Below are 57,671 nucleotides of genomic sequence, written 5' to 3'. Positions count from 1 at the left end.
CCTGGAGTGAATGACGGAGATGTTTTAAGGCAAACCTGCAATTCCCTGGAAGAATGGGGAGCAAAAGGAATGCTTTTAATGAGATTTGCAAATACCTTCAACGAGGGGCTGATTTTGGGAAACGAACCTATCATCAAGGGCATAGAATCACAGCCTGTTGAAGAATTCGGCGAACTTGTAAAGCAAATCAACTCCGAGTATAATTTCAGAGTGAGCGGAACACCAATATGCGATCCTGAAACCGGAGGCCCCTTCGCAATTGCAAAAGATGAAAATGAAGTCTTCCTGCAATTCATCAAGCCTGTAACTGGCGAGGCCACATTAATCACATCAAAAATAGCCGAACCGTTTCTTTCTAAAATATTCGGCAAAATTCAAACCGACAATGTCAATGTTGTGGCCGTGGATAAAGAAATTGCATGCCTAATCACAAAAGAGGATTTGGAAAAACTTGATTTGAGCGAAATCAAAGATGTTGTAATTCTGCCCGGACGATCATTTGTTCACCAGCTTGATGCCGAGAGAATCCTAAGTGCCGATGGTGTTGAACGTCTCATCGGTCGTGGACCAGACACTTTAACAGTCGATGGAGAATTAAGTATCGATATGAGCGATGAAAACGTAATAGAAAGAGAACTAGAACAATTTAATGATTTGGTAGATGCAATCAACTTCTTCGGTATGAGAAGAATCTAAAAAAAAGAGAGTTAGTTAGAATCCTCAACAAGAGAACTCTCACTATTTATTTTTACCAGGATATAATCATACATTTTTGACTTTTTAATCACTGCCAGTTCGGATAATTTCTTACCGTCAATGACCACATTACCAATATCTTCAGCATAGGTATCGTAATCTAATTTTACACGAACCCCATCCAATTGTGAAGTTACTGGTGTTGGAGAAATTACATCTTTAATTTCTCTAATTTGGTTTTCAATTGCATTTTTAACAACAATTGATGGCACCAATGGCGCATCAAGAGTCATTTCACGTTTTTTATCATTCAATATTTTTTCAGTGGTTTCAACCAATTTATCGAGAGCACGAATATCCGGACCTCTTCTAAGCCTTCTTGGAATTCTTCCAAGGCCTCCGACATATGCATCTGCACCAGGAAGCTCTTCAACATCAATTTCAGGAGCACCTGTAACAATTACTGGAATATCAATATCATCATATAGGAAAGATTTTTCCTTAATGCAATTTTCAAAACTGCCCAAAGCAAAAATAACCACATCATGCTCTTCAATCAAATCCTTTTCTTCCTCAGTAATTCCAGAAGTTCCCTTACCATCCCCACGGGCAAGACCGATCATATTATCCTTAGCACCATACTCACGCAGATATTCAGAGATATCGCATGCCGCATGAGGCAAGTGATGCCTTGCAAGAGTAGGTGAAACAATAGCTATTTCAGAACCTGCCATAGGAGCAACAGAAATCTTAGCCAAAAGCTCTTTAGCTTTAACTTCAATTTTATCAACATCTTCTAAAGGAACTGCCATATTCAAGACAAGTTCCATTTGCTGGATATTTTCCTGAAGAATGAATCCTCCCAAATCTTCAATCAATTCTTTAACTTCTTCACTTTTGTGAACTCCACCAGTAAATGTTAATGTTTCATACATATTAACAACTCTCAAAAATGCAATTATAATAATATATTATTTCAATTTATATCTATATTAAATTTTCTAAAATCGAATATCTCAATTCCGCCTTTTTAAATGGATTTTTGGAAATGTCATTGTGAGAAGGAATTTCAACAAGATTATCAGTTTCTTTAACATTATTTTTTAAATAATCTGGATATATCACATATTCAAAGTTATCGCAAACTATATTGAATCCAACATCAGAAACTATATCCTTTAAAAATTCGGAATAGACCTTGACATTTACATCCCTTTTAAAATTGGAATTCAGGTATTTTTTGCACAGTTCATAATCCTCAAAAAAGACACTGATTTCATCATCGTTTAATGGTTTGGCTGAGAGATTGGAAACCTCCTTAATGCTTTCGAAAATTTGAGTGGAAGTGTTAATTTTAATTGCTAACGAATCCATATCCACTTTACTTTCTGAAAGAAGGATAGCCAAATCCCCATCATCCTTATTTGGAAATTTATTTACGGCATAATCTGTTATGCCCGCCAATTTTACAATTTCCTCACACATCGGCGTTGTGACAATTTTCATAATAATATTATTAATGACATTCAATATAAATTAAATCATGAAAGTAACATTAAGTTTTGAGGAAAGTGTAAGCAGCGATGTTTCCATTATGGTGGATGTGCTGAGGGCAAGCACAACAATAACTTTAGCTTTAGATAAATTTAAAAAGATAATCCCCTGCTTAAGCCCTGAAGAAGCCTTGAATCTAAAAGATAAAATTGGCGGAGTCCTTGCAGGAGAACGCAATGGAAAGCAAATCGAAGGGTTTGACATTGGAAATACCCCATGTGGAATTAAAGATTTGAAAACACAAGAGGATACACTTATACTAACAACAACTAACGGAACCAGAATACTTGAAAATATGTCTTCAAAAGTTTTAGTTGGTTCAATGGTCAATGCAAAAGCGGTTGGTTTAAAAAGTTTACAGCTGGCTGAAAATCACATTGATGTTGTGATGGCCGGCGTTAAAGGAGAATTTGCCATTGAAGATTTTCTCGCATCAGGGGAAATCATATACTGGATAAGTCAAAATTGTGAAGAATGCGAATTGAACGAATATGCAAAGGCAAGCATTTTAGCAAGCAGAGATTATAATTCCCTAAAAGATGCATTTTTAAACTCAAGAACCGGAAAAAGACTCGCTGAACTTAATCATCAGAACGATGTGGAACTATCATGTCTAAAAAACATTAGCAATAATGTTGCAATATATAAAAATAAGGAATTAACTTTATATATCTAGATTTCATAATATTAGATATTATAATTTTAAAGAAGTGTTTTTTTGAAAAGAGAATGTTTAAAAATAATTGGTACCGCTCATGTATCACAAGAAAGCGTAGATGAAGTGAAAGATGCAATCTATGAGCAACACCCTGACGTGGTGGCAATCGAACTTGACAGAGGACGATACACCAAATTGAAAGAACAAATGATGGGTATTGAAAGAGATGAAGAAATATCAGTTACCCGAATCATCAAAGAAAATAAGGTTGCATTGTTTTTTACAAGTACACTTTTAAGCTACTTCCAGTCAAAAATTGGAGCAGATCTTGATGTTGCACCAGGTTCAGAAATGATTGGCGCCATTGAAGCAAGTGAAGATTTAGGAATTCCAATAGCTCTGATTGACAGAGACGTTAATGTAACTTTACAAAGGGCTTTGAATAAAATGGGCTTTATTGAAAAAGCCAAATTCCTATTTAGCCTAATTGCTTCTGTTTTTGGTTTTGGCGATGAAGAAGACATCGATGTTGAAGAGCTGAAAAACCCCGACAACCTTGATGAGCTGATGGACATCTTTAAGGATGAGGCTCCAAGCGTTCACGAGGTTCTTGTGCATGAAAGGGATGCATATCTTGCAGGAAGCATAATGAGAATTCCGCAGGACCATGTAATTGCAGTTGTTGGTGCCGGACACAAACCGGGAATCGAAAAATACCTCGACAACCCCGAAACATTACCTAATTTAAGAGATTTAGAAGTCATCAATGATAAAAAAGGCATTCCTTGGGTTAAAATCTTTTTAGCCATGATTCCTATTTTATTTGTGGTGATATTTTTTCTGGCATTTTTTAGCGGGATAAACATTACCTGGAACATCTATGATTTTATTGTCATCAGCATGATTATGGGATTCGTCGGATCAATCCTTTCAGGTTCAAAAATCCAATCTGCAATTGTAGGAGGAGCAGTTGCACCTCTAACCATTATTCACCCACTGCTTGCAGCAGGATGGTTTTCAGGATTGTGCGAAGCAAAATTCAGAAAAGTTAAACAAAGTGATATTAAAAATTTAGCCCATATCGAGAGCTTTAAGGACTTATGGAATAACAGCATATTCAGAATACTTTTAGTTGTTATCGGTACCAATCTAGGAGTGAGCATAGCAACCCTAGTGATTTTACCGTCTAAAGTTTTCATACCGTTATTTATGAAAATCTTTGGAATGTAGGTGAAAATATATATAATATATTGACGAAATTATAATTACTTATTAATTTTAATGGAAAAAAAATCATGTATCTTATATTTCGCTGCGACTGTGGAAGAGCATTGTATGCTAAAGAAGGAGTGGCTACACGCAAATGCGTATGTGGAAAAACATTAAAAGTCAAATCAAGGCGCATTTTTCAAAAAGTGGCTACAAGAGAAGAAGCTTCCGAAGCGGTTCAGGAAATGCAAGATAAAATATATGGAAATACTGACTTTCAGAGAGCCAGTGATTTATAATTAGTTTTAATGGTCTGTTAAAAATGATTGGAACGACACTCGAAATAATTATTATATTAATTTTAATTATCCTTACCGGATATTTGTCGATGGCGGAACTTGCCGTCGTATCTGTTAGAAAAGCAAAAATGCAAAAATACATTGAAGAAGGAAACAAAAATGCGGAAATCGTTTTGGATTTGCTAGAAGATCCAAATGAATTTTTATCCACCGTCCAAATTGGAATTTCACTTATTGGTGTTTTGACAGGGGCTTTTGGTGGAGTAACCTTATCTGAACCACTCGCCAAAGTTATTTCATTTTTACCTTACAGCGAACCTATAAGTGTGGCGATTGTGGTTATTGTAACTACCTATCTGACTTTGGTCGTTGGAGAAATTGTTCCTAAGGTTATTGCATTAAACGACCCGGAAAGGATTTCCCTAAAAGTTGCAAAAAGCATGGTAATTCTTGAAAAAGTTTCAAAACCGGTCAGTTTCATTTTAGCTAAATCAAGCAGTTTTCTTTTATGGTTACTGAGAATAGAAAATAAAAATGAAGATGTTGTAACTGAAGAAGAAATCGAATTGATGATTAAAGAAGGAAGAGAAGACGGAACTATTGAAAAAGAAGAAGAAGACATAATCAAAAGGGTTTTCAAACTTGATGACCAGAAAGTTGAAAGCATAATGACCCCTAGAAATGAGATAATCTGGATTGATTTGGAAGATGATAGGGAAATCAATAAAGTAAAAATCATTGAAAGTAAAAGATCCATTTTTCCAATAGCTTCTGGAGAGCTTGATGATTTTATTGGTGTTGTTCAAGCAAAAGACATATTATCCGCAATGTTTGGCGACGAAAAATTTGACGTTCATAAAATTGTAAAAGAGCCACTTGTGGTTTCCGAACATTTAGAAACATTAGAATTACTTAAAGAATTTAAAGAAAATCAAGGATATGTCCACATGTCTCTTGTAATTGATGAATTCGGAAGTGTTGAAGGATTAATCACATTAAACGATTTACTTGAAGGTATAGTAGGAGACATTCCGGGAATTGATGAGGAGGCCGAACCGGAAGCGATTCAAAGAGCGGACGGCACCTGGCTAATTGATGGAAGATATCCTATCGACAAGTTTAAAGAATTATTTAACTTTAAAGAATCCCTACCTGATGAAGAAGAAGACAATTACACAACATTAGCAGGATTCATACTCAGTATAAGTGGTACAATTCCTAATGAAGAGGACATTTTTGAATGTGGAAGATTCGTTTTTGAAATCATAGACATGGACGGTCACCAAATCGATAAGGTCATAGTTACTGATTTGGGACCTGAAGAAGGCATGGAGGAATAATATGGACGCATCTATCCTAATTCAAGTAGTTTTATTGATTGTGGGATTTGTATTTTTAATAAAAGGTTCCGATTTGTTTGTTGATGGGGCAAGCAGTATTGCATCCCTTTTAAAAGTTCCTACCATTATTGTCGGTTTGACAATTGTCGCTTTGGGAACAAGCGCTCCCGAAGCAGCTGTCTCAATCACCTCTTCTTTGACCGGAAGCAATGCAATGGCAGTCAGTAATGTAATTGGAAGTAATATGTTCAATTTATTAATGGTAATTGGTGTTTCAGCATTACTCAGTGAACTGTTAATGGAAAAAGAGGTCCTTAACAGAGATTTGCCATTCCTTGTAGGAATCACCCTCTTATTTGCGGCATTTATTTTCATTAGCGGAGAAATATCATCTATTGAAGGTATAATTCTCTTAATCATCATGATTGCATATATGTTTTTCCTTATTAGAACAACAATGAAATCAGGTGCCACACAAGTAGAAAAGCCAAAACTAAGCGCCGCAAAAAGTATTATTTATATAATAATTGGACTTGCAGGCATCGTGCTTGGTGGAGATTTAGTTGTTAACAGTGCTTCAGATATAGCAATAGCATTTGGAATGAGTGAAACATTGGTAGGTTTAACCATTGTGGCAATCGGTACTTCCTTACCTGAATTTGTAACTTCAATCACTGCTTTAAAGAAAGGAGAAAATCAGTTGGTTATAGGTAACGTTATTGGATCAAACATCTTTAACATATTGTTTGTATTAGGTGCAAGCAGTGCAATTAGTGCAATACCTATAGACTCAAGCATGCTCTTTGATGTCATATTGATGGTAATTGTTACCATAATCTGTTTCATATTTGGTAAAACACAGGACAAATATGATAAAAAAGAGGGAGTAATCTTAATATTACTGTTTGTATTCTATATGGGCTTTGCAATTTGGAGAAATTATTTCCCTTTTTAACTCACAAGCCTTGCAGATGTTAGATGAAGTTGGCTCACCGCATTCCTCGCATTCATTAAGGCTTGTTGAAATATCATTTTCAAATGCAAGTATCTTTTTAAAGGAATCCATCACATTTTGCTTGACGCCAGGATATTGGTCTTCACTGACATTTAAAAACTCCTTGATTTTGGCCCTTAAAGACAAATGGGAATAAGGGCACTCATCCAGATGAATGTCAATATCATTTATAACAGCCCACATCCCCACTTCCTTTTCAGGAGTATTCCATAAGGGCTTGATTCGCGGAACCAGCTTAGGATGAATCACATCAAGTTCAGGACCAAACTTTGAAAACTTGATTGTATCTCCACGAGCAAAGCTCATTAAAAAAGATTGAATTTCATCATCCAGGTTATGTCCCGTTGCTATTTTTACCGCCCCCAATTCATAAGCGGTTTTATTTAAGATGTTTCTCCTGAATACTCCACAGGGAATGCATGCACTTTTAAAATCAGAATAAATATCGTCCAAGGCGAAACCTTCCTCATCCTTAAATGACTTTTGAACAAGCTTTACATTCAAATCCTTGGCATTTTTAACAGCAGAATCGATTCCATGCTGGCGATAACCGTCAATTCCCTCATCAACACTAATAGCCACCAAATCAAAGTCGAGCAATTGCTGATAATTCTTTAGAGCATGAAGAGTAAGAACACTATCCTTACCTCCAGACAGGGCTACGGCAATTAGCTCACCTTCCTTAATCAAATCATAATCGCTGATTAAATTATTGATTCTTGTAAAAATTTTGTCATTAAAATCATCTTTGTTTAATTTCACCATTACTAAATTAATTTATACAAAGGTCAATAAATAATTTTAGTAGGTGAAAAATATGATAACATGTGATTTTGCAATATTGCCTGTAGGAACCGAGACAACCGAATGTAAGGACTATGTAACCGCTGCAGTCCAATCCATTAAGGAATCTGGACTCAAATACCAACTTACTGGAATGGGAACTCAAATTGAAGCAGATAATCTGGAAGAACTATACACCGCAATAGCTACCGCTCAAGAAGCGATTTTTAAGCTTGGAATAGGTAGAGTATATACAGTCATAAAAGTAGATGACAGAAGAGATCTGGAAAACAGAACTTTAGATGCTAAAGTGGATACGGTAGAAAAAATGTTGAAATAAGTTAGAAATTATTCTAACTCTTCTGAAGCGGTTTTAACAGCTTCAATAACTAAATCTAAATCTTCTTTTGTTAAAGATGGATGAACCGGCAGTGAGATGACATTATCCGCTGCAAGTTCAGCATTTGGACAGTCCCCTTCAATTCCAAGTGCCCTGTAAATTGGCTGATTATATAAAGGAATAGGGTAATGAATTCCAGTTCCAACACCGCAATCATTGATTATGTCAACCCAATCATCACGGTCTCCTTTCTCAACCCTGATTGTATACTGGTGATATACGTGTTTTGAATCGTAAGCGCAATAAGGAGTTATGATTCCGTCAACATCTTTTAAGCCTTCATTCAAATAGGCAGCATTGGCTATTCTCTTATCATTGAATTCATCAATTTTTTCTAATTGTGCAAGACCTATTGCCGCTGAAATATCAGTCATTCTGAAGTTATATCCTATTGCATCGTGATGATATCTTAAGCTGGCTCCATGAGCCCTGAACATTCTTGCATTGTCTGCCAAGTCTTCATCATCGGTGGTTATGATTCCACCTTCAGAGGTAGTCATATTTTTTGTTGGGTAAAAACTGAAACATGACATGTCCCCAATACTTCCAACCTTTTGACCATTGCAAGTTGCACCATGAGCCTGTGCGGCGTCTTCAATGACAATCAAACCATATTTTTCAGCAATCTCATTGATTCTTTCCATATTTGCAGATTGCCCATATAACTGAACCGGCAAAATTGCCTTGGTATTTTCAGTTATCAAATCTTCAATTGCATCAGGATTTAAAGTGTAGGTTTTTAAATCGATATCCGCAAATACCGGCTCTGCACCGGTGTATAAAATTGCGTTTCCACTTGCAATGAAAGTGAATGGAGATGTAATTACTTCGTCTTCCGGACCGATGTCACATGAAAGCAATGCTGTGTGCAATGCTGCTGTTCCAGAGTTAACGGCAATAGCATGTTCTGCTCCAACCCATTCAGCAAATTTTTGCTCAAATTCTTCAACTTTAGGGCCCTGAGCAATCATTCCGGATTTTAAAACTTCAACTACATTTTCTATTTCTTCTTCCCCAATTATTGGTTTTGCAATAGGAACTTTAATTTCTGACACAATTATCACCAATTAGAAATTTACTATACTAATGTTTAAATCTAATAATATTTAAAATATTAGTTATTAAAAAAAACTACGAGTGAGAAGTAATGGAAGAATATAAAATAAAACGCATTGAAGAGGGATTGACAACAATTGAATTTCCGGAATTTGAAAAGGTTTCATCAGCTGCACCGGTTTTCTATAATCCTCATATGGAATTAAATAGAGACCTGTCCATTCTTGCAATCCAGGTATTTCAAAAGGAACAAGGCAGAGAAATAAACATCTGCGACCTGTTTGGAGGAAGTGGAATCAGAGGCGTGAGATATAAAAAAGAGATTGATGGAGTTGGTGAAGTATCAATCAATGACATAAGCGAAACCGCAAATCACTACGAAAGGCACAATATTGAATTAAATAATTTAAGTGATGTTGAAGTCTACCAGCATGATGCAAGCATGTTTTTAAGGATGAAACGCGGAGAATTTGATGTAATAGACATCGATCCTTTTGGAACCCCTTCACCATTTTTGGATTCAGCAGGTTACTGCGCTCGTAGAGATTCGCTATTATGCGTTACAGCAACAGACACATCAGCATTATGCGGAACATATCCCGAACCTTGCATTCGCAAATACAATTCCAAACCATACAAAAGCGAATACTGCCATGAAACCGGAATTAGAATTCTGGCAGGCTTTGTTGCTTTAAGCCTTTCAAAATATGCGAAATTCATTGAAGTAAAAATGTCACACAGTACCGAACATTATATGAGACTGTACCTTGAAATTAAAAAGGGTTCGAAAAGAACTGACGAATCTCTGAAAAATATGGGATACATCAGCCACTGCAAAAATTGCCTGCACAGACAAACCCGAAACGGATTGGCAAGCCCCATTGATGACGTTTGCCCAATCTGTGGCGAAAAATTAGTTCATGCCGGTCCATTATGGTTAGGTCCAATACAAAACGAAGAGTTCATCAGGAAAATGATTCTTGAAGCGGAAAACAAAAAAATCAATAGCGAAAAAGAGGCCTTGAAACTATTGAACAAATGCCTCATTGAATCTAATGCTCCTGCAACATTTTATGATGTGCACAGCATATGCAAATCCTTAAAACTCAGCGCACCAAAATTTGATTTAATTCTGGATGAGCTTAAAAATGATGGTTTTCAAGCAATCAAAACACACTATAATCCATTGGGCATCAAGAGTGATGCCGGAATCAAAGATATTGAACAGATTTTGATTAAGTTAAACAAGTAAAATTAAATTTTTTTTATAAAAAAATTAAAATAATAATAAAATTTAGAGCATAAGAGGGTAAAAAATTCAATAAGATATAACAATTGACAACAATTATATAAAATTATACTATTAAATTTACAATTAGTTATTTTTTCTAAAAATTTAAAAAAAAATAGAAAAAACTACAAAAAGTTTTATATATTATAAAAGAGTTACTATAATCCATAAGGTTATTTATGGATAACCGCCATTTTTGAAAAATAATTATATAAAGGAGATATCAAATGGTAAAAACTAAAGATAATGTAGTTAAACTCGATGATACTGACATCAACATTCTTAAAATCATCAATGAGGACGTTAGAACTTCTTATAGACAAATATCCCGTAGTTTGGATGTTTCTGTGGGAACCGTTCACAACCGTATTGATAAGATGGTGAAATCTGGAGTCATCAAAAAATTCTCCCCAGTAATCGACCATGAAAAATTAGGTTTTGTTTTAACCACTATCATCGGAGTTAGAGTTAAAGGTGGAAAACTTAAGAATTGGGAAGAAAAAACATTCTTTAACAAAAATGTTGTCGGAATATATGACGTTACCGGTGAATACGACGCATTTTTAATTGCAAAGTTCAGAAACACCAACGAATTAAACGCATTTATTAAAGAATTATTGAAGGACCCAATTATAGAAAGAACCTACACTCAAACTGTCCTTGACGTGATTAAGGAAGATATGGGATCTTCCAACATATTATAAATTCATTTTGAAGTAGTTAACATACTACTTTCAATTATTTTTTTTATCGTACTATTTTTTGTAAGAATTAAATATCATTTTTTTCCTTAACAAAGCTAATTATTATTAAGTATTTAAGTGAAAAGATACAAAAATTAAAATGTTTAAATTAATTTAAATAGAGGTTATAAAATTGGCAGTTTGCTTACCCGATACTCAGGACGATACTCCAAACATACCTATTAAATTAACAAGAGTAGGTGTAACTGGAGTTAAGAAATTATTACAACTTAAAAGAACAAATAAAAGACCTATAATATTAGTACCTACTTTTGATGCATTTGTAGATTTGCCAAGCACTCAAAAAGGAGTACATATGTCCAGGAACCCGGAAGCCATTAGTGAAGTCCTTGAGGATGTAGCTAAAGACTCCACAGTAGACGTTGAATCATTATGTGCAAAAATTGTTGACAGAATGATGACCAAGCACGAATATGCAGAACGCGTTGAAATATCAATGACAACTGATTTCATGTTCATGAAGGAATCTCCTGTTACTAAAAATAAAACTCAGGAAATGGCACAGCTAAAAGCTAAAGCTGTTGGATTGAGAGATGAAAACGGCAACGTAGATATTAGAAAAAGTATAGGCGCAGAACTTATTGGAATGACAGTGTGTCCTTGTGCACAGGAATCTGTTAGAGAATCTGATAAAATTAAATTATTAGAATTCTTAGATGAAGAAACAACTCAAAAAGTTTTAGATACAGTTACTTTTGCTTCACACAATCAAAGGGGAGTAGGAACATTATTGATTGAAGTTCCTGAACATAAATACGTTAAAGCAGAAGATTTAATTGAAATCATTGAAACTTCAATGAGTTCTCCAGTATGTGAATTACTTAAAAGACCTGATGAAAATGCAACAGTAATGAATGCTCACAGAAAACCTGTTTTCGTTGAAGATTGTGTTAGAAACATGATGGAAAAAATTGTCCAGAAATATGGCGATTTCCCAGATGACACATTAATCACCGCACGTCAGGAAAATCAGGAAAGTATTCACAGACATAATGCTTATGCTGAAAAGGTAACTACCCTTGGAGAATTGAAATCAGAATTAAATATCTAGGGTTTGATTTAATGAAAAAAACATATGAAATTGCAGGAGAGGTAATGGGTTTTTTTGATGCTTTTAAAGGATCAAGACCTGCAATAGACAATGAAAGAATTTTGATTGTTAGAGGCAGATCCAGAAAAATTCTGCCGCTGAATGAATTTGAGTCAAAACTTACAGAAGTTGGTGAAATTCTCGGCGGAACTGAACTGGATGCCACTTCCGAAAAAATTTCAGAAATACTTGAAGTTGGAGATAAAAACATTAAAAGAAGTGAAAATATTACAAATGATGTTGACAACAAAGGTTTCTCAAGAATGAAAGAGGAATTGGAATCTATGGGCCTTGTTGTTGAATATAAAGTATTTGAACTTCCAAAATTTGATGTTATTATCGCCATTTGGGAAGATAAAAATGAAATCCCCCCACTTTATGTGGAAGTTACTGTCTCCGAACGTGAAGATTAAACATGACATCAAATTTAACTAAAAAGGATATTCTCCACATATTGAATGCTACTGACAGTGAAATTATTGAATACATGTCAGAAACCGTAAAATATAGGGAGAATAATCTTATTACTTATTCTAAAAATATTTTTATACCATTGACTGAAATCTGCAAAAATGATTGCGGATATTGTAATTTTAAAAAAGATCCTGAAGACCCGGATGTTATTCTTTTAAAAACTAAGGAAGAAGTATTAAATGAATTAAAAGAAGCTGAACATTACGGATGTAAAGAAGCTTTATTTACATTTGGTGAAGATGCCGATGAGGAAGAATCCGTTCGTTTAAAATTAAAGGAATACGGATACGATAAAATGATTGACTATGTCGTTGACATTTGTCAAATGACATTGGATGAAACTTCTCTTTTACCACATACCAATGGTGGAAATTACTCTTATGAAGATTTGAAAAGGCTGAAAGAGGTTAATGCATCAATGGGACTGATGCTTGAAAACTCATCTAAAAGACTGATGGATCTGCCTGCCCACAACAAAAGTCCCGGAAAAAATCCCGAAATTAGAATTGAAACAATTGAAAATGCAGGAAAACTGAAAATTCCATATACCACAGGAATCCTGATTGGAATTGGCGAGACAAAAGAAGAAATTGCCGAATCATTATTGACAATTAAAGATCTATCCGACAAATACGGACATATTCAAGAAGTGATTATTCAAAACTTCACGCCTATACCTGGCATTGAAATGGAAAACTGGCCGGAGCCTAGCTTTTTAGATATGATTAGAACAGTGATTGCAGGCACGCTGTTATTTGGTGACAGTGATGTCAGCATACAGGTTCCCCCTAACCTAAACAATGATACCGCCCAAATATTTTTATTGTGTGGCGCTGACGATTGGGGCGGAGTTTCACCCGTAAGTCCGGATTATGTAAACATCACTTCCCCTTGGCCGGGAATTGATGAGCTTAAAGAGTTAACTGAAGATGCAGGATTTGAATTAACTGAAAGATTGTGCGTTTATGAAAAATACATTAATAGCGACTGGCTAAATGAGTTGCTTTTAAAAAAAATTGCTAATATATCCTAGCATCGACAACAACGTGCTCCACACCGGGAGCATACTTTTTAATTTTATTTAATTTTAGCAACTCAACCTCACGACCGCCAGCCTCACAAACAATCCTATCGATAGGCCTTGTTTTCATCAGTTTTTCAGGGACGGTTTCATGATAATGCAGTATTCCCCCCTCATTCAGACTATCGATTGCAACCTTTAGGTAATGATGGGTTGTTTTAACATATCCCATAATGATGCGGTCGGCCTTATATTTTGGAGTTTCCACCATACAATCCCCCAAAACTGGTGTGATATTGTTTAATTTATTCAGCTCAATGTTTTCGCATAAGAAATGATATGAATTGGGATTGATTTCAATTGCAATAACTTCTGAAGCATTTGCATGAACGCCGATTGGAATGGTAAAGTAACCGATTCCCGCAAACATGTCTATTACCCTTTCTCCATCCCTAACCAATTTTGCAATTCTCAACCGTTCATTGTTATTGCCTTTTGACCACATCACCTTTGACAAGTCCAATTTGAACAGGCAGCCATTCTCTTTGTTGATTGTTTCTGTTTCGCTGCCATAAAGAATCTTATAGACAGGTTCCCTTTTGGTTCCCTGAATATGGTCAATCCTCATTATGGTCTTAACATTGTGTTTTCTAGATAATCGTTCAAAATCTTCATCACAATAACCCTTATCCAATATCAGGATATCTCCAATTTTTTTGTATTTCATTTTTACCCCATCAAAAGAAAAGTTTATATATGCAAATAACTAATATTAATATTGTTAGTTTATACTAATTATTGATTCTGATTTTAAATAAAAATTAATTTGCCTAAATTAATTTATATTTTGTTTATAACCTATAAGTAGTTGAAATAAGATATTTTAAATACTTATACGAGGTGTATTTAAATGGATGATAAAATACTAGAAGGTACAACAACCGTTGGAATTACTTGTAAAGACGGAGTTGTATTTGCAAGCGAAAGAAGAGCTAGTATGGGAAACCTTGTAGCTCACAAAGTTGCAGAAAAAATATTTAAAATTGATAATCATATTGTAACAACCATAGCTGGTTCCGTTGGAGATGCTCAAAGCTTGATGAAAGTTATTGAAGCAGAAGTTTCATTATACCAAATGAGAAACAATGATGCAATTAGCGTTAAAGCGGCTGCATCATTAACCGCCAACATCTTACGTTCCGGACCGATGTATGTTCAGACATTGCTTGGAGGAATGGACGGCGACAAACCATCTCTATACTCACTTGACCCAGCAGGTGGTATGATTGAAGATACTTACATCTCAACTGGATCAGGTTCTATCGTAGCTTACGGTGTTCTTGAAGACAGATTTAGAGATGATTTAACAACTGACGAAGGAATTGAAATAGCCATAAGAGCTATCAGAGCTGCTGCTGAACGTGACACTTATTCAGGTAATGGATACTTGGTTGCAAAAGTAGACAAAAACGGCTTTGAAATGTTAGATAATGAAAAAATTAATGAGATTCTTGAAAAAATATAAGTAAGCTAATTTTTCATAACTAACTATTTTTTATATAACAAGTGTAGATAGTTTGTGAAATATTACTAATTATAGCTTAAAACGCTTTCATAAACTATTATCCTACACAAACTTTTTTTGAAGGGATTATATGACTTCAGATATTTTAGAAGATATTAAAAAAGAGATTTTAAACAAGCTACCAGATGAAATTCAAGTTTCAAAAGTGGAATTTGAAGGTCCTGAAGTGGTGGTTTATACTAAAAATCCAGAAATAATTACTGAAAATGGCGATCTTATAAGATCACTTGCAAAAGAACTTAGAAAAAGAATTATTATCCGATCTGACAAAAGTGCTTTGCTTGAACCGGAAGCAACCATAAATAAAATTCATGAGATAGTTCCGGATGGAGCTGAAATTACCGATATATACTTTGACACCGTAACTGGCGAAGTGGTCATTACCGCTAAAAAACCAGGACTCGTTATTGGAAAATACGGAGTGACTTCAAGAAATATCGTTAAAAATACCGGATGGGCACCTAAAATTTTAAGAACCCCACCAATCAGCTCTGACATTATTGGAAAAATCAGAACTATTCAAAAGAATAGCAGTAAAGATCGAAAAAAATTATTGCAGAAGCTTGGACGTCAAATTCACCAAGGAAGCAAATACCCTAATGATTGGGCCAGAGTAACTTCAATGGGCGGATTTAAAGAAGTAGGACGTTCTTCCATGTTACTGCAAACACCAAACAGTCGTGTTTTACTTGATTGTGGTGTTAATGTTGCTGCATCAGATAATAAAAACGCATTTCCATATTTGAATGCTCCTGAATTTTCAATTGAAGAATTGGATGCAGTCATTATATCTCACGCTCACTTAGATCATTGCGGATTTGTACCTTACCTCTTCCATTATGGATATGATGGACCGGTTTACTGTACAACTCCAACAAGAGACTTGACAACTCTTTTACAATTTGATCATTTGGATATTGCCCACAGAGAAGGCAATCCACTTCCTTTTACATCAAAACATGTAAAGCAAGCGATTAAAAATACAATTACTTTAGATTACGGTGAAGTGACCGATATTTCACCGGACATAAGATTAACCTTGCATAATGCAGGACACATCTTAGGTTCAGCAATCTCCCATATGCACATTGGAGACGGAGCTCACAATCTTGTATATACTGGAGATTTCAAATATGAACCATCAAGATTACTTGAACCTGCAACAATTCGTTTCCCACGTGCTGAAACTGTTATTATGGAAAGTACCTACGGAGGTAAGGAAGATGTGCAACCTTCCAGAAACAATGCCGAAAAGGAAATGATGAAAACCATTTACAAGACCCTCAAACGTGGCGGAAAAATATTGGTTCCGGTATTTGCAGTGGGAAGGGCACAGGAATTGATGGTTGTACTCGAAGAATATATGAGACATGGAATGATAGAGGAAGTGCCGATTTACATTGACGGAATGATTTGGGAAGCTACAGCAATCCACACAGCAAGGCCTGAATACTTAAGTAAAGACTTAAGGGACCAAATTTTCCACATGGGCAGAAATCCATTTGTCTCAGAAATGTTTGAAAAGGTACAGAACAGAGACCAAAGAAAAGAGATTGTCGAATCAAAACAGCCTGCAATTATATTGTCTACCTCAGGTATGTTAACTGGAGGAAACTCAGTTGAATACTTCAAATGGCTATGCGAAGACGAAAGAAATACAATTATCTTTGTAGGATATCAGTCTGAAGGATCAATGGGTAGAAGAGTTCAGAAAGGCTGGAAAGAAATTCCTCTCGAAGATGATGATGGAAGGACAAGACAATTCTGTGTCAAAATGCAAGTCAAAACCATTAATGGATTCAGTGGTCACTCTAACAGACGCCAATTGATGGAATATGTTAAAAGACTTAATCCTAGACCTGAAAAAGTTATTACTTGTCACGGTGACCCTTACAAGGCTGTGGACTTGGCATCATCAATCCATAGGAGTTATAAAATTGAGACAAAAACTCCAATTAATTTAGATTGTGTAAGAATACATTAAGTAATAATTAAATATCATATTAAACATATATAGTAATAATATAAATTTTTAATAGGTGTGAACATGGTTACATATTCAGAATCCGGTGTTGATATTGATTTAGAAGCAGTTACTGTTTCCGCATTAGCTGACAAACTTAAATCAACATTGGAATGTAGAGATATAATTACAGACAGTGGTCATTACGCAGCTTTAGTTAAATTAGGCGATAAAGCTATTGCAATGAGTACTGATGGTGTTGGAAGTAAAATTTTGATTGCTGAAATGATGAACAAATATGATACCGTAGGTATTGACTGTATTGCAATGGTTGTAAACGACATATTATGTGTCGGAGCAGAACCGATAGCTTTAGTTGATTATCTCGCTGTTGAAAAACCTGACCCTGAAAGAGCGGCCGAAATTGCTGAAGGTTTAGTGACAGGAGCAATAGAATCAAAAATTGCAATCATTGGTGGTGAAACAGCTTCACTTCCAGGAATTATCAAAGATTTTGACCTTGCAGGAACCGGTATCGGATTTGTAGATATCGACAAAATCATTACCGGTGAAAATATCCAACCTGGAAACGTCTTAATCGGTATCAACAGTAATGGAATTCATTCCAATGGGTACAGTCTTGCAAGAAAGGCCCTGTTTGATGATGCCGGATTTGGTGTAGACGATAAAATGCCGAATGGCGAAACCACCATTGGTGAAGAATTAATCCGACCAACCGAATTGTATGTTAAACCTATTGTCAGCCTATTTGAAAAAGAATATAATATTAATGGACTTGCTCACATTACCGGAGGAGGTTTTACAAATCTCAGACGTCTGAAAAAAGGTGTTGGATATGAAATCAACAATCTTCCGGAAGTTCCTGAAATATTCAAACTTATTTATGAACAGAACGTGGACATCAAGGAAATGTATAAGGTTTTCAATATGGGTGTCGGTTTTGTTGTTATCTGTGAAGAAGGTGAAGCAGAAAAAATTATGGAAACCTTGAAGCAATATTGTAACTGTCAAATAATCGGTAAGGTTACAGATGATGAGAAGATTACTGTTAAAGCTTTTGAAGGTTCTGAAATCGAATACTAAGAGGTGTGTAAATGAAGATAATGAAAGATAAGGAAATGGATCTTGTAAAAGAAATATTGGCTAAGCTTGGAGCTAGCGAAGAAGATCAACAATTAGTTGCAGAAGCTACCGTAGATGCAGATTTAAAAGGATTTACATCCCATGGACTTGGAAGATTTCCACAATACCTAATTAGTATTGAATCAGGCACAATCAATTTAAAGGAGAACATTACTATTGAAAAAGAGACTCCTGCAATCGCATTGATTAATGGTAACAGCGGATTTGGACAGGCAGTATCCTATAAGGCAATGCAAATTGCAATCAAAAAAGCTAAAGAAATGGGTATTGCATGCGTTGGTGTTCACAATTCCAATCACTTCGGAGTTACCGGATTTTACTCTGATTTGGCATTGCGTGAAAACTGTATCGGCCTTGTTTTAGCAAATACAGATCCTGCCATTGCACCTTTAGGAGGTAAAGACGCATTGATTGGAACAAACCCTCTTGCACTGGGAATTCCATCCGATTCATACATTACCGTGGATATGGCAACCTCTGTTACCGCCCGTGGAAAAATAATTGAATCAAAAAGAAAAGGTCTTGATTTACCAGATGGTTGGGCATTGGACAAAGATGGAAACCCAACAAATGACCCTGAAGCAGCACTTGAAGGATCAATTTTACCGTTTGGCGGATTCAAAGGTTATGCATTATCATTATTAATTGAAATTTTAACCGGACCATTGGTACAGGCAGGTTACGGTTTTGGAGTTAGCGGTACCGCTTCACCAGATAAAGACTGTACTAAAGGGGATTTATATGTTGTAATTGACCCTTCCAAATTTGGTGACTTTGATGAATTTAAAGCAAATACTGAAGACTTCATATCCCAAGTCAGAGCAACCGGCGAAACAGTAGCTATTCCGGGAGATTTGGAAGTTAAAAGAATTGCTGATGCTGAAGCCAATGGTGTGGCAATCGATGAAAAATTATATGAACAATTAAAAGGAATCTGTGATGATTTGGATATTGATATAGATTCCTATGTTGAAGAATAATCCTATTCTTCATTACTTTTTTTAATTAATTATTGCACATTTTAAAAAAAATTATTTTAAAATAAATTTAGATTTAAAAATCCTAAAAAAATAGTGAAATAAAACAAACCTTTAAATGTAAAAAAATACCAATATTTTAATACTGAAAATCATAAACCCTTTTTTTAAAATATGATTTTCATATAAAAGGAGGAAATAAAGTTATGAAACTTAAAAACTCTTATATCTTATTAATAGCAATGGCAATATTCCTATTAGTAAGTATCGGGTCTGTTTGTGCTAGTGAAAACATCACAACTGACAGTGATGATGTATTAGCAGATGCAGATACAGACGTTGTCCTTGCTGATGAAGATATCACTGGTCAGGACACAAATCAAGAAAAAACCAATACAACTGTTACTGTTAGTGGTTCAGATAGATATGGATATGACGAAGATAAAAATATCACAGTAACTGTAAAAAACAATGAAAGCGACGATATAGCTATTAATCAAAGTGAATTAAGTGTATTGAAAGAAAATACTGCAATCGGATTCACATATAATAATTCAATAATTAGCATAACCGACAAATTACCTGTTGGAGTCAATAATTTGACTATCAAATACTTAGGAAATGCTAATTATACAGGATCTTCAACTAATTTCTTATTAAATATATATGGAAATATGACTTTAGAAGTTCCAGAAACTATTGTAAGTGATGGAACTACAGTTGAAATTAATTTAAAAATAACTGATGGTTTAATAGATTATGTTGTTGAAGCCAACAAGCTAACATGCAATTTAACCTACATTGATGAAAACGGTAATGTCAAATCTAAAGTAATTGATGCATTCACCATTGAAAACAATACCGTAAGATTCTCAGCAGATGTGGGATTGCTCAAATCAAATTTAACAATTAACTATACTGAAGCAGTTGAACCGAAAACTGTTGCAATCCTAATATCAACAAGAGTTGATGCAACTGCTGAGTCCAGAATAAGAGACACTGAAGATAAAAACATTACCGTAAAGGTTTATGACGGTCAGAATAATCTGTTAAATGTGACCAAAGCTGATTTGAAAATTATTGACAATGGAAAAGAAATAACCGATTATGAATTAAACAATTCAGTTATTACAATCAGCAGTTTAGCTATTGGAGAACATAATATAACAATTAACTTCAATAAAGCATATTATAATGCTTCAAGCACAGACATTACAATTAAAGTCTGGGGAAATGAAACTTTCGCCCCACCAGCTACCGCAACTGTGGATGAAAACAAAGATGTAAACATTACATTAAACCTTAATGATGGTGTAGACCCAGTCGAAATCGATAAGGAAAAACTGAATATCACATTATTCTACACTCAGGGCAATCAAACTTTAAACAGAACATTGAAAAAAGATGAAATTACAGTCGATGGTCAAAATGTTATCTTTAAAGTTGATGAAAGCTTTGATTCCGCAAAAGTAGCTATTGTATATGCTGCTGAAAACAATTTAACCGCTGATGTGACCATCAAAGTTGAAACTGAAATTGATTGTGATGATGTAATTGTTAAAGGTCAGACCGAAACATTTAATTTCACAGTCACAGTTACCGCTAGCGATGAGTTTCCTTTAAACATTACTGGAGATAACCTTAAAGTTTATAATGGCGATAAAGCACTTAACGCTACTTATAATAATTCTGTAATTACAATCAACGATAAATTAACCTACGGAACATATAATTTAACAATCAAGTTCGCAGGTAATGATACATATGGCGAATCTAGTAAAGATATTGTCTTAAAAGTTTATGGAATTAAGGTAGACCCTGCTTCACTTAATATTAACTCCACCAAAAAAGGAGAAGTTAAATTAAACATTACTGATGGAGTAGACACTTTTGATTTCAGTAAAGAAAACCTAAACATAACTGTAAGCTATAAAAAAGGAAACGATACCGTAACCGTTAATGTCAAATCATGGGACATTACAAACGGCACATTATCATTTGAACTTGAAGATGCTAACTTTACAACAGCCACATTAACAGTTAAATATAATTCTACTGAAGCTAATGTGACTTTGAACAGAATCTACAATGTCAATCTCATTCCAGTTACAGTCAGTGCAGATTATCAGGATGGAAACTTTACATTTAGAATCATTGATATTGATGCAAATGCTCCATTGGCTGATAAAAGCGTTTCAGTTTCAATGACTCAAAATGGAAACAACATTTATTTCATTACAAAAACCAGTTCAGGGTCATACAACCTTGGAACATCAACTACATTGACAACTGATAAAGATGGTATTGCTACATTAGAAAATGCTAATTTCTATCCAGGATTGGTATTGTCCGATAAGATTTATGCCCCTGTTGGAGTGTATGAATTAACAATAACCGGATCAAATGCTGTTAAAGGTACTAATAAAACAAACATAACCATTAATGCCATTGATGTGAATATTGTTTTAGGTGCTTTCAGCGAATACTATGGTACTGATAAAAAAGTAACAATTACCGTAACCAATGCAAAAACTGGAAAAACCGTGTCAGGAGTTTACATATTGCTCAACATTACCGGCGCTACTTTATCCAGTCCAAGACAGATTACTGATGAGAACGGTACAGTTCAACTTGGTGTGAGCGGTTTGCCTACCGGAACTTACCAGATGACATTTGATTCTAATGATACTAACCTAAATGACAAAAAAGCTACAGGATCATTTACAATTAAAAAGATTCCTGTCGTAATTAATGGTAAAAATGTAGAAATCTATTACAATTCCGGTACAAGTTACACTATTAAAGTTACCAAAGACGGTAAAGGAGTATCTGGAGTTTATGTATTCGTAAGATTATACTCCACTTCCAAAAAGTATAATGATTATCTTTTCCTAACCAATGATAAAGGTCAGATTTCATTCTCTGCAGCATTGGCTGTAGGAAAACATAAGATAATTGTTACCTTAGCAGACACAAGATATGATGCAAGTCAAATTACCAAAACTATTACAGTTAAAAAAGCCCCTGCAAAACTCAAAGCTAAAAAGCTTAAAACATACTACAAGGCAGGCAAGCCATTTGCTGTTAAATTAGTTAACAAAAAGACTAAAACTGCAATCTATGCTGCAAAAGTTAACATTAAACTTTATGTTTCAAAGACCAGATACTACGAATACAACGGTACTACCGGAATGGACGGTAAAATCAGATTATCCCTTGATAATCTAAAACCGGGAAAATATAAAGTAGTAGCTTCAGGTGCAGACAATAAAAACTACACTGCTAAAGCAATTACAAGCAAAATTGTAATCAAAAAAGCTCCAACTAAACTAGCTCCTAAAAAGTTAACTGCAAAAAAAGGTGCTAAAAAATACTTTAAAGTCACAGCTACAAATAAAAAGACTAAAAAAGCAATTTCAGGCATTAAATTAAAAGTTAAAGTTTATACAGGTAAAAAATCCAAAACTTACACTGTAAAAACTAATTCAAAAGGAGTTGCTCAACTTAGCACTGCAAAATTAAAAGTTGGAAAACACAAAGTTGTTGTAAGCTCTGCTAACAAGTATTGTTCTGCTAAAAAAGCAAAATCAAGCATTAAAATTAAAAAATAAGAGAAATTAACTTTCTCTTAACCTTTTTCTTTTTTTAAAAATCATTTCACCAAATTTATATAATATTTCATTCTAATTATTAACATAGTATATCTATCGAAAATTTTTGCGATAAGAATACTGCGCAGGTGAAAATATGAAAATGAAATATTTAAGCATCTTTATAGCATTATTAATTTTAATCTTAAGTGTTGGAGCAGTTTCAGCAGCAGATGATAATAATGATACCATAAGTGTTGATGAAAACGGCCCCGATGATACTTTAAGTATTGATCAAAGCATTGATGATGTAAAAAGCATTGAGGAAGTTAACAGAGACGTTAAAACAACAAATTCAACTTCAACATCAACTACCTCAACATCAAATACTACAAATGCAACCAAAACAAGTGTAAGCACTCCTGATACAACTTTCTTATATAAAAGGAAAAGTACTTTGAAAATTACCATAAAGGACAAGATTACCAAAAAACCGATAAAAAATCTTAAAATATTGTTTACAATTAAAAACAATAAGAAAACAAAAACATATACACTTAAAACAAATGAAAAGGGAGTTGCAACATTCAATACCAAAAAATTATCTCCAGGATATCATAAATTCGTGATTACTTCAAAAAACAGCAAATATGAAGTAAACAAAAAGGATTATCTCTTTATTGGAAACCTATATGCAGATACTGTCAATATGGGAAAAACCAAAAAATTAAGAAACGGAGATGCAATTACCACATTTGTTCAAAAGAAAGATGCCCAATTCCAAAAAGGTGTAAATACCGATTCCTGGTGTACCGGAGGGGACAATTCAGACAATGCTTCCCCAAGTGCAAAATACACAAAAATCATTAAAGCAAAATTCTACTTTAAAAACAAAAAAACAGGAAAAATAATTACAAAAAAATCAAAAGGAGAATTGAAAGAATATAACGGTGAAGTTTATCGTGTCTTGCCTCGTGTAGATTTAATTGACGGATATACACCAATTAAAACCAAAATCTGGTATGTTCTTTCAAAACTAGAATAATATTATTTAATATTATTCTTTCTTATATTTTGCATAAAAACCATCAGTGTCCGCATATATTGCATAAAAACCGTATTCTTCAGCTTTTTTTATTGACGATTTTATATATTGCCTTCCCCAGGAAGTGATTGCCTTTGCACAATCAAAGGAATACCATCTGAAACGTGGAAATCCATAAATCCCATACATCGTATTTGCCAGCCTTTTAATGGCCTGCTGCTGAACATCCAATGCTTTTCTATCTGTTTCGTCAGTTGATGCTTTCATCTCACGTTTGATTCTAAACCTTTCCTGCAATATCTTATCGATAACCGATGGAATAAATCCCTGTGGAGATTTCTTAAATTTGACTCCATGTTCCGGAGAAATATTGTACTCGTCTTCGTTTTCAACCTCCCCCAAGGTCATTACATCCGGAGAAATGTTTTTGGAAATGATTATGCTTGGATATAGGCTTCTGAAATCGAACTGCACCAGATTTTCATGCAGACCCTTTTCAGGTTCCCTCACATATCCTCCTTCATTGTCCTCAGCAGAGGCCCTGTCGGCAAAGTTAGACCCCTGTTTATTTGGAACGACTTCATCATCAAAATAAGCCTGCTTTACCAAAAACCATTCAGCCTGTTGGCCTGTAGCCATACGTGAAACGTCAAAAAGTGGCTGACCAATGATACGTGTAAGTTCTAAATTAAGCGGCAAGGTCTGTTCTGCAATTTTCAATGTGGAGACAACGTCATCAAGAGAATAATCAAATAATTTATCTAATTCTTCGCCTTCATTATCCCAGAACTCCCAAATGCGATCGCCGGGAACGTCAATCTTTTCCTCACCAAAGAGTTCATAATAAACACGTTCAAGAGTATATCTGTCCAATGTCATGTATCTTCTCATGACAAGATACAGATCCACATGAATCAGGCCTTTAAAGGAAGCTGCATTCGCATATCCTCTTCTGATAAATTTGACATCGGATTCATCCATTCCAATATCCAAGTCAACACCCAGTATCTTTGCACGGTCTTTTAGATATGGAAAATCAAAGTTATCTGAATTATATCCTACAATGATGTCGACATTATTGTCTTTAATTATTTTTACAAACTCTTCAATCATTGCTCTTTCAGATTCCACCTGATTGACAAAATCCCCTCGACCTTTGGAGTTTGTTTTTGTGGATATGACCTGATTTATGCCAAAATTGCTTGAAACACCAATCATGATGATTTCATCTTCTTGTGAGTCAGGCATTCCATGAGGGTTCCTGACTTCCAAATCAAAACTCAGGATTCTGAAATTTCTAGGATATTCAGGCAGACGTTTCAGCCTATCGGTCAGCTTAATGATTTCAATATCCTGCTTTGAAGAATCCAAATCCATGAATTTATCCAATTTTTCACCAATGGCCAGCACTTCAGTCATTGGAATTACATCCCGATCCATCAGATAACGTCTATAAAATGGAATATCAAATTCTCTGATTTGAATAACGTTTTCCAGATCCCTTAAATCATCACGGTTTTTAGCCAACTCCTGAGGATGTTTAAAAGTTACTTTTATAAATTCCTGTTCAATCTGAAAGTCTTTTTTCAATACCCTTTCGACTTTAGTGACATCCAGATTGTCTTCAATTTCCAATATGGCATCATCGATATTATCTGAAACGACATATAAGTAAGGTTCAAACGTATCATCAATCAATATAATGTTTTTGTCTCCATCCTTTGAAAACAATCTTATTACTGGCCTTCCCTCAAAAGTAACATAGTCAATATCCAAAATAACCACGTTTTTTTGCATCATGAATCCTCCAAGAGATATTCCCTTCTGAAATTATCCAAAACCACATAAGTAATCCCTAAAATCAACGGACCTACAATAAAACCTACAATTCCATATACAAGAGGTCCGGATAAAAATCCGATAAGCAGGATTAATGGATGTATATCTGCATAATGGCTTGATAGGGCTGGACGAATATACATATCTATCGTACTTAGGAAAAATCCAAACAGCAAAACAACGACAGCACGAGGATAATTCCCTGACATGATATCTAAAAAAAACAATATCCAGTAAATCGGCCACGGCCCAAATACCGGAATAAGCTGTAATATACCAGTTATAACACCTAAAAAAATTCCATATGGATATCCTAGAAGGGAATATCCGACTGCGGCAAATATACCGATTATCACGGATGTTAAAAAGTGTCCGTAAAATATGCTTCTTAAAACATCCTTTACCGATTCCACAGTACTGTCGAAAAAGCCAATCGAATCGCTTGGAACAAAAGACCTGACAAACTCCAAACATTTGTCTCCGTCACGGGCAAAGTAAAAGACTGAACAGATGAGAATAAATAAATCTAAAAAGATATTCATTAAGCTGCTTAAAAACTTTACAAGATAGTTTAGAACATAACTGCTAACTTCATGAATAGATGAACTGATTGTTGCAGATATTGAAGCGATGTCAAATTTCCAAGGCAAGTAGGATGAAACTGATGCAAGTGCGCTGTTGATATCCGAATAGGAGTTTGATGCCACAACCCCTGACAGCATTCCTGACAGTTCGATTGCAATATATGCCACCAAAATGATTATCGGCACCAGTATAACAAATATTGCAAGCAAGATTGATATTGAAGAGTACTTTAGCTTAGATTGAATTTTGAGAGCCACCGGCCGCACACCATATGCCAAAATAGCCCCTAAAACTATCATGTTTAAAACAGGAAATATGAACATTAATGAAACTGCCAGTAAAAATATTATGATTAGTACCGGCGGAGTCAAATGCTCCTTAATGTTTTTTCCCATTTTATCAATACCTCCATTAATATTTTACACCAGAAGCATCTCTTCTGTATTTTCCAAATTCTGTAATCTGTTTTATTTTGTTTTCCTCAAAAACAGGTCCTTCAACACATATTCTCCATCCTTCACTGTCTACACAGCACTGACCACACACTCCCAGTGCACATTTCATATATCTTTCAAGAGAATATTGGCCAGGTATGTTAGATGCTTCAAGGATATTGAATATTCCTTTCATCATTATCTCAGGACCGCAAACAAATGCATAATCATAAGTCCTATCTTCAAGCAGACCGCTAAGGCAATCTGTTGCAAATCCTTCAAATCCGAAACTTCCATCATCGGTGCACGGATGAACGGCAACACCCATCTCTTCCAAAGAGTCAACAAACAGCAATTCGTTTTCTGTTTGAGCGGCAGATATGGCCTCAACTTCATTGTTTTCCGCAAGATAGGTTGCTATTGCATTTATAGGAGCCATTCCTACGCCACCACCAATGGCAATAATCCTTTTGTTTTCAAAATCAGTGTTAAAACCATTTCCATAACTGCCCCTGACACCGATTTGGTCTCCAGCTTCAAGATTATGCAACTGAGAAGTGAATTCTCCAATATTTTTAACGGTTATTGCAAGTTCATTGTCATTGATCTGTGATATTGACATTGGCTTTTCATTATTAAAGTTCCAAACCATCAGAAATTCGCCTGGATTCGGCATCCCAAGTGTTTTGAAATCCCAATCGAATTTGAATGTCTTGATTGTAGGAGTTTCAGTTATGATATCTGTAATCTCAACGATCTTTGGTTCATTAATCATGTGCAATCCCCACCATTTCATCAATTGAACTATAACCTTTATCTGCCATGAATCTCTCCAAATCATGGTTAATTCTACTGAATACCTCTACACCCTCATCCATAATGGCAGTACCAATCTGAACCGCACGAGCGCCGGCAAATATGAATTCGACAACATCTTCATAAGTGTATACTCCTCCAACACCGATCAGCGGTATGTCGACTGCCTCATATACCGAATAAACATTGCTGATTGCAATCGGTTTTATAGCACGGCCACTCATTCCGCCAAATTTATTTGACAAAACAGGTTTGGCCACATCGATATTGATTTTCATGCCCGGCCCTAGAGTATTGATTAATGATAAGCAGTCCGCTCCAGCATCTTCGCAGGTTTTTGCAATTTCTGTAATGTCTGTTACATTCGGAGTTAGCTTGGCAATGATGGGCACTTCCGCCACATCCTTGGATGCGGATACAATCGTGTGTGACAAGTCACAGCTCTGACCGATTGAAGCTCCATAACCGTCCATAGCATGAGGACAAGATATATTTAACTCAATCATGTCAACAAGACCCTGAACCTCACTGACAAGAGCTGAAAACTCATCAGGTGTCGCCCCATAAATAGAAGCGATAACAACATTATTTTCACGTTCAATTCTGCCCAATTCCTCTTTGAAATTTTCAACGCCAGGATTTGAAAGTCCAATAGCATTTATTATTCCCCCATCAACTGCAACAGTTGTAGGATTTACATAACCCGGATGAGGATTCAGGGAAAATGATTTGGACACCACCCCTCCTGCTCCGGATTTTAAAATCCAATTCATTGATGAAGCATTGCTGCCCATAATTCCTGCCGCCAACATCAATGGATTTTGAAATTCAACTCCACAAATATTTGTCTTTAACATAGTACCATCTTTGTAATTAATTATTTAATTAGTTTTTGTTAATTTATCAATAATTTCCTGATATTTTTCATTTTGTAATTTTAAACTTATGACATTAGTCTTATTGGATTTTACAATTTCTTCATTAGATTTTGTGAGTTTATCAATCATTTCATCTTGTTTTTTAATAATTGAATCCTTCTGAGCCAGCAAATCCTCGTAGCTTTTGGAGATTTTTCTAAGCTGTATTTCCAACTCCTGAGAGTTTGAGCTGATTTGTGTTTTATAGTCATCGATTAGAGACCTCAAATATCTGACCTGATCCTGTTTATCTTCAATGATTTTGTCCTTTTCGAGTATTTTTTCATGAAGCTCATCCAATTCCTTGATTCTTGCCTTGTCATAATCGATTTTAGTGTCAAGCTTATCCTCCAAATTTTTCTTTTCATATTTCAGTTTAGTGGAGTATAGCTTTAGCTTATTGATTTCCTCATTTTTTGAATCCAACTCTATTGACAACTCATCAATTTCCGCATTTTTAAGTTCAATCTCATTTTTTAAATCTCGAAAACTTTGCTTTGACATACAGTTAATACTTTAATTCTCATAATAAAAATACTTATAAAAAATAAAATGAATAAATTATTGCATGGAATGCTATATTACTTATTGTGTTAAAGGATTTTTCGCTTTTAATAGTGAAAATGAATTGATTTCAAAAAAATTATTTCCCACAGATGAGATAATTGACAGATTGGCAAAAATCAATGATAAAGAGATTGTTAAAGAGGAATTAGAAATTATTGAAGAAGTTTCTCAAGACTATGACACAATCATAATTGAATCAAATAAACGATTATCTGATTACAGCAATGATAAAATCATGATTGAAACCCCAAACCAGGCAGGAGAATTCTTAAGAAGCAATTACGATAAGTTTGATTTGGATGATGAGAAAACAAGTAAAATCTATCAGAATTTTGCAATCTATAAAATTAAAAAAGAATCTGCAAGCGAGGACAAGCACCTAATACAGGCAGTAAATTCAATCGATGAAATTGATGATGCCATTTCAAAATTGATTGAAAGAATCAGAGAATGGTACGCCCTATATTTCCCTGAAATGGATGTAATCAGAAACAATGAAACCTACATTAAATTGATTTCACAAAACAAAAGCAAAGAAGAAATCCTGAAAGCAAAGCCTGAAGCATTCCCACAGGACATTATTGATTTAGAAGAAGACATAAATCTGATAGACCTGGAAATAATGAACAATTATGCAAAATCCATTTATGAACTCCAGCAGTCACGGAAAAATATTGAAAATTACATTGATAGCAAGATGGAAGCAATTGCACCAAATTTAAGACTTTTGGTTGGACCAACATTAGGTGCGAAACTAATATCTCATGCAGGAGGATTGAAACGCCTTGCAATGTATCCATCAAGCACAGTTCAGATAATGGGTGCTGAAAAAGCATTATTCAGACATTTGAAAAGTGGAGACAGACCTCCGAAATATGGTTTAATCTATCAGCATCCTCAGGTACGCGGTGCCAAATGGTGGAATCGAGGAAAAATAGCAAGAATGCTAGCCGGAAAGATTTCATTGGCCGTAAGACGAGATGTATTTACTAAAACATTAGATGAAAATGTTTTTGAGGAATTTAAAGATAAAGTTGAAGAAATAGAAAAAAATAATCCTTTTCCAACAAAAACTACTAAAAAAAGGAATGAAGAAAAATCAAAATCTAAAAACAAGAAGAGAAAAGGCAAAAAGAAAAGGAAAAGGAGGTAGCCCATGAAAGTTTATTTTAAGGACGGAAATGTTGCAACTAAAAATCTAAATCCCGGAACATCTGTTTACGGAGAAGAATTGATTAATGAAGATGAGGAATATAGGATCTGGAATCCAAGACGTTCAAAATTAGCTGCAGCTCTTTTAAATGGATTAAATAATTTAAAGCTTGAGAACACCTCAAAAGTACTGTACCTTGGCGCATCAACCGGAACTACAGTTTCGCATATTTCAGACATCGTAATTGATGGGAAAATTTATGCCGTTGAATTTTCACCTACAACCGCTAAAAAATTAGTTCAGCTTTCTCGTCAAAGACCCAATATTGCTCCGATTTTGGGTGATGCAACCAAACCCAAAGGATATTTGAACTATGTCGAAAAAACAGATCTTGTGTATTGCGATGTGGCTCAACCCACTCAGACACAACTTTTCATGAGAAATATGAATTTATTTGCTAATGATAATGGCGTTGGACTTTTGATGATTAAAGCAAGAAGTATTGATGTCGTTCAGAAACCTAAAAAGGTTTTCAAGCAACAAGAGAAAATTTTAAAAGAGAAAGGTTTTAAGATTATTGAAAAAGTGAAACTGGAACCTCACGAAAAAGACCATATTGCATTGTTAGTGGAAAAAAATTTTTAAAAAAATCGCCTGATTTAATGTGATACTTTTAGAAAAAATAGCTCTGAGAGAAATAAGCATTAAAGTATATCAAGCTTTTGCTATTCACAACCCAATATCTTATTTCACATGCAAAATACATTTTTAATATCCTTTTTTTTATCATTAAGGAATTTTTTCCTAAAAAAATAAGTTTTATATATCCTATTTGAAATATTAATATTTATATAAGCTTGTTATACAATAGGAGGAATTTTTATTAAACATAAAGTTATTATAGCTACGATGATTTTATTTGCTTTAATCAGTTTATCTTGCATAAGCGCAGCAGATAATACATCAGATGAAATAATAGCACAAGATAATGGCATGGATGCTGATGAAATAGTGGCGCAAACCAATTTATATACTGAAGAAAAATTGACTGATGGAGAAAATGATATAAGTGATTTTTCAACTTTGAATGGAGAAATTGCCAACTCAACAACAAGCACAATACAACTAACAAAAAATTATACTTATAACCCCAAAAAGGATTCAAATTATACTGATGGAATTGTAATTGACAAGTCTGGTTTCACTGTTGACGGACAAGGACACACCATCAACGGAGCAGGACTTGCAAGAATATTCAATATTACGGCAAACACTGTTACATTAAAAAATATTAACTTCATAAATGGTAATGCTACAGATAATGGTGGTGCAATATACTGGTATGGAAATAATGGAACAGTAAACAACTGTAACTTCACCAACAACCAAGCAAAACTAAGAGGCGGTGCCGTCTTCTGGTGCGGAGTTAATGGAACCATAAAAGACTCCAATTTCATAAACAACACCGCAACAAAATTTAGTGGTGGTGCAATCCAATGGGATTCCAATTCTGTTAATGGAACAGTAAATAACTGTAACTTCACCAACAATCAAGGATCACAAAGAGGAGGGGCAATTTACTGGAATGGAGTTAATGGAAGAATTAAAAACTCTAATTTTGTAAATAACACTTCAATTAATGGAGGCGCACTTTTCTTTGACATTAATGCTCATGATGGTTCTCTAAATAATAGTTGTTTCATTAAAAATAATGGAACCGACGGTGGTGCAGTCTATTGGGAAGGAGAAAATGGAATAGTGAACAACTCCCATTTCATAAGCAACACAGGTTCCAATGGCGGTGCAATTAGCTGGCAAAAAAGACATGGATTAGTGAACAACTGTAATTTCATGAACAATAAGGCAGATAATGGTGGTGCAGTCTATTGGGAAGGAAGTAATAGTACACTAGATACCTGTAATTTCACTAACAACCAGGCATCCAATGGTGGTGCAATATACTGGTATGCATATAATGGAATAACAAACAATTCTAACTTCGCCAATAACCGCGCAGATAATGGTGGTGCAGTCTACTGGAATGCATATAATGGAACAATTAACGACTCTCAATTTACCAACAATACAGCGGAATCTAATGGCGGTGCGATAGCCGTTAATGAAGGAGCAATTAAAAATGCATCATTTAGAAATAATCATGCACAATTCGGAGGAGCAATCTACTTTAATATGAATGGAACAATCGACAAGTCTACTTTCACAAACAATAACGCTGAGGATGGGAGAGCAATTTTAACTAATGGAAATCTCACAATCAGCGATTCTGGATTTATCGGTAATGGTGAAAATTGTATTGATGTTAAATCAGGGGCAAAATTAACTTTAAATAATGTTTCAAGTGATGCCAAATTAGTAAATGATACAATAAGCATGCGGATTCTTGAAGTTGGAGATGTTGTTTACGGTAACAATGTCAACATTAAAGTTCAACTAAACAGCAGTGTCATATCTCCATTGAGTATCGGTAAAGTAGTTGTTAAGGTTAATAATGTTGAATATGGTGCTGATGTGAAAGATGGAATTGGAATAATTGTTATTCCAGGATTAGATGCTGGAAGTTACAATGCAAATGTTACATACATTGACAATAATGTATCAAGATCTGAAATTCCTGTTAATTTCACTGTAAATAAAAAAGACATTACGATTAATGCGAAAAATGCTGCATATGTCATCAACTATGGTGGAACATACAAAGTTAGTTTCACAAATGTAACCGACAGCACTGAAGTAACATTCACATTAAACGGCAAAAACATCACAACATCCACCATCAAAAATGGAGCCGCTTCAATAAAATTAACTGCAAAAATCTTAAAAACCGCTAAAACTGGTAAAAAGAACCTAATTATTGAAATTGGAAATAATAATTACATCCCAACAAATAAAACTGTCAAAATTACCATAAATAAAGAAAAAACAAAAATAACCGCTAAAGCAAAAACATTCAAAAGAACTACAAAAACCAAAAAATACGTAATTACCTTGAAAAACAGCAAAAACAAAGCAATGAAAAAAATGAAAGTTACCTTAAAAGTTAAAGGTAAAACATACGTTGCCAAAACCAACAGCAAAGGTAAAGCAACATTTAAAATTACCAAATTAACTAAAAAAGGAACTTACAAAGCAGTTATCAAATATAAAGGAAACAACTATTACAATAAAGTAACTAAAAATGTTAGAATTAAAATAAAGTAGGTGCAACACACATCTACCACCATTCTTTTTTTATTAAAGTTTATTAATATGCTTCCACGTCATCAATTAGTCTACGATTGCGAATTAATTTAAAGAAAGAAATACATCCTACAGACACAGTAATCAACTGTATAATCACTGATGTGAAATCAAATACGCACCAGAAATAGATTATGTAAAACGATTCATTAATGATGAAACTAAGTTTAATCCATTTGATATCCTTACACAAGTAATTGCATATGGTGATTTGAACTGTTGCAATTATTGGAATCAAACCAACGAGACCCAAGTTATTTACCGCAAAACCTATAACAGTAGACAATACAACGAAAAATATGGCCCACATGATGGAAAATCTCTCTTTATAAACCATACACAGCCTTATTGTAACCATTGCCATGACTACCATGCCGACGTATGAATTAAAGAAAAATGATGCAATAATCAGTATAAAAGCATTTAGTATTTGGTATTTATACGCTTTTTTATCATCATTTACCCATAAACTAAAGATTACAAATATTCCGGCAAATAATGAAATAAGGTTTCCAGCAATAATATTCCAGGGCAGATACATGTATAATCATTTATTTTTTATCATTTTTAATTTCTTGCAGTTCCTTTTCTAAACGAAGAGTTTTATTTTTATATTCCTCTAATTCCTGCGATAACTCAATTATTCTATCGGTATGCACATCAATGATATCATTATTTGTTGAAATGTTTTGTGTGTTTTCCTGAATTTCCTTTTCAAGTTCTGTTGAAACTTCATCTTTTTTCTCAATTAAAAACATGGAAAACAATACTATCCCAAGCACGGCAGTAAAAGTCATTGGGGCATAAAGCGCATTGGCAATGATTAATCCCTGTCCTCCGGAACTTAAAACTGATATTATAAACATGTCAAATCCACTATAGAGAAGCATCATTAGCGCACCGTTGAATGGATTTAAAAATCGTCCATTACTCCATTTATAGATTAATCCACCTATAATACCACATAGGATTGTTGCAACGGCACATGGAAGTGCAGTGGGTCCTCCGAGGAAGTATCTCCAAACACCAGATATGAGTCCGACAGGAATTCCAACATAAGGCCCTCCGAATAATGCTGAAATCATCACAACCAAGCTTCTTGCATTGGCAGGGATTCCGTTAACGTTTAAAGTGAAATATGATGACAAAATTCCAAGGACTGAAAATATGATGATTTGCCATATTATTGTTTTTCTTGAAATTTTGCCCTTAACAGTAGCTTTGAAACTTTTGGATTTGGCAGCTATAAATGTTAAAATCAATATAACAGATAGCATCCGAAACATCTCTAAAAATGGAGCCCATAAAGACTCCCCATTGGCAGATTTGTTAAAATAAGAAACTGTAATACTCAGCAAACCGATAATTACCAGATAAGCGATTTCATAAATGGATCCGTCAGTAATTTCTTTAAGTTTTGGAAGTCGAGTTGAAATAAATCCTAAAATGATAATTGCTGAGATAATTGTGCCTACTTCATGCAATATTGAAATATCTACATGTTTTTCAATAGTCATATATTCAAATAGGTTAATGAAAAGAAGTATGTTGAATATAAACAGTACTGTCAATAAGAGTGCTATTTTTTTATCATTGCGCAGGTTATTTTTTAATCTGTCAATCATAGAACTTCCAACAAGTATATCTTATTCATTGTTCAATGGGAATTAAATTGATTTATCTAATATGTGAAAGAATACTCCGACCTCTACAGGTCGGAGAGGTTCAACAATGGAATCATTTCACACCATAATTCATTTATGGATTAATCCTTCAGGGATGTTGTAATCCTCATACTTTTTAGCGATTTCATCAACGGTTCCATCTTTAAACATTTCATCTAAAGTTTTTTGAACTTGATCTTTTAAATCATCGTTTCCTTTTTTAAATCCGATTCCATACTGTTCATAGGATAATGGTTCATCAAGGATTTTGAGATTACTGTTGGCAAAATTTTCTTTGAGATGGTAATCTGCAATTCCAACATCTGCTATAATCGCATCACAAACGCCTGATTCCAAATTCATGAATCCGGTATTGTACTCTCTTATTTCGGTTAACTGGGCAAAAGAGTTTTTCAGACTTTCATTTTTTTCATTCAGACACTGCAATGCTGAACTTCCTTCCTGAACTTCAACATTTTTACCTTTCAAATCACCGGGAGTGCTTATTCCAGAATCATTTTTTACAATTATTACCTGTGAATTGTTAAAGTAAGGGTCGGACCATGTATAATCGTTTTCTCTTCCGTCAATTGTGAATTCACTCCAAATACAATCGACAGCATTGGAATTGAGCTCCACTTCCTTAGTGTTCCAATCAATAATCGGTTGGGCTACAAAAGTCCAATTATTTCTATGAGCTACTTCTTCGGCCAATTCCAAGTCAAAACCAGTATAGTTTCCATCATCATCTTTGTAGGTGAATGGTGGAAATTCTGCATTGAATCCGACAACAAAAGTAGTTTCATTATTTACATTATCGGATGCATTATCTCCAAAAATATCAAAGAACCCTTCTGCACTTGCACTACCAATCATTAATAAAGCTGCAAGAATTACTGTTAAAATTAATAATATTTTTTTCATAAAAATCCCTAAAATAATATAGTAACTATTAATTTCCCCATATTATAATATAACAATTTAGACTGTTAAATTATAAATATTGGCGGTTGAAATCTATAATTTGAAAAATTTAGACCATTTTACCTTTTGTTTGGTGTCTTGTATTAATCTGTCGGAGGTTTTATCTTCCTGATAATTTTTTTTCAGCAATTGCTGTTTTATTTCCGCATCAAAACCGGCATCAGATATTTTTTCTAATAAAATCTCTTCATTTTTTTGTTCTTCAACTTGAGAGATAATTTCACCTTGAATTCCAAAAAGAAGATCAATTGCCTGACCAACATCAACACCTTTTGATTTTAAAATTTCAACTCTTTCAAATTGCTCATCTGTTAATTCAATTTCCATTTTTACCATAACCTTACCTCCTACTAATTAAATTTATACATACTCATTTAAATTATTATCTAATAATTAAACATTTGTCATAACATGCATTATTCAATAGCGGAATAATTTTTCACTATTATTGGTTATTTTTTAAAGATTTTAACAATAATTAGATTATTGACAAGCAACAACATTCAAAAGAACCATCAATATCAAAATCAACTACATGCATTAAATCTAACAAGAAACAATTAAATTTTTCAATACTAAATAAAAATCAAAAGACTCATATTGATTTAATTTTTCACAACATTGCCAAAAAGAAATAACCTCCTTCAATTCTTAAAAAGATATCCTCACAATGCACAAATTAATATTGCCACATTATAAATTACTTAATTTAAAATATTCCAAAAAGTTATTAAATAAAATTCACAATCAATAATTTTAAAATAAAAATTATCCGAACCAGAAACATATGAAATTCAAAATAAAAATTCAAGAGATATTAAAAGAGAATGACTGAAAATTTTTTTAAAATAAGCAAAACCTAAAACAACACCCCCACGAAAAAGACAATAATGCCTTATCAATGTAAGAAACATCTTTGAAAAAACCACCTAATTTTTGAGTGATAATGAGCTAAAAAATACTTCTAAGAAAAGTAAAAAATTACTACAAAAATCGCTGAAAAGTATTACTTAGATACTTCTCAAAATATATCAAGCTTTTGCAATCTACTCTATTAATCAATATCACATCCCCCCATAGTTATGTTAAAAATAATTTTATAAAATTATATAAATATTTAGACACAATATATAATTAATATAAAGTTTTTATACAAATGGGAGGAATTTTTATTAAGCATAAACTTATAATTGCTACTATAATTTTATTTGCTTTAATCAGTTTATCTTGTATAAGTGCAGCAGACAACAATGCAACTGCCGAAATAATATCACAAGATACTGGCATAAATGTTGATGAAATAGTAGCACAAGACAAAGATATAAATACTGAAGAGATATTGACAAATGGAGAAAATGATGTAATTTCATCTTCAAACGGAGAAATTTTAAATGCAAAAGATAACGGGACTTTCAAGGATTTGCAGATTAAAATCAATGCTGCCGGAGAAGGTGGTGCGATTAATTTAACAAATGATTATACTTACAATGGAACAGATGAAGAAATAATCATAAATAATGCCATTACTATCAATGGTAATGGTTTTACAATTAACGGTTTGGAAAAATCCAGAATATTCAACATAAATGCTTCCAGCAATATTGTTCTAAACAACATTACATTTTTAAACGGTAAATCTGATTTGGGTGGAGCCATCATATTCAATAATGACGTTTCAAATGTAGTCATTGACAACTGTAAATTTATAAACAATGCTGCTACTAAAAATGGTGGTGCATTATATGTTAATGGCGCTTTTACCAGCAGTACCATTAAAAATACGGAATTTACAAACAATGCCGCTGATAAAAATGGTGGTGCAGCCTATATTTTCAACAGTACCAGCAAAAGTCTGTTTGAAAACTTGACTTTTACAAACAACAAGGCAAAAGGCGCAGACGGTGGAGCAATTAATTTCCATTGGGAGCTAAAAAACACAAGGTTTAACAACATCACATTCTACAAAAACAGTGCTAAAAATGGCGGAGGAGCAATAAACACTGATCAAAATGTAAATGATGATAATACATATGTTAATGTTAATTTCACTAGCAACACCGCATCCAAAGGTGGAGCATTAAACGGATATGGTCAATCACATGGCAACTCATTCAAAGGATGTTCATTTACCGACAACTCAGCCACCAATAATGGCGGAGCAATATATTACAAAAGAAACATACAATACAATATCTTTGAAAGCTGTTCATTCATCAAAAACACTGCAAGCAATGGTGGAGCAATAAACACCAATATGGCTTTCAATTACAATAGATTCTATAATGATTCATTCATTAACAATAATGCAACAGCAAATGGTGGTGCTTTATATGTTTATGATAAATTTACCAAAAATGCCATTGCTAATACTGATTTTATAGACAATGTTGCTGCCAGCAATGGTGGTGCAGTTTATATTCGTGGAAGTTCCAGCGAAAGTCTGTTTGAAAACTTGACTTTTACAAACAACAAAGCAAAAGGTGCAGACGGTGGAGCAATTAATTTCCATGGAGAAACCTCCAAAACAAGTTTCAACAACGTTACATTCTATAAAAACAGTGCTAAAAATGGCGGAGGAGCAATAAACACTGACAATAATGTAAATAATGATAATACATATGTTAATGTTAATTTCACTAGCAACATCGCATCCAAAGGCGGAGCATTAAACGGATATGGCCAATCCAAAAGCAACACATTTGAGAAATGTTCATTTGACAACAACACAGCCATCAACGATGGTGGAGCAATATACTACAAAGGAAATATTGTATCCAATGTATTTGAAAACTGTTCCTTCATCAAAAACACCGCAGGTGATAATGGAGGCGCAATAGGTACTTATAGATCTTTTATTTCCAATAGATTCAATGAAAGTCAATTTATAAGGAATATTGCAACTGTAAATGGTGGTGCAATTTATATTAATGCTTCCGTTTCTAATTGTAAAATCAATTCCAAATTCATCAATAATAATGCATTTCGAGGCGGAGCAATATTCTTTAACAATGAAACTGATAATGTTACAATTAATGGTTATTTTGAAGGTAATGAGGCAGAAAGAATTGGAGGAGCCATAGTTTTCCAAGCTAAAGCATCCAATAACATAATTTCCGCTGAATTTAATAATAACATAGCAAACAAAGCCAGCGGTGGAGCCATATTCTTCCGCAATCTCGCTGAAAACAATCAATTCGAAGGCATCTTCACAGCCAACTATGCAAATCAAGGTGGAGCAATCTTCTTCTACAATAAAGCAAACAATAACAAATTCAACAGTGAATTCAAATCAAATATAGTTAATTCATCTGGAGGCGCAATAGTTTTCTATGGAGCCACAAACGGCAATAACTTCACAGGATCATTCATCAACAACACTGCCTGGGGAATAAGCTCCGAAGATGGCAGCGGTAACGGTGGAGCAATAACCTTCACAGGCATATCAAGCAACTGCATATTTACATGTGACTTCATCAACAACACCGCCGTTAAACATGGTGGAGCAATAAACTACAGACAAACCCCACAAAACATTACATTCAACAGCAATTTCAACAACAACAAAGCATCATATGGAGCCGGAATCAATTTCTTCGAAAGCATCGAAAATTCAGAATTTAACGGAGCATTCATTGATAATAATGCTATTTATGGTGGGGCAATAGCCGCTAAATCCGGAGTTATTAAAAACATACTCTTTAAAAACAATAGTGCGGAATTTGGTGGAGCAATTTTCTTTAATGGTACAGGTACTGTAGAAAATTGTAATTTTACTAATAACATCGCTTCCCAAGATGGTGGTGCCATATACTCTGAAGAGAGTAAACTAACAGTATTAAATTCAAAATTCATCAATAACACTGCAGATGTTACTGGAGGTGCCCTATTTTTTGAAGGAGAAGAATTGTCCATATTTGAATCTGAATTTGTCAACAATACTGCTTTAGATGATTGTGGTGCAATATTTACTTACTCTAACAAAGCAACCATTATTAAATCAAAATTTGAAAGAAATAATGCACCCGAAGTTGGAGCGGTATATGTATCCTGTGGCAATGCTTTGATTAATGAATCAGATTTCATCAGTAATGTCGCAACAGATTTCGTTTCAGCAATACTGAATGCAGGTAATCTGACTGTTGACAATTGCCAGTTCATTGACAGTTCTGCAGATTCAGGATGCACAATACGCAATGCAATATTTTCTACTTTAACATTGTCCAATTCAATATTTGAAAGCGATTGTCTTAAAGGAAAAACAGTTGACAACAATTACGGAATTTTATACCTGCATAACAACACTATAAATGTTCAATCCAGTGAAATCCACAATTATGGTGGAAACATTACCTCTCCATGCACTGCAATAGTCATATCACGTACACCTTTCGTTTATGGGGTTAAAACCAGGTTATTTGCTTTTATTACTGATGACAATGGAAATCTGATTGAAGAAGGATATTACGTATACTTCAATGTAAACGGCACTTTGGTTGAGGCGGAATTCAATTTAGAAATAAGTGGATATGTGGCTGAATATGTGTTCAATAATTTAGGTCCGGTCGAAATATTCACTGTATGTCCAAACATCAACATAACCGATAATCAGGGCATTAACAGCACTGTTACTAAAGTAAAATCAACAATCAATGCATCAGATATTGTTTTTGATTACGGATTATTTGGCACTACAACAGTTACAGTAAATGGAGCTACTGGATTTAATGCGAATGTTGTAAATTGTTCAGATGCTTTTGTAGTTATCAGCGGCAATCAAATTTTTGTTTCAAATTTAGATGCTGGAAATTATAGCTTAAATATCACAACCATTCCAGACAGCGCCCATGAGTCTGTAAGCAGTATTGTTAAAATAACTGTAAATAAGGCAAATCCAACACTAATCATCCCTGTAACTGCATTTGAGTATGGTAAGGACATTGTTATTAATCCTATTCTTAATGGCATTATCAAAATTGATTTGGCTTTTGTTCCATATCATGATGAAGCAGTTGTTAATATTTCTGAAAATAATGTCATCACCATTTCCGGTTTAAGCATTGGAGATTATAAATTGGTTGTTTCAGCAATTCCTGATAAAAACCATGTAATGTCTGCTATTGTTCAAAATATTAGTGTTACCAAAATAAAAACACAATTAACTGCATCAAGTGTAACTGCCACATATAATTTGGCTAAAAAACTTGTCGTTACACTTAAAGATTCCAATGGAGTTTTAGCGAACAAAAAAGTGACAGTTAAAGTGGGCAAGATTTCAAAAACATTGAAAACCAATTCCAAAGGACAGGTTTCAGTTGATATCTCCAGTTTAGCTCCAAAAGCATATACTGCATCAATCAATTTTGCAGGAGATGCCAACTACAGTGCTTCAAGCAATTCTGTCAAAGTAACTGTTAAAAAAGCTACTCCAAAATTGACTGCGAAAGTGAAATCATTTAAGAAATCAGTTAAAACCAAAAAATACAGCATAACATTAAAAACCAACAAAAACAAAGCCATGAAAAAAACAAAAGTTACTTTAAAAGTTAAAGGTAAAACATATACTGCCAAAACCAACAGCAAAGGAAAAGCAACCTTTAAAATTACCAAATTAACTAAAAAAGGAACTTTCAAAGCAATTATCAAATATAATGGAAACAGTTACTACAACAAAGTAACTAAAAAAGTTAATATCAAAATTAAGTAGATGAAATTCCATCTACTTTCTTTCTTTTTTTAACATTAACATCAAATCATCTGTTGCAAATCTTCCAATTTTGATTGTAGACAATTTTCTTTTATGGAAATAATGTTCAATTGGTCTTTGATATCTTGTTTTGTGTCTTCATCACGGATGTCTTTTAAAGAGATTGTGTCAGTCAAAAGGGAAACATAGCCACCTATTGTAATTAAAATTGGCCAATTTTAAAAATTAATCTATGCCAAAAATAGAAACACCATCAAAAGAACAAGTAATTCCAAAAGTAACAACATACATTAAATCTAAAGAAAAACAAACAAATTTTTAAATTTTAAATAAAAATCAAAAAGTTCATATAGATTTAATTTTTCATGATCTTGGAAAAAAGAAAGAACATTAATCAATAACTCAAAATGTATACCACAGATACTCCAATTAATATCAACACCATCGAAATTACATGATGAAAAACATTCAAAAATTTTATCAACTATAACAAATAATCAGTGATGCAACAATACAACCATTCAAAACCCGAACCATATTAAATCCAAAATCAAAATCCACTTAATATCAAAAGAAATATTAAGATAAATTTTTTAAAAATAACCCAATCCTAAAACAAGACCAGTACAAAAAAGGCAATAATGCATTGTCAATACAAGAAAAATTTTTGAAAAAAATCACTTGATTTTCGAGTGATAAACAACTAAAAAATAACTCTGAGAAAATTAAAAAATTACTACAAAATCCGTCAGAAAGTATTACTTAGATACTTATCAAAATATATCAAACTTTTGCAACATCACTTTCTAATAGTTTTTATTCATCACAGTGCAACTTAATTCAACTATTATACCCCAATATAATAAATATTAAGAATAACTACATAATATTGTGGAAATGTGAAATTATGTTAAAAAATAAATATTTTCTTATAACGCTTCTAATATTTTTATTGTTTATTATCCCTACAACAAGCGCAAGTGATAATAATACTGATTTAATCGAAATAGACAGCAGAAATACAATTTCTGACAATATTATTCTAAATGTTGACAACACTGAAGACATCACATCTGTTGATGCTCCCCACAATGAATTGACAGACAATGACCTTAAAAATGATTCAATCATTTACTTGACAGATGGGGAATATGACTATAAACAGGAATACGAACACAGAAACATTACATTTATTGGTGAAGACACATCAAAAACCATCATCAACGGTAACGGAAGCACTATCTATATAACCGAATTTGTATCGTTCAACAATCTTACCTTGAAAAACATCAAAATCTACGCTCCCGAAAACCTGACCTCCTCGAATGTCATTTTCAAAGATTTCAAATATAAGTATTCTGAAGACTTCCCAACAGGAATGATTTACAACGGCTATAGTGACAGCAGCAATATAAATCTGGTGAATTGTACATTTTACAATAACACCATTTTAGATGCAGGCATCCTAGAAGTATATTACAGCACAGTGAATATTAAAGACTCAAAAATCATTGACAACGAAAATGTCAAATCAGATGAATATATAACTTATGGAATAATTTATGCATCCGAATCAAAGCTCAACATTTCCAACTGCGAATTTATTAACAACAAAATTGGATCTCCTTCAGGAGTATTGACCTGTGAAAAATCGCCAATCAATATAATCAATTCCAAATTCGTGAACAATACCTCAAAAAGCACCCCTTGTATTCGTGTAAATAAGGCTGACGCTTCAATTGATGGTTGTGAATTCATTAACAATACGGGCACATCTAGTTATGGGTCCATATATATGCGTAGCGGAAATCTTTACATATCCAATTGTGAATTTATAAACAATTCTGCCGGAAGAAGGGGCGGATCAATATATTATACAACTTACGACCTTTTTAATTTCACCGTTGACAATTGTACCTTTTATGATTCAAAAGCAAAGCAAACTGGAGGGTCCATTTATATCTCTTGCGGAAACATCAATATCAACGATTGTAAGTTTTATAATTCCCAAGCCGATAGGGGAGGTGCAATATTATTTGAAAATTTATTTAAAGATCCTTCTCAAATAAAAATCACCTCAACTGAGTTTATAAATTGCTCTTCAACATTAAAAGGCGGAGCAATATATTGTAGCGATTCAGATTCATTCAATGGATTTAATTTATCAATAGTTAATGCTAAATCAAAATATGGAGCAGGAATATTAATCAACAATTGTAATTCAACATTCAATAATCTGACTATAACAAATTCATCAAGCTTCATTGGAGCTTATTTCCACCAAAAGGGTGATTTAAAGTTAATAAACTCACTTTTTTCCTCAAATACTGGTAATTTTGGATCTGCCATATATCTAACAGATATGCAAAACGTACTAATTGAAAACAATACCTTCAAGAACAATACTGCCAACGGTTATGGCAGCACAATTTATATCGTTTGCAATTCAACTCAAGATTTTTCAAAAAATAATTATGAGAATAATTCAGCGAAAGAAAATAAAACCATATATGTCAATTACATTTCATATGATAAGGATAATCTAATAATTATCAGCAGAAATTACACATTTTTCATAGGCAATTATACTGATACTGATTACATCCCCCAGTATTACAATTTAGTTGACTTAAATCAGACCACTCCCGTTAAGGACCAGATGGATGAGGGTAACTGCTGGGCTTTTGCAGCAATTGGAGGATTGGAGTCAAATGTTTTAAAAGCACATAATTTATTACTGGACCTTTCAGAAAACAACATGAAAAACATTGCAAGTAACACATCACCATTCGGCTGGATTTATGAACCAAATTATGGAGGATATTCATATACACACATAGGTTACCTTGTAAGCTGGTTAGGTCCCGTTTTGGAAGATGATGATCCGTATATAGAGATTAGTCGATATTCAAATTTGTTTGATAGTGTATTTCACGTCCAGAATATTCTAAACATTAAAAGAGATAACTTCACAGATAATGATGAAATCAAAAAAGCGATAATGAAATATGGAGGAGTAGTATCCGCCATCTATTCAACAAATTCTGTTAAGCAGTATTACAATGAATCCATTTATTCCAATCATGAAATTGTTATTGTAGGTTGGAATGACACAATGGAAATACCTAATGCTCCAGGATTGGGAGCATGGATTTGTAAAAACAGTTGGGGCTCTGAGTGGGGAGAAGACGGCTATTTCTATGTTTCATATTATGATACCTCCTGCCCTTCAAAATCAGACTTTTTAGGCGCATCCGTAATCATATTCAACAGTACAATAAAATACGAGAAAAATTATCAGTACGACCAGGCACAAACTGATTTCATCAATACCCCAAATGATACAGTATGGTATAAAAACAGATTCAATGCAACCAACAATGAACTTTTAGCAGGAGTATCCACATATTTCAAGGAAGATAGCTTTTGGAATTTATCAGTTTATGTCAACAATGCTTTAAAATTAAGTAAATCAGGATTTTCAAAATCTGGATACTGGACAATTGAACTCGGAAAGGTCATCCCATTGGAAATTGGTGATGTATTTGAAATAGAATTCCAAATCAATCACAATAATGCCAGCGTCCCCATCTGTGAAGGGACAATATACGTCAATAAATTTTACAGCGAAAACATCTCATTTATAAGCTTTGACGGTAAAAACTGGACTGACCTCTATGATTATAACTGGAATAACGAAGGAGAAAACACCTTACAGGTAGCATGCATCAAAGCATTCACAGTGCTTAACAATGAATCATTTATGATGCTTTCACATCAAATCGAAAACCATGAGAATTATCTTGAATTAACAAATGATTATACATATACAGATATCGATGAAGGATTTATAGATGGAATCATAATCAGCAAAGAAAATTTCACAATTGATGGGAAAGGTCACACCATCGACGGAGCAGGACTTGCAAGAATATTCAACATTACATCAAACAATGTAACCCTGAAAAATATTAATTTCAAGAATGGTAATGCCAGTTATGGCGGAGCAATATACAATAATGGTAAAACAACCATAGACAACTCCAAATTCACTAACAATAATGCAACTGGAGGTAGTGCAATTAAAACTGAAACCGATATTATTATATGCAATTCAGAATTCATAGGCAATGGTGAAAATTGCATTGATGTTAACACAGGTGCCAAAATAACTTTAAATAATGTTTCAAGTGATATTCCATTGGTAACTGATACAATAAGCATGACAATTCTTGAAGCTGAAGATGTTGCTTACGGCAATGACATCAACATTAAAGTTCAAGTAACCAGTAGTGTTATATCCTCATTGAACAGTGGAAAAGTTGTTGTTAATGTTAAGGGTGTTGAATATGATGCTGATGTAAAAGACGGAATCGCAACACTTGTTATTTCTAACTTAGATGCTGGAAGATATAATGCAAATATTACATACACTGACGATAAAATTACAAGAGCGGAAATCCCTGTTAATTTCACTGTAAATAAAAAAGACATTACAATTAATGCAAAAAATACTGCATTTGTCATCAACTATGGCGGAACATACAAAGTGAGTTTCGTAGAGGTAACTAACAACAATAAAGTAACATTTACATTAAACGGCAAAAACATTGGAACTTCCACCATAAAAAATGGAATTGCATCAATAAAATTAACTGCAAAAACCCTAAAAATTGCAAAAGCTGGTACAAAGAAGATGGTTATTAAAATTGAAAACAGTAATTACAGTCCAATAATCAAAACTGTAAAAATTACAATCAAAAAGGAGAAAACAAAAATAACAGCAAAAGCAAAAACATTCAAAAGAACAACAAAAACCAAAAAATACACAATAACCCTGAAAAACAGCAAAAACAAAGCCATGAAAAAAACAAAAGTTACCTTAAAATTTAAAGGTAAAACATATACTGCCAAAACCAACAGTAAAGGCAAAGCAACCTTTAAAATTACCAAATTAACTAAAAAAGGAACTTACAAAGCAGTTATCAAATATAAAGGAAACGACTACTACAATAAAGCAACCAAAAAAATTAAAATTAAAATCAGATAGATGCAACACGCATCTACCATATTCTTTTTTTCAATTATATCGATCAATAATCTTTAAAATTTTATCACATCTCTGATGATGATTTTGACAAGATAGATAAGATTTTAAGAATCTGTAAAAAAAAAATAAATTTTTAATGTTTAAATAAAAATTAAAAGATTCATATAGATTTAAATTTTTATGGAATTATAAAAAAGAAATGATATCAATCAATATCCAAAAAAGTAAACACCTGATACTCCAATAAATATCAGAACATTAGAAATTGCATGATGAAAAACATTCAAAAATTTTATCAACAATAACAAATAATCAATGATGCAACATCACAAACATTCAAAACCCAAACCATATTAAATTCCAAATCAAAATCCACCCAATATCAAAAGAAATATTAAGATAAATTATTTAAAAATAACCAAAACCTAAAACAACACCACCACAAAATAGGCAATAATGCATTGTCAATACAAGAAAAATCTTTGTATAAAATCACCCAATTTTTGAGTGATAATCAGCTAAAAAATAGCTCTGAGAAAATTAAAAAATTACTACAAAATTCGCCAAAAAGTATTACTTAGATAGCTTTTTATACTATAAAATTAAATATAATATATGCTAATGCAAATAAAATAAAAGTTCATTTAAAAGTCCTTTAGGCTCATTCACTCTATTTATCACTCCATTTAACTGAATCCTAAAGGCATGAACTTATTTTTAAATAAAACTCATTTTAAAAAAACTTTTTTTCAAAGATTGATTTAATGTTTTTAATCTAAAAAGTATTACTACATTAGGCTTATAATCACCCATAGATTTATCGATTTTATCAAAAAATTATTTACTTCAAACTCAACCCATGAAGTTAGAATTACCCCAAAGAAAAAATTACATTCAAAAAACAAAATTAATTTTCAAAAATATATTGGAAATGAACCTCCCACAATGCAGTTCAGTTTTACCCCCACACATCATTCATAACTCCAAAGAGGACATGAATTTACTTCAATAATCTGAAAAATACGATGGATTAAATCACAATTAATATGAAAAATATTAAAAATAATTACCATTGATTAAATATGCAGAAAGCGAATAGAAAAAATAATATTTAATAACTCCAACATATAGATGAACTCATATCTTTGTAGAAATTACATCAAAAATGCTTTTTGCAACCTCTCTTTTTGAGGCCAAAGGAATTGTTAAAACTTCATCGCCAACTATCAAAACCTCATTGTTATCAGATCCGAACTGACAGTTCTCCTTTGAAATGTCATTGGCTATAACCAAATCGGTTCCCGCATCAACAATCTGTTTGCGGGCACAGTCAATTATCTCCTGTCTTGAGATATTGAATTCCGCCTTGAATCCAACCAAAAATATGTCCGGATTGATCTTTTTAATTTGGCGAATAATTTTTGTGGTCGGCTTTAAATTCAAAAATAAAGAACTTGAAGAATCAATTTTCTTATCAGATTTATCTTTAAATTCAAAATCGGAAACTGCTGCTGCGGAAATAAATATATCACAGTCAGGAATATTTTCCAGAACAGCATCATTCATTTGCTTGCCGGTCTCTACACGAACAACATTAAAAACAGAGGGAATTTCAACGCTGACATTAGCAACAATCAAGGTCAAATCAGCTCCCCTGATGTATGCTTCACGAGCAAGAGCCAATCCCATTTTACCGGAAGACTTATTGGTAATTCCCCTTACGGAATCTATTGGTTCATAGGTCCCGCCAAGACTAATCAAAATCTTTTTGCCTTTAATAATATCAATCCTTTTTATTTAAATTTATTGTTCTCAATGATTCAAGAACAATGTCCTCTTTTGAAGGGAATTTCGCCTTACCTTCATCCATTCTAGGTTTTATAAAGGATGCTGATTTTTCATTCTTAATTAAATCGATATTACCCTTAATGGCCCTATACATTGAGTCATGCATTGAAGGAACAAAGATGATTGGAGTATTGTGTCCCTGTGCAGTAATCAAAAGAGTGGAAATTGGATTATCGGCGATTTTATGAGCAAATTTAGAGATTGTATTTGCAGTAGCCGGAGCAACAAGAATCAAATCTTCCTGAGAATATTTTACATGCTCTATTTTGCCTGTCAGTTTGGTGACCACTTCCTGGCCTGTTGCAAATTCCATTGCATTAGGATGAATGATTTCACACGCAGCTTCACTCATAAAACACTTTACATCAGCACCGTTTCTTCTAAGTTCACGTGCCAGTTTAATGGATTCAGTAGCTGCAATACTGCCAGTAACACATAAAATAATCATTTAAAACACCTTATGTAATTTTGATATCTGATAAAATATAATCAAAGACATATAAATTTGACTCGAACTGATCCAAAGGTGCACTATATAATAGGACATAAGCCTGACCACCTTTTTCAAACCAAACCGCCTTGTGTTCCCTTTCAACACCATTATCATCATTGGAAGTGTAGACATATTCCAATGCTTGCCTATCTGCAATTACAGACTCTCCGGCAGAAACCAACTGGAAATTGGAATCATATTGCATGGATTTATAGGTAGTATTGACAAAGGTGTAGAAGTCACCTTCAACTGGCTTTTTTTCAAAGTTGATATTGACCTGACCAATTCCTGCAGCATCAATTGAATCCAATTTGGAAATTGACATTATGGAATAATTTGAATTGGCCTGGGAATAGCCCCAATCTGAAGGGTAATTAATGACCAAACCTCCTTTGGAAAGGGTTTGAATAGTGGTTTCCTCTTCAGGATTATCCTGTGCACTAATGCTTGAAACTAAAAATAATATAAGAATAATTGCTATTATACTTCCTGTTATGATTTTAGCCTTCATAATATCACCCTTTATTCATTACTTTCCCCCGAGTCCGAAGAACTGCCAGAGTCCGAAGAACTGCCAGAATCACTGGACGAACTACTTGAGTCACTTGACGAACTGCTTGAGTCGCTTGAAGAACTGCTTGAGTCATCCGTTGTGGTTTCAGTTGTAGTTTCCGTAGTGGTTTCCGTTATGGTTTCCACATCATTATCATCATCAGTAGTAAGGGAATCTGTCTGATTGTTGTCAGAAGTATAGTTGAAAGTTGTAGTATTGACTACAGCCTTAATTTCAGGGAATGCTGTGTCTTCAACAATGGCAACCACATTAGTATCGGCTACCGGTCCAGTATCCAGATTAAAAATACCATAAGCAACACCTGCAGTAAATGCAATGACAAGTACAAGAATTGCAATTAGTCTAAATGCTCCACCGCCTGATGATTTTTGTTTTTTATTGTAGGTGGCATCTTCTTTTTTAGGATTTATAATATATTTTTGAACTAAATCTTGTTGTTCTTTTTTCTTATTTCTGGTAGGTTTTTTACTTCTTTTTTTAGTTTTGGAAGTGGTCGGTTTACCTTGCATAGACCTAATTCGTTTGGTGGCTTCCATTGCATCAATAGAATTCAGCTTATCTTCATATTTAGAACGAAAATAACGATATTTCTCAACAGAAATCTTACCAGACTTATAATCTGCTTCCAAACTGTTCATAATCTGAAGAAGTTTATCTCTTTCATCTGACATGCCTACCCTCCCTGAAATTATTATAATGTAAATTATATTCAAACATTAATTTAAATGTTACCTAAAAATGAGGATAGGAACCCAAAACTTTTAAAAAATAAGTATTTTCATCAATCTCTTTAATGATATTTTTAACTAATTCATCGTCAAGATGGCCTTCAAAGTCTATGAAAAACAAATATTTGCCTAAACCCTTTTTAGATGGTCTTGACTCAATTTTTGTTAAATTGACATTATTTTTTTGAAAAATTCCTAAAATTTTATATAACCCTCCAGGGCGATCTTCATAGATGGAAAAGATAATGGAAGTCTTGTCCGTTTCAGTGGGTTCATGATTTTCATTCGAAACAACAATGAATCTGGTTTCATTATTGTCTGTGTCCTGAATATTGCGTTGAAGAATTTCCAAATCATATAATTCTGCCGCCTTTGAATTTCCGATAGCGGCTTTCGATTTATCCCCAATTATATTTTTGGCAGCATTAGCAGTGCTTACCGCATAATGGGGCTGAATTTTACTTTGAGATATGAACTCCTGACATTGCGCAATGGCCTGTGCATGGGAATAAACATCCTCAATATCTTCCATTTGAGTTCCCGGATTGACTATTAAATTCTGATTAATTGGAATTATGATTTCCTGATAAATCCTTAAATCAAACTTGTGTGCCAGAGAATCCAAAGTAATTCCAACCGGCCCCTCAATTGAGTTTTCAATTGGAACAACACCAAAATCCACTTCATTATTGGCAACACTTTCCAATACCGCAGGAATGGTGCAGTATGGAATTAATTCATCTCCAATCATATTGGCTGCTTCATGGGTGAATGTTCCTTTTGGACCTAAAAATGATATTAATGTAATTCTAATCACCAAAAAAATAAAAAAAAGTTGATATTTAAGATTCTAATTTTTCAATTAGTCTTAAAATATCTGTTTGTGTTATAATACCAACGACTTCTTCACCTTCAACAACCGGCAAACCATTGTAACCGGTGTCCATCATGATTTTAGCTACTTCAGAGATTGTAGTATCTTTTGAAGTGTATGTTGGATTGGAAGACATGATATCCTCTACTAAAACCTCTTTAATTTGAGATTTTTGATACTTCTCAGGCACTTTTTTTCTAAAGTCTATGAATGCCCTCATCAAATCCTTAGAAGTTACCATACCAATTAACCTGTCTTCATCTACAACTGGCAATCTGCCAACATGAGCTTCAATCATGAGCCTTCTAGCATGAACGAGTCTTTCAGTTGGTGAAACCACTGTTAAATCTTTTTTCATGATTTCTTTAACAGTAATTTTATCAAAAGCAATTCCTACAGCAAGAGTAACAAAATCTGCTTTAGAAACGATTCCAACCATTTTTTCATCATCCATGACTGGAACAGACCCAATGCCTTTTTCTAACATCAGACTTGCTACTTCATCTAATTGCATTGTTTGAGGAACTGTAAATACATCTTTAACCATTACGGATGAAATATGAAGTCTTGATGCAGGCATGCTTTCATATTTTGAAGAACCAAGTTTATTAGCGATATCCCTTTCGGAAATAATGCCCACTAATTCTTTATTATTGGTTACCGGCAAACGTGAAACGTTGTGTTTACGCAATAATTTCAAAGCATCAGAAAGATTTTGATCTTTGTCTATGGTAATAATATCCTCAGACATCAAATTCTTAATTTGCATATTATCATCTCCCATATGTGTTTAATATCTTTTAACTGCGTTTAAAATATCTCTTTCAGTAATAATTCCAATTACATCATTGTCTTTAACAACTGGAACTCCTCCAATATTCTTTTCGGAGAAGAGCTCACATAAATCTCCAACAGTCATGGTCGGTTCGACTGTTATTGGGTCTTTAGCCATAATATCAGAGATTTTTGTTTTTTCAAGAACATCACTTGCTAAATTGGAATTTAAATTATCAAATAATTCTTTTGCATTTAAAAATCTTATAACATCAGTTGAAGTTAAGATACCTAATAATTTTTTAGCTGCTTTGGATATGTCTGCTTCACCACCAACGATAGGAATTCTTCTCAAACCATTCCTAACCATGATTTTACATGCGCTTTCCAATGGTGTTCCAGGAGTTGTAGTGAAAACTTTAGGACTCATATAATCCTGTACAATATCCTTGCCTGCAACGCCTGCAAGTGATAAAGCGATATCTCTTTCAGTTACGATACCTGCAAGTTTTCCATCTCCATCGACAAGAGGTATAGCACCTAATTGATTAGCCAACATTACATCAATAGTTTCGCCAATAGATGCTTTGTTAGATAAGGTGGTTAAATCACGAGTCATGATTTCTTTGACTGGTTCATTAATAGCAGCCAGGAAGTTATCTTCGTATTTTTTCTCAATAATGTTGAATTTTTTTCCTCCACCAAAGAAATCTAATATGTCCATTACTGTTACAATACCCAATAATTTTCCAGAACCAGGATCAGCAATTGGTAATCTTCTAAATTCATGTTCCATCATTACTTTAGCAGTATCCTTAATACTTTTTGAAGGAGGAATTGAAACTACATCTCTAGTTGCAATAGCCATGATGTCTCCTTCTCTATCATGAACTTTTGTTTCACGTTCAACTGCACCTGTGTTTGATTTTCTGTTAATAGATGTTTTATCTTTCATTTTCACACCTCTATTTACAATTGCTATCAATTAAATAAAATCAAAATATTTAAAAACAAAATTCACTCGACATCCAAAATTTTATGGATTTGAGGAATGGTGGAAACTTCAAAATATTGCCCAACAACTTCGGAAAACTCAAATAATTTAAAATTAATGTCTTTCCATTCTTCCAAAGGACTGGAAGGTTGGATAATTATTTTAAGGTTGCTTTTGTTTGAAATATTTTTCGATAATTTTTCAACTACCTCTTTAAATGACTTTATTTTTGTTGATGGCAATATAACTACTTTACAATATACATTTATAGATTTGATTATTAATAAATTTAGTGATTTAATCTCATTTATAAAAATGGAATTATCAAAATCACCATCAAAATGCTCCGGTAACTTTATATCCAAAGAAACAATGTCCAATTTTTTAATTAAATCAATATTCTCCGGTAAAGTTCCATTTGTTTCAAGCATAATCTTTAAATTAAAATTTTCAGATACCTCTGAAATGAATTCAGGATATAGGCTCGGTTCACCTCCAGTAAATGAAATAGTTTTACAATCAGGAGTGATAAGTTTTTCAATTTCTTTTGTGACTTCTTCTGGAGTCATTAAAGTTCCTGATTTTGCGGATTTACTATCATTGGTGTCGCAATAGTTGCAATTTAGATTGCAACCGGCAAATCTTACAAAAATTTGTCTTTCACCTATTAAAAGACCTTCACCTTGAAACGATGAAAATATTTCAATGATTGGAGCTTTCATCATAACTCTTTCCTGAACTCAGCGCCCTGTCCAATTCCTTCGTTCACACAAACTGCAACATATTCTAGATTATCATAATTTTCTGATAACTTTTTGGCCAGAGTTTCTGCAAAAAACTTTGACAATTCCTCAGCAGAAGTGTAGGGAAGAGGCAGGAATACGCAATCTACACCGGGCAACGAATAGCCCTTACCATCGATTTTAAAATGAACTGTATGCTGTTTTTTTAAATTGAAAATTGAATCTGTTTTCTTGTCGAAATCCTTAAATTCAATTAAATCATTATAAACTGGAATCAGCAATCTATGATCCAGTTCATCACAAATTGCCTTGGTATAACCTTTGACATCCTTAAAATCAACAACAAACTCAAAATCGCCTGCCCTTTCACCTTCAATTTCGACATCCACAAAGTAGGAATGGCCGTGTATATAACCGCAGGATTCGTGGCCCGGAATGACATGAGCTGAAGAGAATCTTAAATTTGACTGAATACCATTAACTAAAATTTTCATTATAACACCTTTGTTTTGCTAATGTCCTTTTCGATTGTTTCAATCTCATCAATGAATCTGATAACTGTTTTATTAATTAATTCCAATAAATTATTCTTGTTGAATACTTGTTGATTATTGACCCTAATGTCATATAAACCTATTGTTTTTACGTCATCCGGTGTTCCCTTATCCTCGAGATTGAGTGCAAAATGAATTTTTGCTGAGCTTAGGGAAACGCTTGCTATTGAGATGGACAATTTTCTGCCATCTACAAAAATATCATCGCCCTCACGGGTTGTTATGACACCATATTCCGTAAGGATTTCTCTAAAAATCATTACCAAAAGCCTTTGACGCAAATAAGCCACCCTCATGTTTGTAGGCTGTTGATCAAAGAATTCACAAATAAAGTTTACCATATAATTTGACTTGATTTCAAGACCGACATCAGCAAAATCCTTCAAATTATCCGGAGTGATGTTTACCGGACCGATCCATGTTACAATTGATGAACCGTAAATTCCAAATTCCTGAAATGCCCAGGAGGGATTAATTTGGCTTCCATCATATTCAAAAATTTCATCAACGTGCTTATGAGTAATAGTCATAATAAAACCTACATTTTTTGTTCAGAATTAATATTTGTATGTCCGCCATTATAAAGTAATCTAATCTCTAAAAAGAAGCAAGTTTAGAGTGAATAATGGATATGACATGAATAAGTTTTCAGTGAAAAATGAGTTGAAGTCAGAATACTGTAAGTACGGTCAATAATTTTGAACTCTAATTAGATAAAGTGCATAATAAAAATAGCTTCATTTGATTAAAACGTATGTTGAAAAAAATAAAAAAATTAAAAATAGGGGAATGTGTTTTTATTCCCTATTTTTTTACTTTAACTTTTCCTTTGACTGTATTTGAAATGTAAGTAGCAGTGAATTTATACTTCTTACCTTTCTTGAGTTTTTTAGCAACTTTCTTTTTAATGACTACTTTAGCAATTCCTTTTGAATTGGTTTTAGCAGTGTATTTTTTGCCTTTAAACTTGAATACAATCTTCTTACCGCTAATGGCTTTTCCGTTGGACCATTTGAGTTTAGCTTTAAGGGCAAATTTCTTACCAGCTTTAGCTTTAACAGTCTTTTTAACCAGTTTAAGAGTCTGTTTTACCACAAGGTCATTTGAAACATTATAGTTTTTATAATATGCTGAGATTTTGAAAGATGAAGGGTTTAAATTGATTTTCAATTTAGCAATACCATTTGCATCAGTGACAGCCACATAGTGGATAGTGTTGACATAAATGTCAATAATTTCACCAGCACCCACAGGCTTACCTTCATCTCCAATCACTAAAACATCCCAGTGAGATCCGTCAGCAAAGTCCATTGTTAAATCTTTATTGTTGACTAATCTAGGAACAATTTCAAGAGTTTTAGTAACTTGCTCTCCGGTTACCGGATTGATTGAAGTGATTGTGTAGTTGCCGACAGGCAATGTTTCGGATAATCTAGCAATACCATGTGTTTCAGTTTTTACAGTGTAGGATTTGCCGTTTACGATGAATGTGACATCTGTATTGACCAATACCTCACCAAACTCATTTGTAAATACTGCTTCATAGTCAAATTGACTGTTCCAACCTCTTACTAAATGGTCAATCACATTGATTGTTGGAAGATTTATAGGCATGTTGACATGGGTTCTATTTGAAACAGCCTCATACTTGTCATCACCACCATAGCTTACATCAACATCATGTGATCCTACAGGAATATCGGTTAATTCAACTACTGCAGTACCATTTTGCATTGGTGCAGTAAATGTTTGATTTCCAACAGTTACAGTTACATTACCTTCTGCATCTGCAGGACCTTTTACAACTACTGTAGCGGTTCCATCAGTCTTATTGACGTTTGTTACTTCAGCAGTTAATGTATGGCCTGTAACTTTAGGAATGTCAACTGTTTTGTTTTGAACAGTAGGATTACCTGTACCATCATCATAAGTTACAGTCATATTCTGTTTACCAGGTTTAGCATTAGTCACATTTACAGTAGCAGTTCCATTAACCACTTCAGCAGTGTAGTTTTTACCATCAACAGTTATAGTTACATTACCAGTAGCATTTTCTGAAACTTTTACAGTGATTGGAGTTGTATTACCATCGTTTGTACCAACTTCAAGAGTAATTTCAGGATGTACAGTGAATGATTTTGAAGCATAACTTTCATTGTATTTTTCATTACCCTCATAAATCACTTTAGCTTCATATTTGCCGACTTTCAAACCATCAACATTGAAAGTAGCCTTGCCATCTTTAACTTCTGAGTAGTAGCAGGTTCCACTAATGTTGATCAATACACGACCGGTTGTAGCATTAGTTACAGTAACTGTAATCACTTCAGTGTTTCCGACAACGATGTCAGTGACATTTGCGTCAACGCCGGTTGAAATCTTATTGACAGTGAAGTTAGCTTCAGCAGAACTTTCAGCGTAATAAGTGTCACCCTCATATTCTACGGTAATATGATACTTACGAGCAGCCAAGTCAGGTATGTTGAATACAGCAATACCCTCATCATCTACTTTTTGTGAGTACTTATCTCCAGCAATCAAGAGAGTTACATTACCAGTAGCGTTTTTAGTAACATTAACTTTAATCACAGCGACATCACCAACGGTAATGTCAGTTACATTAACAGTTACAGCTGAAGATTTCTTAGGATTAACGACGAAACTGGTATAATTCTTACTTGCCATGTATATATGGTCACCATCATAGTAAATGGTAACTGTGTATGTTTTAGCAGTTAAATTGTTAATGACCAATGTTCCTTTACCTTCTTCAAGATAAGCAGTCCTGTTAACTCCATCGATTTCGATATGTACTAATGCAGTAATGTTTTCGGATATTTCAAATGTTAATACTTCATCCATACCTACATAAATACTGTTAGCTGAAATGCTAATTGCTGTTTTAATCATAGATACTGTGAAGTCCGCCTGAGTATGATTAGATGTGTAGTTATCATCACCGACATAAGTTGCATATGCAGTGTAGTTACCTACCAATAAACCGGCTACATTGAATCTTGCAACACCACCAACTACATTTGAGCTGTAGGTTGATTCGCCAACGACAAGCAATACATATCCAGTTGCATCATTAGGTACGGTTACGTTAATGTATTCGATTGCACCTACAGTTGAATTGGATAC

48 protein-coding genes and 1 pseudogene (1 of these 49 running past the window's edge) are annotated in these 57,671 nt (G+C 33.7%); 23 read left to right on the top strand and 26 right to left on the bottom strand.

Features of this window, described 5'->3' with window-relative positions:
- Positions 1-696, top strand: a pseudogene (locus ACJMLO_RS01310) (methanogenesis-associated radical SAM protein); its annotated part reaches 25 nt to the left of the window's first position; the annotation flags it as partial.
- 11 nt (positions 697-707) lie between these two features.
- Here the strand turns inward: ACJMLO_RS01310 and ACJMLO_RS01305 are convergent.
- Both ACJMLO_RS01305 and ACJMLO_RS01300 read right to left on the bottom strand, forming a co-directional pair.
- On the bottom strand, positions 708-1,631 hold the full coding sequence (locus ACJMLO_RS01305; protein WP_405293147.1) for a methanogenesis marker 7 protein: 924 nt from the start codon (positions 1,629-1,631) through the stop codon (positions 708-710).
- Between the two features lie 52 nt (positions 1,632-1,683).
- Positions 1,684-2,202: a hypothetical protein gene (locus ACJMLO_RS01300; RefSeq protein ID WP_405293145.1), complete on the bottom strand. Its 519-nt coding sequence runs from the start codon at positions 2,200-2,202 to the stop codon at positions 1,684-1,686.
- A 37-nt stretch (positions 2,203-2,239) separates the two neighbouring features.
- On the opposite strand from ACJMLO_RS01300, the gene comB reads away from it, so the two are divergent.
- The 5 genes from comB (at position 2,240) to ACJMLO_RS01275 (ending at position 6,711) form a co-directional block, all read left to right on the top strand.
- A complete protein-coding gene (comB, locus tag ACJMLO_RS01295; RefSeq protein ID WP_405293143.1) occupies positions 2,240-2,926 on the top strand; it encodes a 2-phosphosulfolactate phosphatase in 687 nt (228 codons plus the stop codon).
- A 42-nt stretch (positions 2,927-2,968) separates the two neighbouring features.
- Entirely contained in the window at positions 2,969-4,138 is a 1,170-nt protein-coding gene (locus tag ACJMLO_RS01290) for a TraB/GumN family protein (protein ID WP_405293141.1), read from the top strand.
- Between the two features lie 65 nt (positions 4,139-4,203).
- On the top strand, positions 4,204-4,416 hold the full coding sequence (locus ACJMLO_RS01285) for a DUF1922 domain-containing protein (RefSeq protein WP_405293139.1): 213 nt from the start codon (positions 4,204-4,206) through the stop codon (positions 4,414-4,416).
- A gap of 23 nt (positions 4,417-4,439) precedes the next feature.
- Positions 4,440-5,756: a hemolysin family protein gene (locus ACJMLO_RS01280; RefSeq protein ID WP_405293137.1), complete on the top strand. Its 1,317-nt coding sequence runs from the start codon at positions 4,440-4,442 to the stop codon at positions 5,754-5,756.
- Position 5,757: 1 nt separating this feature from the next.
- On the top strand, positions 5,758-6,711 hold the full coding sequence (locus ACJMLO_RS01275; protein ID WP_405293135.1) for a calcium/sodium antiporter: 954 nt from the start codon (positions 5,758-5,760) through the stop codon (positions 6,709-6,711).
- Here ACJMLO_RS01275 and ACJMLO_RS01270 read toward each other — a convergent pair.
- Complete coding sequence (locus tag ACJMLO_RS01270) at positions 6,655-7,536, bottom strand: TIGR00269 family protein (RefSeq protein ID WP_405293133.1); 882 nt, start codon at positions 7,534-7,536, stop codon at positions 6,655-6,657. The two genes, ACJMLO_RS01275 and ACJMLO_RS01270, sit on opposite strands and share 57 nt — an antisense overlap.
- 52 nt (positions 7,537-7,588) lie before the next feature.
- Between ACJMLO_RS01270 and ACJMLO_RS01265 the strand changes: the two genes are divergently transcribed.
- Positions 7,589-7,894, top strand: coding sequence for an MTH1187 family thiamine-binding protein (locus ACJMLO_RS01265; protein WP_405293131.1), 306 nt, complete (start codon positions 7,589-7,591; stop codon positions 7,892-7,894).
- A gap of 8 nt (positions 7,895-7,902) precedes the next feature.
- Here ACJMLO_RS01265 and ACJMLO_RS01260 read toward each other — a convergent pair whose 3' ends face one another.
- Positions 7,903-9,009, bottom strand: a complete 1,107-nt coding sequence (locus ACJMLO_RS01260; protein ID WP_405293129.1) for a DegT/DnrJ/EryC1/StrS family aminotransferase — start codon at positions 9,007-9,009, stop codon at positions 7,903-7,905.
- A 92-nt stretch (positions 9,010-9,101) separates the two neighbouring features.
- Here ACJMLO_RS01260 and ACJMLO_RS01255 point away from each other — a divergent pair, with 92 nt between their 5' ends.
- From ACJMLO_RS01255 to cofG, 5 genes are all read left to right on the top strand, one after another.
- Positions 9,102-10,262 (top strand): tRNA (guanine(10)-N(2))-dimethyltransferase, encoded by a 1,161-nt coding sequence (locus ACJMLO_RS01255; protein WP_405293127.1) that lies wholly within the window; start codon positions 9,102-9,104, stop codon positions 10,260-10,262.
- Between the two features lie 266 nt (positions 10,263-10,528).
- Entirely contained in the window at positions 10,529-11,005 is a 477-nt protein-coding gene (locus tag ACJMLO_RS01250) for an Lrp/AsnC family transcriptional regulator (RefSeq protein ID WP_292807033.1), read from the top strand.
- Between the two features lie 172 nt (positions 11,006-11,177).
- Complete coding sequence (mptA, locus tag ACJMLO_RS01245) at positions 11,178-12,116, top strand: GTP cyclohydrolase MptA (protein ID WP_405293125.1); 939 nt, start codon at positions 11,178-11,180, stop codon at positions 12,114-12,116.
- Positions 12,117-12,127: 11 nt separating this feature from the next.
- Complete coding sequence (locus ACJMLO_RS01240; RefSeq protein ID WP_405293123.1) at positions 12,128-12,568, top strand: DUF2120 family protein; 441 nt, start codon at positions 12,128-12,130, stop codon at positions 12,566-12,568.
- Between the two features lie 2 nt (positions 12,569-12,570).
- Positions 12,571-13,662, top strand: a complete 1,092-nt coding sequence (gene cofG, locus ACJMLO_RS01235) for a 7,8-didemethyl-8-hydroxy-5-deazariboflavin synthase subunit CofG (RefSeq protein ID WP_405293121.1) — start codon at positions 12,571-12,573, stop codon at positions 13,660-13,662.
- Here cofG and ACJMLO_RS01230 read toward each other — a convergent pair.
- Positions 13,649-14,377 (bottom strand): class I SAM-dependent methyltransferase, encoded by a 729-nt coding sequence (locus ACJMLO_RS01230; protein WP_405293119.1) that lies wholly within the window; start codon positions 14,375-14,377, stop codon positions 13,649-13,651. The two genes, cofG and ACJMLO_RS01230, sit on opposite strands and share 14 nt — an antisense overlap.
- Before the next feature lie 183 nt (positions 14,378-14,560).
- On the opposite strand from ACJMLO_RS01230, the gene psmB reads away from it, so the two are divergent.
- The 6 genes from psmB to ACJMLO_RS01200 all read left to right on the top strand — a co-directional run bounded on the left by psmB (position 14,561) and on the right by ACJMLO_RS01200 (position 23,974).
- On the top strand, positions 14,561-15,175 hold the full coding sequence (gene psmB / locus ACJMLO_RS01225) for an archaeal proteasome endopeptidase complex subunit beta (protein WP_405293117.1): 615 nt from the start codon (positions 14,561-14,563) through the stop codon (positions 15,173-15,175).
- 130 nt (positions 15,176-15,305) lie between these two features.
- The gene (locus ACJMLO_RS01220) at positions 15,306-17,219 is read left to right on the top strand and encodes a beta-CASP ribonuclease aCPSF1 (protein ID WP_405293115.1); all 1,914 of its coding nucleotides are present in this window, start codon (positions 15,306-15,308) and stop codon (positions 17,217-17,219) included.
- Positions 17,220-17,282: 63 nt separating this feature from the next.
- A complete protein-coding gene (gene purM, locus ACJMLO_RS01215; RefSeq protein WP_405293113.1) occupies positions 17,283-18,302 on the top strand; it encodes a phosphoribosylformylglycinamidine cyclo-ligase in 1,020 nt (339 codons plus the stop codon).
- Between the two features lie 11 nt (positions 18,303-18,313).
- Complete coding sequence (gene comC, locus ACJMLO_RS01210; RefSeq protein WP_405293111.1) at positions 18,314-19,342, top strand: L-sulfolactate dehydrogenase; 1,029 nt, start codon at positions 18,314-18,316, stop codon at positions 19,340-19,342.
- A 203-nt stretch (positions 19,343-19,545) separates the two neighbouring features.
- Positions 19,546-22,950 (top strand): hypothetical protein, encoded by a 3,405-nt coding sequence (locus ACJMLO_RS01205; protein ID WP_405293109.1) that lies wholly within the window; start codon positions 19,546-19,548, stop codon positions 22,948-22,950.
- Positions 22,951-23,086: 136 nt separating this feature from the next.
- A complete protein-coding gene (locus tag ACJMLO_RS01200) occupies positions 23,087-23,974 on the top strand; it encodes a hypothetical protein (protein ID WP_405293108.1) in 888 nt (295 codons plus the stop codon).
- 12 nt (positions 23,975-23,986) lie between these two features.
- Here the strand turns inward: ACJMLO_RS01200 and ACJMLO_RS01195 are convergent, their stop codons facing one another.
- The 5 genes from ACJMLO_RS01195 to ACJMLO_RS01175 are packed head-to-tail and all read right to left on the bottom strand — an operon-like array spanning position 23,987 to position 29,069.
- Positions 23,987-25,771, bottom strand: a complete 1,785-nt coding sequence (locus ACJMLO_RS01195) for a DNA polymerase domain-containing protein (RefSeq protein ID WP_405293151.1) — start codon at positions 25,769-25,771, stop codon at positions 23,987-23,989.
- Positions 25,771-26,793 (bottom strand): AI-2E family transporter, encoded by a 1,023-nt coding sequence (locus ACJMLO_RS01190; protein WP_405293105.1) that lies wholly within the window; start codon positions 26,791-26,793, stop codon positions 25,771-25,773. Before ACJMLO_RS01190 ends, ACJMLO_RS01195 begins: the two co-directional genes overlap by 1 nt.
- 16 nt (positions 26,794-26,809) lie before the next feature.
- Positions 26,810-27,607: a dihydroorotate dehydrogenase electron transfer subunit gene (locus ACJMLO_RS01185; RefSeq protein ID WP_405293103.1), complete on the bottom strand. Its 798-nt coding sequence runs from the start codon at positions 27,605-27,607 to the stop codon at positions 26,810-26,812.
- On the bottom strand, positions 27,600-28,505 hold the full coding sequence (locus ACJMLO_RS01180; protein ID WP_405293101.1) for a dihydroorotate dehydrogenase: 906 nt from the start codon (positions 28,503-28,505) through the stop codon (positions 27,600-27,602). The genes ACJMLO_RS01185 and ACJMLO_RS01180 overlap by 8 nt, the downstream gene beginning before the upstream one ends.
- 24 nt (positions 28,506-28,529) lie before the next feature.
- Positions 28,530-29,069 (bottom strand): glycosyl transferase, encoded by a 540-nt coding sequence (locus tag ACJMLO_RS01175; protein WP_405293099.1) that lies wholly within the window; start codon positions 29,067-29,069, stop codon positions 28,530-28,532.
- A 64-nt stretch (positions 29,070-29,133) separates the two neighbouring features.
- On the opposite strand from ACJMLO_RS01175, the gene ACJMLO_RS01170 reads away from it, so the two are divergent.
- The 3 genes from ACJMLO_RS01170 (at position 29,134) to ACJMLO_RS01160 (ending at position 33,504) form a co-directional block, all read left to right on the top strand.
- Positions 29,134-30,285 carry an NOP5/NOP56 family protein gene (locus tag ACJMLO_RS01170; protein WP_405293097.1) on the top strand — a complete coding sequence of 384 codons (1,152 nt, stop codon included), beginning with the start codon at positions 29,134-29,136 and terminating at the stop codon, positions 30,283-30,285.
- A 3-nt stretch (positions 30,286-30,288) separates the two neighbouring features.
- On the top strand, positions 30,289-30,930 hold the full coding sequence (locus ACJMLO_RS01165; protein WP_405293095.1) for a fibrillarin-like rRNA/tRNA 2'-O-methyltransferase: 642 nt from the start codon (positions 30,289-30,291) through the stop codon (positions 30,928-30,930).
- 264 nt (positions 30,931-31,194) lie between these two features.
- Entirely contained in the window at positions 31,195-33,504 is a 2,310-nt protein-coding gene (locus tag ACJMLO_RS01160; protein WP_405293093.1) for a hypothetical protein, read from the top strand.
- Positions 33,505-33,547: 43 nt separating this feature from the next.
- Here ACJMLO_RS01160 and ACJMLO_RS01155 read toward each other — a convergent pair whose 3' ends face one another.
- The 4 genes from ACJMLO_RS01155 to ACJMLO_RS01140 form a co-directional block, all read right to left on the bottom strand.
- Positions 33,548-34,084 (bottom strand): YgjV family protein, encoded by a 537-nt coding sequence (locus ACJMLO_RS01155; protein WP_405293091.1) that lies wholly within the window; start codon positions 34,082-34,084, stop codon positions 33,548-33,550.
- A gap of 10 nt (positions 34,085-34,094) precedes the next feature.
- A complete protein-coding gene (locus tag ACJMLO_RS01150) occupies positions 34,095-35,168 on the bottom strand; it encodes a LytS/YhcK type 5TM receptor domain-containing protein (RefSeq protein WP_405293089.1) in 1,074 nt (357 codons plus the stop codon).
- Positions 35,169-35,297: 129 nt separating this feature from the next.
- The gene (locus ACJMLO_RS01145; RefSeq protein ID WP_405293088.1) at positions 35,298-36,131 is read right to left on the bottom strand and encodes a transporter substrate-binding domain-containing protein; all 834 of its coding nucleotides are present in this window, start codon (positions 36,129-36,131) and stop codon (positions 35,298-35,300) included.
- Positions 36,132-36,224: 93 nt separating this feature from the next.
- Positions 36,225-36,527, bottom strand: coding sequence for a hypothetical protein (locus tag ACJMLO_RS01140; protein WP_405293086.1), 303 nt, complete (start codon positions 36,525-36,527; stop codon positions 36,225-36,227).
- Between the two features lie 820 nt (positions 36,528-37,347).
- Between ACJMLO_RS01140 and ACJMLO_RS01135 the strand changes: the two genes are divergently transcribed.
- A complete protein-coding gene (locus tag ACJMLO_RS01135; RefSeq protein ID WP_405293084.1) occupies positions 37,348-41,895 on the top strand; it encodes a hypothetical protein in 4,548 nt (1,515 codons plus the stop codon).
- A gap of 41 nt (positions 41,896-41,936) precedes the next feature.
- Here ACJMLO_RS01135 and ACJMLO_RS01130 read toward each other — a convergent pair whose 3' ends face one another.
- Positions 41,937-42,071 (bottom strand): hypothetical protein, encoded by a 135-nt coding sequence (locus ACJMLO_RS01130; protein ID WP_405293082.1) that lies wholly within the window; start codon positions 42,069-42,071, stop codon positions 41,937-41,939.
- A 776-nt stretch (positions 42,072-42,847) separates the two neighbouring features.
- On the opposite strand from ACJMLO_RS01130, the gene ACJMLO_RS01125 reads away from it, so the two are divergent.
- Positions 42,848-46,945: a C1 family peptidase gene (locus ACJMLO_RS01125; protein WP_405293080.1), complete on the top strand. Its 4,098-nt coding sequence runs from the start codon at positions 42,848-42,850 to the stop codon at positions 46,943-46,945.
- A gap of 1,137 nt (positions 46,946-48,082) precedes the next feature.
- On the opposite strand, the gene ACJMLO_RS01120 is transcribed toward ACJMLO_RS01125, so the two are convergent.
- From ACJMLO_RS01120 to ACJMLO_RS01070, 11 genes are all read right to left on the bottom strand, one after another.
- A complete protein-coding gene (locus ACJMLO_RS01120) occupies positions 48,083-48,706 on the bottom strand; it encodes a phosphopantothenoylcysteine decarboxylase (RefSeq protein WP_405293078.1) in 624 nt (207 codons plus the stop codon).
- A 22-nt stretch (positions 48,707-48,728) separates the two neighbouring features.
- Positions 48,729-49,241, bottom strand: a complete 513-nt coding sequence (locus ACJMLO_RS01115; RefSeq protein ID WP_405293076.1) for a flavoprotein — start codon at positions 49,239-49,241, stop codon at positions 48,729-48,731.
- 10 nt (positions 49,242-49,251) lie between these two features.
- Positions 49,252-49,797: a hypothetical protein gene (locus ACJMLO_RS01110; RefSeq protein ID WP_405293074.1), complete on the bottom strand. Its 546-nt coding sequence runs from the start codon at positions 49,795-49,797 to the stop codon at positions 49,252-49,254.
- An 11-nt stretch (positions 49,798-49,808) separates the two neighbouring features.
- On the bottom strand, positions 49,809-50,531 hold the full coding sequence (locus tag ACJMLO_RS01105; RefSeq protein WP_405293072.1) for an endoglucanase: 723 nt from the start codon (positions 50,529-50,531) through the stop codon (positions 49,809-49,811).
- Between the two features lie 61 nt (positions 50,532-50,592).
- Positions 50,593-51,396 carry a prephenate dehydratase gene (gene pheA / locus ACJMLO_RS01100; protein WP_405293149.1) on the bottom strand — a complete coding sequence of 268 codons (804 nt, stop codon included), beginning with the start codon at positions 51,394-51,396 and terminating at the stop codon, positions 50,593-50,595.
- 34 nt (positions 51,397-51,430) lie between these two features.
- Positions 51,431-52,231, bottom strand: coding sequence for a CBS domain-containing protein (locus ACJMLO_RS01095; RefSeq protein ID WP_405293070.1), 801 nt, complete (start codon positions 52,229-52,231; stop codon positions 51,431-51,433).
- Between the two features lie 21 nt (positions 52,232-52,252).
- Positions 52,253-53,191 carry a CBS domain-containing protein gene (locus ACJMLO_RS01090; protein ID WP_405293068.1) on the bottom strand — a complete coding sequence of 313 codons (939 nt, stop codon included), beginning with the start codon at positions 53,189-53,191 and terminating at the stop codon, positions 52,253-52,255.
- 62 nt (positions 53,192-53,253) lie between these two features.
- Positions 53,254-53,952: a 7-carboxy-7-deazaguanine synthase QueE gene (locus tag ACJMLO_RS01085; RefSeq protein ID WP_405293066.1), complete on the bottom strand. Its 699-nt coding sequence runs from the start codon at positions 53,950-53,952 to the stop codon at positions 53,254-53,256.
- On the bottom strand, positions 53,952-54,467 hold the full coding sequence (locus tag ACJMLO_RS01080) for a 6-pyruvoyl trahydropterin synthase family protein (protein ID WP_405293064.1): 516 nt from the start codon (positions 54,465-54,467) through the stop codon (positions 53,952-53,954). Before ACJMLO_RS01080 ends, ACJMLO_RS01085 begins: the two co-directional genes overlap by 1 nt.
- The gene (locus ACJMLO_RS01075; RefSeq protein ID WP_405293062.1) at positions 54,467-55,057 is read right to left on the bottom strand and encodes a DUF366 family protein; all 591 of its coding nucleotides are present in this window, start codon (positions 55,055-55,057) and stop codon (positions 54,467-54,469) included. The genes ACJMLO_RS01080 and ACJMLO_RS01075 overlap by 1 nt, the downstream gene beginning before the upstream one ends.
- A 274-nt stretch (positions 55,058-55,331) precedes the next feature.
- Positions 55,332-57,671, bottom strand: a 2,340-nt coding sequence (locus tag ACJMLO_RS01070) for an Ig-like domain repeat protein (protein ID WP_405293060.1), incomplete at its 5' end; no start/stop codon positions are given.

It is taken from the genome of Methanobrevibacter sp., assembly GCF_045120835.1.
Classification (GTDB): Archaea; Methanobacteriota; Methanobacteria; order Methanobacteriales; family Methanobacteriaceae; genus Methanocatella.
Note: the sequence above shows the minus strand (reverse complement) of the source record. Positions and strands in the feature narration are given on the sequence as shown.

Coding starts and splice junctions, on each gene's coding strand:
- ACJMLO_RS01085 (WP_405293066.1), bottom strand. CDS start 53,952: ATGAAAGCTCCAATCATTGAAATATTTTCATCGTTTCAAGGTGAAGGT.
- ACJMLO_RS01115 (WP_405293076.1), bottom strand. CDS start 49,241: ATGATTATTTTATGTGTTACTGGCAGTATTGCAGCTACTGAATCCATT.
- ACJMLO_RS01220 (WP_405293115.1), top strand. CDS start 15,306: ATGACTTCAGATATTTTAGAAGATATTAAAAAAGAGATTTTAAACAAG.
- ACJMLO_RS01110 (WP_405293074.1), bottom strand. CDS start 49,797: ATGAAGGCTAAAATCATAACAGGAAGTATAATAGCAATTATTCTTATA.
- ACJMLO_RS01250 (WP_292807033.1), top strand. CDS start 10,529: ATGGTAAAAACTAAAGATAATGTAGTTAAACTCGATGATACTGACATC.
- ACJMLO_RS01255 (WP_405293127.1), top strand. CDS start 9,102: ATGGAAGAATATAAAATAAAACGCATTGAAGAGGGATTGACAACAATT.
- ACJMLO_RS01170 (WP_405293097.1), top strand. CDS start 29,134: ATGGAATGCTATATTACTTATTGTGTTAAAGGATTTTTCGCTTTTAAT.
- ACJMLO_RS01240 (WP_405293123.1), top strand. CDS start 12,128: ATGAAAAAAACATATGAAATTGCAGGAGAGGTAATGGGTTTTTTTGAT.
- ACJMLO_RS01145 (WP_405293088.1), bottom strand. CDS start 36,131: ATGAAAAAAATATTATTAATTTTAACAGTAATTCTTGCAGCTTTATTA.
- ACJMLO_RS01265 (WP_405293131.1), top strand. CDS start 7,589: ATGATAACATGTGATTTTGCAATATTGCCTGTAGGAACCGAGACAACC.
- ACJMLO_RS01160 (WP_405293093.1), top strand. CDS start 31,195: ATGATTTTATTTGCTTTAATCAGTTTATCTTGCATAAGCGCAGCAGAT.
- psmB (WP_405293117.1), top strand. CDS start 14,561: ATGGATGATAAAATACTAGAAGGTACAACAACCGTTGGAATTACTTGT.
- ACJMLO_RS01180 (WP_405293101.1), bottom strand. CDS start 28,505: ATGTTAAAGACAAATATTTGTGGAGTTGAATTTCAAAATCCATTGATG.
- ACJMLO_RS01285 (WP_405293139.1), top strand. CDS start 4,204: ATGTATCTTATATTTCGCTGCGACTGTGGAAGAGCATTGTATGCTAAA.
- cofG (WP_405293121.1), top strand. CDS start 12,571: ATGACATCAAATTTAACTAAAAAGGATATTCTCCACATATTGAATGCT.
- ACJMLO_RS01205 (WP_405293109.1), top strand. CDS start 19,546: ATGAAACTTAAAAACTCTTATATCTTATTAATAGCAATGGCAATATTC.
- comB (WP_405293143.1), top strand. CDS start 2,240: ATGAAAGTAACATTAAGTTTTGAGGAAAGTGTAAGCAGCGATGTTTCC.
- ACJMLO_RS01135 (WP_405293084.1), top strand. CDS start 37,348: ATGGGAGGAATTTTTATTAAGCATAAACTTATAATTGCTACTATAATT.
- ACJMLO_RS01090 (WP_405293068.1), bottom strand. CDS start 53,191: ATGAAAGATAAAACATCTATTAACAGAAAATCAAACACAGGTGCAGTT.
- ACJMLO_RS01275 (WP_405293135.1), top strand. CDS start 5,758: ATGGACGCATCTATCCTAATTCAAGTAGTTTTATTGATTGTGGGATTT.
- ACJMLO_RS01150 (WP_405293089.1), bottom strand. CDS start 35,168: ATGATTGACAGATTAAAAAATAACCTGCGCAATGATAAAAAAATAGCA.
- ACJMLO_RS01095 (WP_405293070.1), bottom strand. CDS start 52,231: ATGCAAATTAAGAATTTGATGTCTGAGGATATTATTACCATAGACAAA.
- comC (WP_405293111.1), top strand. CDS start 18,314: ATGAAGATAATGAAAGATAAGGAAATGGATCTTGTAAAAGAAATATTG.
- ACJMLO_RS01080 (WP_405293064.1), bottom strand. CDS start 54,467: ATGAAAATTTTAGTTAATGGTATTCAGTCAAATTTAAGATTCTCTTCA.
- ACJMLO_RS01105 (WP_405293072.1), bottom strand. CDS start 50,531: ATGTCAGATGAAAGAGATAAACTTCTTCAGATTATGAACAGTTTGGAA.
- ACJMLO_RS01280 (WP_405293137.1), top strand. CDS start 4,440: ATGATTGGAACGACACTCGAAATAATTATTATATTAATTTTAATTATC.
- ACJMLO_RS01200 (WP_405293108.1), top strand. CDS start 23,087: ATGAAAATGAAATATTTAAGCATCTTTATAGCATTATTAATTTTAATC.
- ACJMLO_RS01185 (WP_405293103.1), bottom strand. CDS start 27,607: ATGATTAATGAACCAAAGATCGTTGAGATTACAGATATCATAACTGAA.
- ACJMLO_RS01140 (WP_405293086.1), bottom strand. CDS start 36,527: ATGGTAAAAATGGAAATTGAATTAACAGATGAGCAATTTGAAAGAGTT.
- purM (WP_405293113.1), top strand. CDS start 17,283: ATGGTTACATATTCAGAATCCGGTGTTGATATTGATTTAGAAGCAGTT.
- ACJMLO_RS01075 (WP_405293062.1), bottom strand. CDS start 55,057: ATGACTATTACTCATAAGCACGTTGATGAAATTTTTGAATATGATGGA.
- ACJMLO_RS01305 (WP_405293147.1), bottom strand. CDS start 1,631: ATGTATGAAACATTAACATTTACTGGTGGAGTTCACAAAAGTGAAGAA.
- ACJMLO_RS01230 (WP_405293119.1), bottom strand. CDS start 14,377: ATGAAATACAAAAAAATTGGAGATATCCTGATATTGGATAAGGGTTAT.
- ACJMLO_RS01155 (WP_405293091.1), bottom strand. CDS start 34,084: ATGTATCTGCCCTGGAATATTATTGCTGGAAACCTTATTTCATTATTT.
- ACJMLO_RS01190 (WP_405293105.1), bottom strand. CDS start 26,793: ATGGGAAAAAACATTAAGGAGCATTTGACTCCGCCGGTACTAATCATA.
- ACJMLO_RS01270 (WP_405293133.1), bottom strand. CDS start 7,536: ATGGTGAAATTAAACAAAGATGATTTTAATGACAAAATTTTTACAAGA.
- ACJMLO_RS01300 (WP_405293145.1), bottom strand. CDS start 2,202: ATGAAAATTGTCACAACGCCGATGTGTGAGGAAATTGTAAAATTGGCG.
- ACJMLO_RS01175 (WP_405293099.1), bottom strand. CDS start 29,069: ATGTCAAAGCAAAGTTTTCGAGATTTAAAAAATGAGATTGAACTTAAA.
- ACJMLO_RS01165 (WP_405293095.1), top strand. CDS start 30,289: ATGAAAGTTTATTTTAAGGACGGAAATGTTGCAACTAAAAATCTAAAT.
- ACJMLO_RS01195 (WP_405293151.1), bottom strand. CDS start 25,771: ATGCAAAAAAACGTGGTTATTTTGGATATTGACTATGTTACTTTTGAG.